General features: G+C 58.3%; 52 protein-coding genes and 2 tRNA genes (1 of these 54 only partly in view). 42 read left to right on the plus strand and 12 right to left on the minus strand.

Features of this window, described 5'->3' with window-relative positions:
• Positions 1-176: 176 nt before the first annotated feature.
• The 3 genes from EDC30_RS17765 to EDC30_RS17775 form a co-directional block, all read right to left on the minus strand.
• Positions 177-959: an N-acetylmuramoyl-L-alanine amidase gene (locus EDC30_RS17765; RefSeq protein WP_132260207.1), complete on the minus strand. Its 783-nt coding sequence runs from the start codon at positions 957-959 to the stop codon at positions 177-179.
• 239 nt (positions 960-1,198) lie between these two features.
• Positions 1,199-1,275: transfer RNA gene (locus EDC30_RS17770), tRNA-Pro, on the minus strand.
• 144 nt (positions 1,276-1,419) lie between these two features.
• Entirely contained in the window at positions 1,420-2,124 is a 705-nt protein-coding gene (locus tag EDC30_RS17775) for a pirin family protein (protein ID WP_132260208.1), read from the minus strand.
• Positions 2,125-2,278: 154 nt separating this feature from the next.
• Between EDC30_RS17775 and EDC30_RS17780 the strand changes: the two genes are divergently transcribed.
• On the plus strand, positions 2,279-3,409 hold the full coding sequence (locus EDC30_RS17780) for a M14 family metallopeptidase (protein ID WP_132260209.1): 1,131 nt from the start codon (positions 2,279-2,281) through the stop codon (positions 3,407-3,409).
• 38 nt (positions 3,410-3,447) lie between these two features.
• Here EDC30_RS17780 and EDC30_RS17785 read toward each other — a convergent pair whose 3' ends face one another.
• From EDC30_RS17785 to EDC30_RS17805, 5 genes are all read right to left on the minus strand, one after another.
• Positions 3,448-4,671 (minus strand): DUF2863 family protein, encoded by a 1,224-nt coding sequence (locus EDC30_RS17785; RefSeq protein ID WP_132260210.1) that lies wholly within the window; start codon positions 4,669-4,671, stop codon positions 3,448-3,450.
• A gap of 181 nt (positions 4,672-4,852) precedes the next feature.
• On the minus strand, positions 4,853-7,564 hold the full coding sequence (acnA, locus tag EDC30_RS17790; RefSeq protein ID WP_132260211.1) for an aconitate hydratase AcnA: 2,712 nt from the start codon (positions 7,562-7,564) through the stop codon (positions 4,853-4,855).
• A gap of 149 nt (positions 7,565-7,713) precedes the next feature.
• Positions 7,714-8,169: a hypothetical protein gene (locus tag EDC30_RS17795; protein ID WP_132260212.1), complete on the minus strand. Its 456-nt coding sequence runs from the start codon at positions 8,167-8,169 to the stop codon at positions 7,714-7,716.
• Positions 8,170-8,232: 63 nt separating this feature from the next.
• Positions 8,233-9,204 carry an HpcH/HpaI aldolase/citrate lyase family protein gene (locus EDC30_RS17800; RefSeq protein ID WP_132260213.1) on the minus strand — a complete coding sequence of 324 codons (972 nt, stop codon included), beginning with the start codon at positions 9,202-9,204 and terminating at the stop codon, positions 8,233-8,235.
• Between the two features lie 89 nt (positions 9,205-9,293).
• Complete coding sequence (locus EDC30_RS17805; RefSeq protein WP_132260214.1) at positions 9,294-10,283, minus strand: malate dehydrogenase; 990 nt, start codon at positions 10,281-10,283, stop codon at positions 9,294-9,296.
• Positions 10,284-10,565: 282 nt separating this feature from the next.
• On the opposite strand from EDC30_RS17805, the gene EDC30_RS17810 reads away from it, so the two are divergent.
• The 13 genes from EDC30_RS17810 to EDC30_RS17870 all read left to right on the plus strand — a co-directional run bounded on the left by EDC30_RS17810 (position 10,566) and on the right by EDC30_RS17870 (position 24,880).
• The gene (locus tag EDC30_RS17810; protein ID WP_132260215.1) at positions 10,566-11,357 is read left to right on the plus strand and encodes a GntR family transcriptional regulator; all 792 of its coding nucleotides are present in this window, start codon (positions 10,566-10,568) and stop codon (positions 11,355-11,357) included.
• 105 nt (positions 11,358-11,462) lie between these two features.
• On the plus strand, positions 11,463-11,873 hold the full coding sequence (sdhC, locus tag EDC30_RS17815) for a succinate dehydrogenase, cytochrome b556 subunit (protein WP_132260216.1): 411 nt from the start codon (positions 11,463-11,465) through the stop codon (positions 11,871-11,873).
• A 3-nt stretch (positions 11,874-11,876) separates the two neighbouring features.
• Complete coding sequence (gene sdhD / locus EDC30_RS17820; RefSeq protein ID WP_132260217.1) at positions 11,877-12,245, plus strand: succinate dehydrogenase, hydrophobic membrane anchor protein; 369 nt, start codon at positions 11,877-11,879, stop codon at positions 12,243-12,245.
• Positions 12,246-12,247: 2 nt separating this feature from the next.
• Entirely contained in the window at positions 12,248-14,026 is a 1,779-nt protein-coding gene (gene sdhA / locus EDC30_RS17825; RefSeq protein ID WP_132260218.1) for a succinate dehydrogenase flavoprotein subunit, read from the plus strand.
• 13 nt (positions 14,027-14,039) lie between these two features.
• Positions 14,040-14,750, plus strand: a complete 711-nt coding sequence (locus tag EDC30_RS17830) for a succinate dehydrogenase iron-sulfur subunit (RefSeq protein WP_132260219.1) — start codon at positions 14,040-14,042, stop codon at positions 14,748-14,750.
• A 22-nt stretch (positions 14,751-14,772) separates the two neighbouring features.
• Positions 14,773-15,042 (plus strand): FAD assembly factor SdhE, encoded by a 270-nt coding sequence (locus tag EDC30_RS17835; RefSeq protein WP_132260220.1) that lies wholly within the window; start codon positions 14,773-14,775, stop codon positions 15,040-15,042.
• Positions 15,043-15,126: 84 nt separating this feature from the next.
• Entirely contained in the window at positions 15,127-16,440 is a 1,314-nt protein-coding gene (gene gltA / locus EDC30_RS17840; protein ID WP_132260221.1) for a citrate synthase, read from the plus strand.
• Between the two features lie 259 nt (positions 16,441-16,699).
• Positions 16,700-19,555 (plus strand): 2-oxoglutarate dehydrogenase E1 component, encoded by a 2,856-nt coding sequence (locus EDC30_RS17845; protein ID WP_132260222.1) that lies wholly within the window; start codon positions 16,700-16,702, stop codon positions 19,553-19,555.
• Positions 19,556-19,615: 60 nt separating this feature from the next.
• A complete protein-coding gene (gene odhB / locus EDC30_RS17850) occupies positions 19,616-20,860 on the plus strand; it encodes a 2-oxoglutarate dehydrogenase complex dihydrolipoyllysine-residue succinyltransferase (protein WP_132260223.1) in 1,245 nt (414 codons plus the stop codon).
• Positions 20,861-20,936: 76 nt separating this feature from the next.
• Positions 20,937-22,364 (plus strand): dihydrolipoyl dehydrogenase, encoded by a 1,428-nt coding sequence (gene lpdA / locus EDC30_RS17855; protein WP_132260224.1) that lies wholly within the window; start codon positions 20,937-20,939, stop codon positions 22,362-22,364.
• Positions 22,365-22,420: 56 nt separating this feature from the next.
• Entirely contained in the window at positions 22,421-22,843 is a 423-nt protein-coding gene (locus EDC30_RS17860) for a hypothetical protein (protein WP_132260225.1), read from the plus strand.
• A gap of 98 nt (positions 22,844-22,941) precedes the next feature.
• The gene (gene zapE / locus EDC30_RS17865) at positions 22,942-24,039 is read left to right on the plus strand and encodes a cell division protein ZapE (protein WP_132260226.1); all 1,098 of its coding nucleotides are present in this window, start codon (positions 22,942-22,944) and stop codon (positions 24,037-24,039) included.
• A 19-nt stretch (positions 24,040-24,058) separates the two neighbouring features.
• Positions 24,059-24,880 carry a hypothetical protein gene (locus tag EDC30_RS17870; RefSeq protein ID WP_132260227.1) on the plus strand — a complete coding sequence of 274 codons (822 nt, stop codon included), beginning with the start codon at positions 24,059-24,061 and terminating at the stop codon, positions 24,878-24,880.
• Positions 24,881-24,977: 97 nt separating this feature from the next.
• On the opposite strand, the gene EDC30_RS17875 is transcribed toward EDC30_RS17870, so the two are convergent.
• The gene (locus EDC30_RS17875; protein ID WP_132260228.1) at positions 24,978-25,784 is read right to left on the minus strand and encodes a PP2C family protein-serine/threonine phosphatase; all 807 of its coding nucleotides are present in this window, start codon (positions 25,782-25,784) and stop codon (positions 24,978-24,980) included.
• Between the two features lie 124 nt (positions 25,785-25,908).
• Here EDC30_RS17875 and EDC30_RS17880 point away from each other — a divergent pair, with 124 nt between their 5' ends.
• The 8 genes from EDC30_RS17880 (at position 25,909) to rlmD (ending at position 34,330) form a co-directional block, all read left to right on the plus strand.
• A complete protein-coding gene (locus tag EDC30_RS17880; RefSeq protein WP_132260229.1) occupies positions 25,909-26,115 on the plus strand; it encodes a YdcH family protein in 207 nt (68 codons plus the stop codon).
• Positions 26,116-26,180: 65 nt separating this feature from the next.
• Positions 26,181-28,220 (plus strand): DNA repair helicase YoaA, encoded by a 2,040-nt coding sequence (gene yoaA / locus EDC30_RS17885; RefSeq protein ID WP_132260230.1) that lies wholly within the window; start codon positions 26,181-26,183, stop codon positions 28,218-28,220.
• 166 nt (positions 28,221-28,386) lie between these two features.
• Positions 28,387-29,127: a 5'/3'-nucleotidase SurE gene (gene surE, locus EDC30_RS17890; protein ID WP_132260231.1), complete on the plus strand. Its 741-nt coding sequence runs from the start codon at positions 28,387-28,389 to the stop codon at positions 29,125-29,127.
• Positions 29,120-30,025, plus strand: coding sequence for a protein-L-isoaspartate(D-aspartate) O-methyltransferase (locus tag EDC30_RS17895; protein WP_132260232.1), 906 nt, complete (start codon positions 29,120-29,122; stop codon positions 30,023-30,025). Before surE ends, EDC30_RS17895 begins: the two co-directional genes overlap by 8 nt.
• A gap of 46 nt (positions 30,026-30,071) precedes the next feature.
• Positions 30,072-31,043 (plus strand): peptidoglycan DD-metalloendopeptidase family protein, encoded by a 972-nt coding sequence (locus EDC30_RS17900; protein ID WP_243656849.1) that lies wholly within the window; start codon positions 30,072-30,074, stop codon positions 31,041-31,043.
• 36 nt (positions 31,044-31,079) lie between these two features.
• Entirely contained in the window at positions 31,080-32,057 is a 978-nt protein-coding gene (gene rpoS / locus EDC30_RS17905; RefSeq protein WP_424446959.1) for an RNA polymerase sigma factor RpoS, read from the plus strand.
• Entirely contained in the window at positions 32,054-32,833 is a 780-nt protein-coding gene (locus EDC30_RS17910) for a 3'-5' exonuclease (protein ID WP_132260235.1), read from the plus strand. The genes rpoS and EDC30_RS17910 overlap by 4 nt, the downstream gene beginning before the upstream one ends.
• A 135-nt stretch (positions 32,834-32,968) precedes the next feature.
• Positions 32,969-34,330 (plus strand): 23S rRNA (uracil(1939)-C(5))-methyltransferase RlmD, encoded by a 1,362-nt coding sequence (gene rlmD, locus EDC30_RS17915; RefSeq protein WP_132260236.1) that lies wholly within the window; start codon positions 32,969-32,971, stop codon positions 34,328-34,330.
• 40 nt (positions 34,331-34,370) lie between these two features.
• On the opposite strand, the gene EDC30_RS17920 is transcribed toward rlmD, so the two are convergent.
• Entirely contained in the window at positions 34,371-35,477 is a 1,107-nt protein-coding gene (locus EDC30_RS17920; RefSeq protein WP_132260237.1) for an MBL fold metallo-hydrolase, read from the minus strand.
• 110 nt (positions 35,478-35,587) lie between these two features.
• On the minus strand, positions 35,588-36,277 hold the full coding sequence (locus tag EDC30_RS17925; RefSeq protein ID WP_132260238.1) for a Bax inhibitor-1/YccA family protein: 690 nt from the start codon (positions 36,275-36,277) through the stop codon (positions 35,588-35,590).
• Between the two features lie 214 nt (positions 36,278-36,491).
• Between EDC30_RS17925 and ndk the strand changes: the two genes are divergently transcribed.
• The 17 genes from ndk to EDC30_RS18010 all read left to right on the plus strand — a co-directional run bounded on the left by ndk (position 36,492) and on the right by EDC30_RS18010 (position 52,838).
• A complete protein-coding gene (ndk, locus tag EDC30_RS17930) occupies positions 36,492-36,917 on the plus strand; it encodes a nucleoside-diphosphate kinase (RefSeq protein WP_132260239.1) in 426 nt (141 codons plus the stop codon).
• 60 nt (positions 36,918-36,977) lie between these two features.
• Positions 36,978-38,150 (plus strand): dual-specificity RNA methyltransferase RlmN, encoded by a 1,173-nt coding sequence (rlmN, locus tag EDC30_RS17935; RefSeq protein WP_132260240.1) that lies wholly within the window; start codon positions 36,978-36,980, stop codon positions 38,148-38,150.
• The gene (gene pilW, locus EDC30_RS17940) at positions 38,147-38,932 is read left to right on the plus strand and encodes a type IV pilus biogenesis/stability protein PilW (RefSeq protein ID WP_132260241.1); all 786 of its coding nucleotides are present in this window, start codon (positions 38,147-38,149) and stop codon (positions 38,930-38,932) included. Before rlmN ends, pilW begins: the two co-directional genes overlap by 4 nt.
• Positions 38,925-39,923 carry a helix-turn-helix domain-containing protein gene (locus EDC30_RS17945; RefSeq protein ID WP_132260242.1) on the plus strand — a complete coding sequence of 333 codons (999 nt, stop codon included), beginning with the start codon at positions 38,925-38,927 and terminating at the stop codon, positions 39,921-39,923. The genes pilW and EDC30_RS17945 overlap by 8 nt, the downstream gene beginning before the upstream one ends.
• A gap of 8 nt (positions 39,924-39,931) precedes the next feature.
• A complete protein-coding gene (gene ispG, locus EDC30_RS17950; RefSeq protein ID WP_132260243.1) occupies positions 39,932-41,227 on the plus strand; it encodes a flavodoxin-dependent (E)-4-hydroxy-3-methylbut-2-enyl-diphosphate synthase in 1,296 nt (431 codons plus the stop codon).
• A 56-nt stretch (positions 41,228-41,283) separates the two neighbouring features.
• The gene (hisS, locus tag EDC30_RS17955; protein ID WP_132260244.1) at positions 41,284-42,642 is read left to right on the plus strand and encodes a histidine--tRNA ligase; all 1,359 of its coding nucleotides are present in this window, start codon (positions 41,284-41,286) and stop codon (positions 42,640-42,642) included.
• A gap of 12 nt (positions 42,643-42,654) precedes the next feature.
• Positions 42,655-43,305, plus strand: coding sequence for a YfgM family protein (locus EDC30_RS17960; RefSeq protein ID WP_132260245.1), 651 nt, complete (start codon positions 42,655-42,657; stop codon positions 43,303-43,305).
• Positions 43,306-43,321: 16 nt separating this feature from the next.
• Positions 43,322-44,476: an outer membrane protein assembly factor BamB gene (gene bamB / locus EDC30_RS17965; RefSeq protein ID WP_132260246.1), complete on the plus strand. Its 1,155-nt coding sequence runs from the start codon at positions 43,322-43,324 to the stop codon at positions 44,474-44,476.
• A 5-nt stretch (positions 44,477-44,481) separates the two neighbouring features.
• Positions 44,482-45,819 carry a ribosome biogenesis GTPase Der gene (gene der, locus EDC30_RS17970; RefSeq protein WP_132260247.1) on the plus strand — a complete coding sequence of 446 codons (1,338 nt, stop codon included), beginning with the start codon at positions 44,482-44,484 and terminating at the stop codon, positions 45,817-45,819.
• A 142-nt stretch (positions 45,820-45,961) separates the two neighbouring features.
• A complete protein-coding gene (gene hfq / locus EDC30_RS17975) occupies positions 45,962-46,198 on the plus strand; it encodes an RNA chaperone Hfq (protein ID WP_132260248.1) in 237 nt (78 codons plus the stop codon).
• 35 nt (positions 46,199-46,233) lie between these two features.
• Complete coding sequence (gene hflX / locus EDC30_RS17980) at positions 46,234-47,391, plus strand: GTPase HflX (RefSeq protein ID WP_132260249.1); 1,158 nt, start codon at positions 46,234-46,236, stop codon at positions 47,389-47,391.
• A gap of 10 nt (positions 47,392-47,401) precedes the next feature.
• Positions 47,402-48,694 carry an FtsH protease activity modulator HflK gene (gene hflK / locus EDC30_RS17985; protein WP_132260250.1) on the plus strand — a complete coding sequence of 431 codons (1,293 nt, stop codon included), beginning with the start codon at positions 47,402-47,404 and terminating at the stop codon, positions 48,692-48,694.
• Positions 48,695-49,582: a protease modulator HflC gene (gene hflC, locus EDC30_RS17990; protein ID WP_132260251.1), complete on the plus strand. Its 888-nt coding sequence runs from the start codon at positions 48,695-48,697 to the stop codon at positions 49,580-49,582.
• A gap of 15 nt (positions 49,583-49,597) precedes the next feature.
• Positions 49,598-49,828, plus strand: a complete 231-nt coding sequence (locus EDC30_RS17995; RefSeq protein WP_132260252.1) for a DUF2065 domain-containing protein — start codon at positions 49,598-49,600, stop codon at positions 49,826-49,828.
• On the plus strand, positions 49,806-50,957 hold the full coding sequence (locus EDC30_RS18000) for an ATP phosphoribosyltransferase regulatory subunit (protein WP_132260253.1): 1,152 nt from the start codon (positions 49,806-49,808) through the stop codon (positions 50,955-50,957). Before EDC30_RS17995 ends, EDC30_RS18000 begins: the two co-directional genes overlap by 23 nt.
• A gap of 18 nt (positions 50,958-50,975) precedes the next feature.
• Entirely contained in the window at positions 50,976-52,274 is a 1,299-nt protein-coding gene (locus tag EDC30_RS18005) for an adenylosuccinate synthase (RefSeq protein WP_132260254.1), read from the plus strand.
• 39 nt (positions 52,275-52,313) lie between these two features.
• On the plus strand, positions 52,314-52,838 hold the full coding sequence (locus EDC30_RS18010; RefSeq protein ID WP_132260255.1) for a phosphoribosyltransferase: 525 nt from the start codon (positions 52,314-52,316) through the stop codon (positions 52,836-52,838).
• 257 nt (positions 52,839-53,095) lie between these two features.
• Here EDC30_RS18010 and EDC30_RS18015 read toward each other — a convergent pair.
• Positions 53,096-53,180: transfer RNA gene (locus tag EDC30_RS18015), tRNA-Leu, on the minus strand.
• Positions 53,181-53,345: 165 nt separating this feature from the next.
• Here EDC30_RS18015 and rnr point away from each other — a divergent pair.
• The 3 genes from rnr to cysE form a co-directional block, all read left to right on the plus strand.
• On the plus strand, positions 53,346-55,871 hold the full coding sequence (gene rnr, locus EDC30_RS18020) for a ribonuclease R (protein ID WP_132260256.1): 2,526 nt from the start codon (positions 53,346-53,348) through the stop codon (positions 55,869-55,871).
• Between the two features lie 3 nt (positions 55,872-55,874).
• Positions 55,875-56,615 (plus strand): 23S rRNA (guanosine(2251)-2'-O)-methyltransferase RlmB, encoded by a 741-nt coding sequence (rlmB, locus tag EDC30_RS18025; RefSeq protein ID WP_132260257.1) that lies wholly within the window; start codon positions 55,875-55,877, stop codon positions 56,613-56,615.
• A gap of 94 nt (positions 56,616-56,709) precedes the next feature.
• Positions 56,710-57,135 carry the 5' portion of a serine O-acetyltransferase gene (gene cysE, locus EDC30_RS18030; protein WP_132260258.1) on the plus strand. Its footprint extends 324 nt past the window's final position, so only the first 426 of its 750 coding nucleotides appear in the window; it begins with the start codon at positions 56,710-56,712; its stop codon lies off the right edge, out of view.

The raw sequence follows: 57,135 nt of genomic DNA on the forward strand, positions 1-57,135 counted from the left end.
CTCACCACACTCCCTCACTCACCCTCACCGCACCTTCCTTACCAGCGGTCCACCCCCCTCCCTGTACGATGGGCCAGGCCTCTCCCGCCTTTAATGCATATCAAAGTCTTATAGGGCGAAGGATACCGGCTGCATGGGACATAAGACTCATATTTGCTGTCTTATGCGCCTGATTGTTATCTGACTGCTGCTGGAATTGAGTCAAGTGGAAGAACTGGCTGTGTCGGAATAGCCTTTTGTTGCAAAAGGCAGTAAGCGAGAGATTTTTCTTCTTCGTCAGTTAAGGGTGATTCGCTACGGACATAGTGCAATCGGAAAGCACTTCGGGATGCTTCTGGTGTGCTTGGGTCGTATCCGAGCGCTTGTAGTGCGAGTTGCAGGTCGAAGTCTGTTGGTGCAGGAGGAAAGGGACGGTCGCACCACAAGCCGAAGCCATACTGCGCCAGTCTCTGCCAGGGGAAAAAGATACTTGGGTCGTTTTTGCGTGTCGGGGCCACATCAGCATGGCCGATGAAATTTGCAGCGGGTATCTTGTGGCGTGTGCGGAGGTCGTCCAGCAGCGCAAGCAGACTCGAAATCTGTGGTTCGGCAAAGGGTTCATTTCCATTATTGTCGAGCTCGATGCCGATCGAAGCCGAATTAATATCCGTTTGCCCTCCCCACCATGATTTGCCAGCGTGCCAGGCTCGGGCATTTTCTTCCACGAGTTGAATGATCCTGCCATCGCGTGCGATCAAAAAATGAGAACTGACTGCGCGGACTGGCGTAGTCAACGTTTGCAATGCCCGCTCCGCAGTGTCATTGGTCGTATGATGAAGTATTACCAGGTTAGGCCGACGCTGATCAAAGTTCGGGGACTTTACCAAGCTCACCGGTATTGATGTATCGGGTTTGAAAGGCGCGCAACCAATGACTGTCGCTGTCAATGTTCCCAGCAAAAGCAGACGTGAAAGTGTCATGTTAAGGCTTTCATGAATGTCGCCAAATTGAGGGCCGCGTATTAGCGGTTAAGACGAATTTTGCGCATCAAGCTATACCATCATTGCTCGTTATTATGTAGGTGAGCGCGTGCTTTGAGCTTTATGCGGCTTGTTTGCAATATATCCCATACGTCTTCAGATTAAGCTTGGCGTCTTAAATATTCGCTCGGAAAAAGAAAAAGCCGGTCAATGAAAACTCACTGACCGGCTTGAATCTCTGGTCGGGGCGAGAGGATTCGAACCTCCGACCACCTGCACCCCATGCAGGTACGCTACCAGGCTGCGCTACGCCCCGACGAAGGCGAAATTATAACAGAGGTCTGCATAATGTTGCCATGTCATGATTGATCACTGGCAAAGACGAGGGATTTTATTCGTTGGCTGGATCGCTCTAATTTTGCGAATGATGCGAGGCCATTCATTGGGTGCCAACTAATATTTATTGGTCAGGTAAATCAAACAGCAGGATATCAGCAGTCTGCGCATTAGCGAATGCGAGTTCTGCTTCTTCGCATATTCTGACGCCGTCGCCAGCTTGTAAGCCTATGCCATTGATGACGACGCTGCCCCGTGCCACATGAATATATGCCTTGCGTGCCGAATCCAGCTGCCAGTTCAGGGTTCGTTCACTGTTCAGGAGTGCGCTGTACAAGCGCACGTCCTGCTGGATGCGCAATGAACCGTTGGCGCCGTCGGGAGATACGATCAACCGAAAATTATCTTGTTTTTCCGCATCTGCGAAATGCGTTTGTTGATAGCTTGGCGCGATGCCAGCTCGATCCGGTATGATCCAAATTTGCAGAAAATGTACCGGCGATATAGTCGATGCGTTGAATTCGCTATGGGCGATGCCGGTTCCCGCTTCCATGAGTTGTACGTCGCCGGGGCGGATCACGGAACCGGTGCCGAGCGTATCCTTGTGCTGAAGTTCGCCTTCAAGGACATAGGAAATAATTTCCATATCGCGATGCGAATGCGTAGGAAAGCCTGCGCCCGGCGCGACGGTATCGTCGTTGATAACGCGTAGCGGTCCCCAACCCATATGGCCAGGGTCGTAATAATCGCTGAAAGAAAACGTATGGTAACTGTCCAGCCAATCGATTTGCGAATGGCCGCGCTGATTTGCTTTTCTGAGCTGGAACATGACGATCTCCTTACTGCGCGATAGGGATAGGCCGCTTGTTTCTACGTCTTCTTTATTCTAAGGCACTGAGCTCGGAGCATGAAGTAAAAGCAGCAGAGCATTTGTGCTGCATAATGAATCTCCAAGGACGTTTTTATTTATCAGGAATAATCCCATGCCGATCAAGATCAGCCAGCAATTCGACGCCGGTGCTATTGAAGTCATCAAGGCAGATCGTGCCGATGTCATCGAGCTGAATCTGCGCAAAGATTCTCACGCCGATTTCATGCAATGGTTCCATTTCCGCCTTCAGGGCGCGGAAGGGCAGGACTGCGTCATGCACATTCGAAACGCCTCGGAAGCGACGTATCCGCAAGGGTGGGAACACTATCAGGCGGTCGCAAGTTATGACCTTGAGAAATGGTTTCGTGTGCCGACCAGCTACGATGGCAAGGAGCTGACGATCCGCCACAAGCCTGTTTCCGATAGCGTCTATTACGCTTATTTCGAGCCGTATTCATGGGAACGCCATCTGCGCTTGCTGGGCTATATTGCCGCGTCGCCGAAGGCGAAGGTGCTTGATCTCGGCAGCACGATCGATGGAAGGGATTTCAACCTCGCAGTCATCGGCAATCCGGCATCTGCCTGCAAGGTCTGGATCATTTCGCGCCAACATCCGGGTGAATCCATGGCGGAATGGTTTGTGGAAGGTTTGGTGCAGGCATTGCTCGATCACGCCAATCCGTTTGCGCGGCGCTTGCTTCAGCAGGCGGTGTTTTACATCGTGCCGAACATGAATCCCGACGGATCGGTGCGCGGCAACCTGCGCACCAATGCTGCCGGCGCCAATTTGAACCGGGAGTGGATGTCTCCCAGCATGGAAGCCAGTCCTGAAGTGTTTCTGGTAAAAGCCAAGATGCATGAGACCGGCTGCGACCTCTTCCTCGATATTCACGGCGATGAGGCTTTACCGTACGTCTTTGTCGCCGGTTGCGAGATGCTCGAGGATTTCACGCCGCAGCAGGCTGCCGAGCAGCAGGCGTTTATCGAGGAATTCCAGCGTGCCAGCCCGGATTTTCAAACCAGGATAGGGTATGAGCCGGGCAAGTACCAGGCTGACATGCTGAAGCTGGCATCGAAGTACGTCGGCCATGCCTTCAAGTGCGTATCCCTGACGCTGGAAATGCCCTTCAAGGACAATGCGGACTTGCCTGATCCGGAAGTAGGCTGGAACGGCGCGCGCAGCGCCTTGCTTGGACAAGCCATGCTGCAGCCGATTTGGCGGCACGTGAGCCGGCCGCGATAAGTTTACAGGTGGACAGGCGGGTGGTAGGCCGGCCCGAATCAATGCAGGTGGGACGGGGCCTGCGATGCTTCTTCAGGCATTTCTGCGTGCACCAGTTCGCCTTCCAGATCGCAGTAAAGTGGAGCGCCGCAATCGTCGCAGAATTCCATCGGAAAGAGTTCCTCATGCCGCTTGATATGCACCACGCCGGCTTCACGCAACAAACCGATGATCTGCTGGATGGGCATGCGCGGCGTGTCGGTATCCGTCGAATCGGCTACGACTTCCGATGCATCTTCTTCGCCGTATAGCGGCCAGACCAGTCCATATATCACGTCAGTATTGGGACGCAGCACAAAGCTGATACGGTATTCATCAATTCGGCCTTCTCCTTGCGGATCGATAAATCCGCCGACCACCGCGCTGAGTTCCTCAGGTCCGATATTCAGGGTATGGGTCAGATAATGCACCGCGGCCTTCACCGAGGCCGGGCGGATTTCCTTATCAGCAGTGCGGCAGGAGATGAAATAGGCGTCCGGCAGCAGCAGTTCGATGCCGCAACCCGGCAACAGGCGTTCTACGCTCGGCTTGCCCTGCGCCTGCCATTGTTCCAGGGCGGCGGAACGTTCGGCGGGATTAGCTGCCTCCTGCCAGCGAAACAATGGAGCCCCGAGGGGAGCGACGACCACGGCCAGCAGGTAGCGCGTATCGGCAAGGAAGGGTGCGGTTTCCGGCAAGGTGGCCGGGGAGCGCAGCGGTGTCCTGGCCAGTGCAGCCTGCGCCATGCGGTGCGTCAGCGCAAAGGTGTCGGCATGCGTCTTGGGTAATTGGTCGATCGAATACAGCAGCGGCGCCATCGCCAGTTGCGTATCGGCTGCCAGCACGTGGGCCTGCAATTGCGCGGACAAGGTCAATTGGAGATCGGCGGAGAACGGTCCGGAGGCAATCGCGAAGCGGGTCCACGCAAGAATCGGGCCGGCAATCAGCAAGGCCTGGTACTGCTTGCCGTCGTGTTCGACGATGCAGGACTCGCTGACGGCTTCGACGCTGTCCATCAATGCTTCATACGCTTCCGACTTGCTCTTGAAAAGCTGGTCGAGCGCGGCATCGATATCGGCTTGGTGACCCAGGCGCAAAGCCTTGTGCAGCAGCGTATCCAATTCACGCTCCCAGGAGCGTTCCTCGACCCGACTGGATGCCTGAATAATTGCCTTCGACAGCGCGATCATGCGTTGGCTATCGGCGGAAAGTCTGGCTGATGATCCTTTGAACGAGCGGCGCATGGCAGATAGTTTGGCAAGAAAAAGCGGTGGAGTGGCAAAGCTACAGGACGCCACAATAATGGCGACATTGTATCGATATTCGCAAGAAGTTGTGGCTTACGGGTAAAAGAAAACGGGACCGGCGATGCCGGCCCCGTTTATTTGTGCCGGCATCACGAATGCCGGCTTTGCACAGGTTAGCTTAGGCTGCGAGCAGCTGACGCAGAACGAACGGCAGGATGCCGCCGTGCTTGTAGTAGTCCACTTCGATCGGGGTGTCGATACGCAGCAGGACCTTGACTTCCTGCTTTTGGCCATCGGCACGGTTGATCACGAGGGTAACTTGCTGCTGCGGCTTGATGTCGTCTTCGATGCCCTTGAGGTCGAAGGTTTCGTTGCCGGTGATGCCGAGCGATTGCACGCTGTCGTCACCCAGGAACTGCAGCGGCAGCACGCCCATGCCGACCAGGTTGGAGCGGTGGATACGCTCGAAGGAACGGGCTACGACAGCCTTCACGCCCAGCAGCTGGGTGCCTTTGGCGGCCCAGTCGCGCGAGGAACCGGTACCGTACTCTTCGCCGCCGAAGATCATGGTCGGCACGCCGTCGTTGATGTACTGCATGGCGGCGTCATAGATCGACATTTCCTGGCCGGTCGGCTGGTGAATGGTGATGCCGCCTTCGACGCGCGAACCGTCCGGCTTGGCTGGGATCATCAGGTTCTTGATGCGCACATTGGCAAAGGTGCCGCGCATCATGACTTCATGGTTGCCGCGGCGCGAGCCATAGCTGTTGAAGTCGGCCTTCTGCACGCCGTTCTCCAGCAGCCACTTGCCTGCAGGGGAAGTTTCCTTGATCGAGCCGGCCGGGGAGATGTGGTCGGTGGTAATCGAGTCGCCGAATACGCCCAGCGCACGTGCGCCGGTGATGCCGGTGGCTGCCGCCTTCGGTTCCATGTCGAAGTCTTCGAAGAATGGCGGCTCGGCGATGTAGGTCGATTTCGGCCAGTCGTAGACTTCACCCTTGGCGACGCCCTTGATGTCTTCCCACAGCTTGCCCGGCTTGCTCTTGACCTGCTCGTAGTTTTCCTTGAAGGTCTTGGCGTTCATCGCGTACTTCATGAGCTTTTCGATTTCTCGTGAGGTCGGCCAGATGTCGCCCAGGAAGATATCTTTGCCGCCCTTGCCCTTGCCGACCGGTTCGGTCATCAGGTCACGGGTGACGTTGCCGGCGATGGCGTATGCGACGACCAGCGGCGGCGAAGCCAGGAAGTTCGAGCGGATGTTCGGGTGGATACGCGCTTCGAAGTTACGGTTGCCAGAGAGGACCGCCGCGGCCACGATGTCGTTCTTGACGATCGCTTCGTTCAGCGGCGCGGTCAGGTCGCCGGCGTTACCGATACAGGTGGTGCAGCCGTAAGCGGTGACACCGAAGCCCAGCTTTTCCAGGTATGGCAGGAGGCCGGCAGCTTCCAGATACTTGGTAACCACGCGCGACCCTGGCGCCAGGGAGGTCTTGATGTGCGGCGCAACCTTCAAGCCGGCTTCGACAGCCTTCTTGGCCAGGAGGCCGGCAGCCAGCAGTACGCTCGGGTTGGAAGTGTTGGTGCAGGAAGTGATGGCGGCGATCAGCACGTCGCCGCTCTTGACCTTGACGCCGTCCGAGGTTTCGTATTGAGCTTCGAGGTCTTCCGCCTTCTTGTTGAAACCGTTCTCAGAAACAGGCTTGGAGAACAGTTCGGTGAACGTCGACTTGACGTTGCCGATTTCGATACGGTCTTGCGGACGCTTCGGACCGGCCAGGGAAGGAGCAACGGTGCCCAGATCGAGGGTAACGACGTTGGTGTAATCGATCTCGCCGACTTTCGGGATGCCGAACATCTTCTGGGCCTTGAAGTAACCCTCGAAAGCGTCGATTTCTGCCTTGCTGCGGCCGGTGCCCTTGAAGTATTCGACGGTGGCGTCGTCGACCGGGAAGAAGCCCATGGTGGCGCCATATTCCGGTGCCATGTTGGCGATGGTGGCGCGGTCGGTCAGCGACAACGATTCGGTGCCTTCGCCGAAGAATTCGACGAACTTGCCGACGACCTTTTCCTTGCGCAGCATTTCGGTAATGGTCAGCACCAGGTCGGTCGCGGTAACACCTTCGCGCAGCGCGCCGGTCAGGTTCACGCCGATCACGTCCGGGGTCAGGAAGTAAACCGGCTGGCCCAACATGCCGGCTTCAGCTTCGATTCCGCCGACGCCCCAGCCGACCACGCCGATACCGTTGATCATGGTGGTGTGGGAATCGGTACCGACCAGGGTATCCGGGTAGTAGATCTTGCCATCCTTGTGTACGCCGCGTGCCAAGTATTCGAGGTTCACTTGGTGAACGATACCGAAACCAGGAGGCACGACGCCAAAGGTGTCGAACGCCTGCATGCCCCACTTCATGAACTGGTAGCGCTCGTTGTTGCGCTGGAATTCCAGCTTCATGTTCAGGTCCAGAGCCTTCTTCTCGCGGAAGTGGTCGATCTGCACGGAGTGGTCGACAACCAGATCCACCGGGACAAGCGGCTCGATGTTTTTCGGATTCTTGCCATTCTTGGAGGCGACGCCGCGCATGGCAGCCAGGTCGGCCAGCAGAGGCACGCCAGTGAAGTCTTGCAGCACAACGCGCGCGACGACGAATGGGATTTCGTCGGTGCGGGCAGCTTTCGGAGCCCAGTTCGCGAGCTGTTTCACATGTTCTTCGGTCACTTTTTTACCGTCGCAATTGCGCAGCACCGATTCCAGCACGATACGGATCGATACCGGCAGACGCGCGATATCCACGCCGAGCTTTTTGCCCAGCGCGGGAAGCGAATAGAACTGACCTTTCTTGGAACCCGAGATCGGGAATTCCTTGAGCGTGTTCAGTGTGTTGCGGGACATGGCCTCTCCTTAGATATGACAAGACAACTGCTAACGGGTTTTTGCTTCGCACTTGCTTGCGGCCGGGATGCTTTCACATCCCGGCCGCGAATTACAGCATTATATTTTTTTATCAACAACTTGAGCGAGGTATCAACGCTTTATGCATCTCATCCCTGGCTCATTTGTTCCGCCGATTTGCATTCATTGGCCAGTTGGCGTCCATGTTTCGAGTCGAGCAGCATCGCCTTGGCCGGGATGCCGATGAATACCAGACCGCGCTTCGGATGCTCGAGACGCTCGGCACCGCTTTCAGTCTGAATACGCTTCATGCGGGTAATCTTGTTACCCCAGCGCAGCGCGACGTTTTCCGGATCGGTCGGATTACGAAATACCGTAATCTTGGCACCGCCGGCGCAGTCATATTCGGTCACTGTCGAGCCGGTCACATCCGCATCGGCTTCATCAGCGTCTTCGGTTTTCTTTGTAGCTTTCTTCTTGGTCTCAGCTTTCTTTGCCGAGCTCTTTGCTGCCTTTTTCGGGGCAGTCGAGCCGGTTTCCGCCATGACCGGCGATGCCGCCAGCGCAATCGTTGCCGCCATCACGACGGATAAAAATTTCAACATAACTTTGTCTCCTGAGGAGTGCGTTTAATGGTCCCTGATGCGAAAGGTTATGCCCGAATATTGTTATAGCAGGGCGGCCGCCGCATCGGGCAACGGCATGCCGCCTAATTTCGCGCGCTGCAGAATGGTCCAGTAGTAACGGTAGCTGGCTCGGTCGTGCAGCTTGCCGTGGTGCTGAATCGGACCCCATTGCACAGCCTGTGCTTCGGTCAGGATCTGCGCCGCTTCATTGACCTCGGAACTGCGTGGCGTCATGGCCTTGATGATCGGTTTGATCTGATCCGGATGGATGCTCCACATGCGGGTATAGCCGCATTCGGCCGCAGCGCGTGTCGCATCGCTGGCAACGACGGAAGTATCCTTGATTTCGGTGGTGACGCTATGCGACGGGACTTTGCCATGCGCATGGCAGGCGGCGGCGATTTCCAGCTTGGCGCGCAAGACCAGAGGATGGGTGAACTGGCCGGGACTGCGCATGGCGTTGCCCGGGATGGCGCCGTAATGGGCCGACACGAAATCCATGATGCCGAAAGAGAGGGATTCGACCTGGGGTAGGGCGGCAATGGCATGCACGTCGGCCAGCGCGCCATGCGTCTCGATCAGCACGTGCACCGGCAGCTTGGCGCGGCCATGAGCCTTGGCGATCTTGTCGATGACTGTGAGGGCGCGCTTGACGTCCTTGAGATTCTCCGCCTTCGGCAGCATCAGGTAGGCAAGACGCGATGCTGCAGCTTCGCAGATCAGCGTGACGTCCTGTTCGAAAAACTCGCTGCCGATATCGTGCACGCGTGCGCCGATGCGGCCAAATCGATTCTCGTCCGATGCGATCAGTGCACCGACAAGTTGTGCATGGGCTTTCTCGTTGCCGGCTGCGGCGCCGTCTTCGCAGTCGAAGGTAATGTCGAACAGCGGTCCAATTTCTTGTTGCAGGGCAAGCGATTTGCGCATCAGCTTTTCGGAGCCGGCGTAATGATCACAGACCGGTAGGGTGACCGGCTGGGTCTTGTCCTGGAATAAGACTTCGGAAGGATGCATGTGCAGCTTTGCTAGTAAATTATTTTCATGTCCCTAATGTGTAAGCGGGAGGCACATTGCTGTGTGCCTCCCGCTTGTTCATCGCTGAATTAGCCGACGAGGTGCTTGACGCCGTCGCGCTCTTCCTGCAGTTCCTTCAGGGTCAGGTTGATGCGCTCTTGCGAGAACGCGTCGATCTGCAGGCCCTGGACGATCTTGTATTCGCCGTTTTCGGTGGTTACCGGGAAGCCGAACACCATGCCTTCCGGGATGCCGTAGGAACCGTCGGACGGGATACCCATGGTGGTCCACTTGCCGTTGGTGCCGAGGACCCAGTCATGCACGTGGTCGATGGCGGCGTTGGCAGCCGAAGCAGCCGACGACAGACCGCGCGCTTCGATGATGGCGGCGCCGCGCTTGCCGACGGTCGGCAGATAGACATCCTTGGTCCAGGCCTGGTCGTTCACCAGTTCCTTGGCCGGCTTGCCGTCGATCAGGGCATTGGTGAAGTCGGCGTACATGGTCGGCGAGTGGTTGCCCCACACGCACAGCTTCTCGATCGAAGTGATCGGCTTGCCGACCTTCTGTGCCAGTTGGGTCAGGGCGCGGTTGTGGTCCAGACGCAGCATCGCGGTGAAGTTCTTGGCCGGCAGGTTCGGCGCCGATTTCATGGCGATGTAGGCATTGGTGTTGGCCGGATTGCCGACAACCAGAACCTTGACGTTGCGCGAAGCGACGGCGTCCAGCGCCTTGCCTTGCACGGTGAAGATCTGGGCATTGGCTTCCAGCAGGTCCTTGCGTTCCATGCCTGGGCCGCGCGGACGGGCGCCAACCAGCAGGGCGACGTCAGCGTCTTTGAATGCGGTCATCGGATCGCTGTGCGCGGTCATGCCGGCCAGCAGCGGGAATGCGCAATCGTCGAGTTCCATCATCACGCCCTTGAGTGCCTTCTGGGCTTTTTCGTCAGGGATTTCGAGCAGTTGCAGGATGACCGGCTGGTCTTTGCCGAGCATGTCGCCATTGGCGATGCGGAACAGCAGGGAATAACCGATTTGGCCAGCGGCGCCGGTAACGGCGACGCGCATGGGGGCTTTAGCCATGTTGACTCTCCAAAGTGGGTGATGAAAAGGGTGCGGTGTCGATTTGTAAAGAACCCCGCAATAATACTGCCGAAAGCAAGTCAAGTCAGCCAATTCGGCTCACGCGCTGTAAAAACTGCGCTGAACCCGTTTGGCCTCGCTGAATTTGCGCAAGGTAAATATTTCACGCGAGTTTAGGCTGTGTGTAACAGGCTGTCAATGATCATCTTATATCTTATATAAGACATATCAGTAGCATTTTTTGCTAGACGGCAAAGGGTGATTTGTGGTGAAATCGGGGGCATGAGTTCTGTCCTGTCCAATTTGAATAATGGCAGTGCGCCTGGCGCAGGGGCAGGAGCTTCCGCATCCGGGCCATCGCCCACCTTTAGTCCTCTGTATCAGCAGATCAAGGCGCTGATCACGCAAAGTCTTCAGTCCGGCGAATGGAAGCCGGGCGAATTAATTCCTAGTGAAGTCGAACTGGCCGCCCGTTTCAAGGTGAGTCAGGGAACCGTCCGCAAGGCGATCGATGAGCTTGCGCAGGAAAATCTGGTCGTGCGCCGCCAGGGCAAGGGCACATTTGTCGCGACCCATCATGAAGTGCGTGCGCAATTCCGCTTTTTGCGATTGATGCCGGATGAAGGGGAGCCGCACAGTGCAGATAATCGCGTTATTGATGTCAAACGCTTGCGAGCGCCTGCCGAAGTGGCGCGCCTGCTGGAAATGAAATCCGGCGATCCGATGATTTTCATCAAGCGCGTGCAATCATTTGATGGCGTGCCCACTATTCTCGAAGAGTTATGGTTGCCGGGTGTGCTGTTCAAGGGACTGACCGCGGAACGCCTGATTGAATACAAGGGGCCGATGTACGGCTTGTTCGAGACTGAGTTCGGCACGCGTATGATCCGTGCAACCGAGCAGTTGCGTGCCGTATGTGCAGACGAGCATGCCGCGCAGTTATTGGAAATCGCGCAGGGTACTCCGTTGCTGAGCGTGGAGCGCGTATCGTTTACCTATGGCGATAAGCCGGTAGAGGTGCGGCGTTGCCTGTATTTGACGACGACGCACCATTATCAAAATGAGTTGAGCTAGAGCGCGGCAGGAAAAAAAATTGCCCGCGAGCTACAATAGATGGTTGGTATGCTTCGCAAAAATAAGCGAAAATTACGAAATTGTTACAAGTGAGAGGCCTTTCAAATGTCTGAACCGGAAAAAAACAACCGACGGCAATTTGGTCGGATGACCTTTGCCCAAGCAATCAGTTACCGATTGCCGCTTGCGGCCAAGGTATCGATCCTGCACAGGGGGAGCGGCTTGCTGCTCGTTGTCCTGTTGCCCTTTGTGCTCTATCTGCTCGACCAGAGCCTGACGTCGGAGATTTCCTTCGACTATATGAAGGGTTTCGCGTCACATGGCTTCGTGAAGCTGGTGATTCTGGCGATGGCCTGGGCATATCTGCATCACTTCTGCGCCGGTATCCGTCACTTGTTCATGGACTTTCACGTTGGCGTCACCAAGGAAGCCGGCCGTAAGTCTTCGGCCGTCGTGCTGGTAGTCAGCCTGGTTCTGACTGCTCTGGTTGCGTTGAAACTGTTTGGAGCATTTTAAAAAATGGCAAATAACAATATCGGACCGCGGCGCCTGGTAGTCGGTGCCCATTACGGCCTGCGGGACTGGATGGCGCAGCGCGTCACCGCCATCATCATGGGTCTTTATACCCTGATTCTGCTGCTGTGCTTTTTGACCGGTTCGCGCTTCAGCTATGAAGGCTGGGCTGGTCTGTTCGCCCATCAGTGGTTCAAGATCGCGACTTTCGTCACCTTCCTGTCTTTGTTCTATCACGCCTGGGTCGGCATGCGCAACATTCTGATGGACTATGTCACCAAGTCCGTTGCGCTGCGCCTCGTATTGCAAGTTGCCACCATCGCGTGGCTGATTGGTTGTGCCGGTTGGGCGGCGCAGATTATCTGGAGAGCTTAACCGTGGCAGCAATCAAATCCACCATTCCAACCCGTCGTTTTGATGCAGTGATCGTCGGCGCCGGCGGTTCCGGCATGCGCGCTTCGCTGCAACTGGCTGAAGCCGGCCTGAACGTTGCCGTGCTGTCGAAAGTCTTTCCGACCCGTTCGCATACCGTCGCTGCCCAGGGTGGCATCGGCGCTTCGCTGGGCAACATGGCCGAGGACAACTGGTTCTGGCACATGTTCGACACCGTCAAGGGCGGCGATTACCTGGGCGACCAGGATGCCATCGAATTCATGTGCCGCGAAGCGCCGCACGTGGTGTACGAACTCGAGCACTTCGGCATGCCGTTCGACCGTAATGCCGACGGCACCATTTATCAGCGTCCGTTCGGCGGCCACACCGCCAACTTCGGCGAGAAGCCGGTGCAGCGCGCCTGCGCCGCCGCCGACCGTACTGGTCACGCGCTGCTGCATACGCTGTACCAGCGTAACGTACGCGCCAAGACCCACTTCTTCGTCGAATGGATGGCGATCGACCTGATTCGTGACGCCGATGGCGATATCCTCGGCGTGGTTGCCCTGGAACTGGAAACCGGCGACGTCATGATGCTGCAGGCAAAGACCACCATCTTCGCCACCGGCGGTGCCGGCCGTATCTTTGCCGCTTCCACGAACGCCTTCATCAACACCGGTGACGGCATCGGCATGGCGGCCCGCGCGGGCCTGCCGATCGAAGACATGGAATTCTGGCAGTTTCACCCGACCGGCGTGTCCGGCGCGGGCGTGCTGATCACCGAGGGCGTGCGCGGCGAAGGCGGTATCCTGCTGAACTCCAACGGCGAACGCTTCATGGAGCGCTATGCGCCGACCCTGAAGGACCTGGCACCGCGTGACTTCGTTTCGCGTTCGATGGACCAGGAAATCAAGGAAGGTCGCGGCTGCGGTCCGAACAAGGATCACGTGCTGCTGGATCTGCGTCACATCGGCGCCGACACCATCCGCAAGCGCTTGCCGTCGATTCTGGAAATCGGCCACAAGTTTGCCAACGTCGATGCGACCAAGGAACCGATCCCTGTCGTGCCGACCATTCACTATCAGATGGGCGGCATCCCGACCAACATCCACGGTCAGGTCGTCGCGCCGAAAAACGGCAACCCCAACGAAGTGGTCAACGGCCTGTATGCCATCGGCGAATGCTCGTGCGTCTCGGTGCACGGCGCCAACCGCCTGGGCACCAACTCGTTGCTCGACCTCGTGGTGTTCGGCCGCGCCGCCGGCAACCATATCGTCGCCAGCAAGCTGCAGGACAAGGCTCACAAGCCGCTGCCGGCCGATGCCGCCGACCTCGCGCTGTCGCGCCTGAGCCATCTGGAAAACAGCACAGGCGGCGAGCGTGTGCAGGATGTCGCCAACGCGATCCGTTCGACCATGCAGAAGTACTGCGGCGTGTTTCGCACCGATGAGCTGCTGCAGGCCGGCGTCCAGGAAATCCTGAAGCTGGACGAGCGTCGCAAGCATGTCTCGTTCAAGGATAAGTCGAAGGTGTTCAACACCGCGCGCATGGAAGCGCTAGAACTCGATAACCTGATCGAAACCGCCAAGGCAACCATCATCTCCGCTGCAGCCCGCAAGGAATCGCGCGGCGCCCACGCCCATCGCGATTACGAAAAGCGTGACGACGAAAACTGGATGAAGCACACCCTGTGGTACTCGGAAGGCAACCGTCTGGATTACAAGCCGGTCGTCACCAAGCCGCTGACGGTGGAAACCTTCAAGCCCAAGGCTCGCACGTTCTAAGGATTAGAAAATTATGGCACGTACTCTGAAATTCCAAATCTACCGCTACGATCCGGACAAGGATGCCAAGCCTTACATGCAGGACTTGACGGTCGAGCTGAAGGACACCGACAAGATGCTGCTGGACGCGCTCCAGCGCATCAAGTCCGACGTCGACGATTCCCTGGCGCTGCGCCGCTCCTGCCGCGAAGGCGTGTGCGGTTCCGACGCCATGAACATCAACGGCAAGAACGGCCTGGCTTGCACCACCAACCTGAACGAGCTGACCGAGCCGATCGTGCTGCGTCCGCTGCCGGGCCTGCCGGTCATCCGCGACCTGATCGTCGACATGACCCAGTTCTTCAAGCAGTACCACTCGATCAAGCCTTACCTGATCAACGAGCAGATTCCGCCCGAAAAAGAGCGCCTGCAGTCGCCCGCCGAGCGCGAAGAGCTCGATGGCCTGTATGAGTGCATCCTGTGCGCATGCTGCTCGACTTCCTGCCCGTCGTTCTGGTGGAATCCGGACAAGTTCGTCGGCCCGGCCGGCCTGCTGCAAGCCTACCGCTTCATCGCCGACAGCCGCGACGAAGCCACCAATGACCGTCTGGACAACCTGCAGGATCCGTACCGCCTGTTCCGCTGCCACACGATCATGAATTGCGTCGACGTTTGCCCGAAGGGTCTGAACCCGACCAAGGCGATCGGCAAGATCAAAGAACTGATGGTGCGCCGCGCCGTTTAATGCAATACGAAAGCGTGATGACATGTCAATGAGCCATCAATCCGACCCGATCAAACGCGCCCGCCTGCGCTGGCGCGCACGTCGCGGCTTGCTGGAAAACGACCTGATCATCACGCGTTTCCTGGATGCGCATGAAACCACCCTGACGGATGAAGAGGTGGATGCGTTTTCCCGCCTGATGGAGCTGGCAGACAGCGAGCTGATGGATTTGCTCCTGTCGCGCAAGGAACCGGAAGGCGAAGTGGATTTGCCGCACGTGCATGCCTTGCTGGCGCGTCTTCGTGCAGCCTGACTCCCATCCCATTAGTAGTATCTGCAGTTACGTTTCTTATTTTAACAACCGCCTCACCCCCCAAGGTGATTTGAAGGAAGAGCCATGACCAACTCTGAAACTAAAGCCACGCTGTCGTTTTCCGACGGATCCCCCTCGCTTGAACTCCCTATCTACAAGGGCACTGTTGGTCCTGACGTAATCGACATTCGCAAACTGTATGGCGCGACGGGCAAGTTCACCTATGACCCGGGCTTCATGTCGACCGCCGCCTGCAATTCCTCGATCACCTACATCGATGGCGACAAGGGCGAGCTGCTGTATCGCGGCTACCCGATCGAGCAACTGGCCGTCAACTGCGACTTCCTGGAAACCTGCTACCTGCTGCTGAACGGCGAACTGCCGAACCAGGCGCAGAAGGATGAATTCGTCGCTACCGTCACCAAGCACACCATGGTGCACGAGCAGATGCAATTCTTCTTCCGTGGCTTCCGCCGCGACGCCCACCCGATGGCCGTGCTGGTCGGTACCGTCGGCGCGCTGTCGTCGTTCTACCATGATTCGCTGGACATCTCCGACAAGCATCATCGCGACGTGTCGGCCATCCGCCTGATCGCCAAGCTGCCGACCCTGGTCGCCATGGCATACAAATATTCGATCGGCCAGCCGTTCGTGTATCCGCGCAATGACCTGTCGTACAGCGCCAACTTCATGCGCATGATGTTCTCCAACCCGTGCGAAGACTATAAGGTCAACGACGTGCTGGTGCGCGCACTTGACCGCATCCTGATCTTGCACGCCGATCACGAGCAAAATGCGTCGACCTCGACCGTGCGTCTGGCCGGCTCCTCCGGCGCCAACCCGTTCGCCTGTATCGCTGCCGGTATCGCCTGCCTGTGGGGCCCGGCTCACGGCGGCGCCAACGAAGCAGCGCTGCAAATGCTGGAAGATATCCAGAAGCAGGGCGGCGTCGAGCGCATCGGCGAATTTATCGCCAAGGTCAAGGACAAGAACTCCGGCGTCAAGCTGATGGGCTTCGGTCACCGCGTCTACAAGAACTACGACCCGCGCGCCAAGCTGATGCGTGAAACCTGCTACGAAGTGCTGAACGAACTGGGTCTGCACGACGACCCGCTGTTCAAGCTGGCCATGGCCTTGGAAAAGATCGCCCTGGAAGACGAATATTTCGTGTCCCGCAAGCTGTACCCGAACGTCGACTTCTACTCGGGTATCGTTCAGCGCGCTCTGGGTATCCCGGTTTCGCTGTTCACCGGTATCTTCGCAATGGCCCGTACCGTCGGCTGGATCGCCCAGTGGAACGAAATGATCTCCGATCCGGAACAGAAGATCGGCCGTCCGCGTCAGCTGTTCGTCGGTTCGCCGACCCGCGAAGTGCCTCCAATGTCCAAGCGCGGTTAATTATCGGACAAGGCCATCAAGAAAGCGGATCTTCGGATCCGCTTTTTTATTGTCTTATTTATTGCCACAAGGCATTTCGGCTGCTGAAACAAATCACCGAGATATGATATGCTTCAGCAGTTGATAAATTCAGGTCATTCCCAGAATACAGCCCTTCCCCCCACAACTTGATGTGCAATCCGCTAACCGGTCAGGCCGTGTCGCGGAAGGTTGACTAAACCCGCTAATCATTCGCGAAACGCGAAGAAAGGTGAGCAGTATGATGCAGCAGTACCGTTCCAACTCTTATCTGTTTGGAGGTAACGCGCCGTACATTGAAGAATTGTACGAGGCCTACCTCAATAATCCTGGTTCCGTCCCCGATAACTGGCGCGCCTATTTTGATGCGATGCAGCATGTGCCTGCCGTCGATGGCTCGGACAAGCCCGACGTTGCCCATGCTCCTGTAATTGCGTCGTTCGCCGAGCGCGCCAAGCAAGGGCCGATCCGCACCGTTACTGCGACTGCCGATGCCGAAATGGGCCGCAAGCGTGTCGGTGCCACTCAGTTGATCGCATCCTATCGTTTCCTGGGTAACCGCTGGGCCAATCTGGACCCTCTGCAGCGCCAGGAACGTCCGGCCATTCAAGAGTTGGATCCGAGCTTCTACGGCTTCACCGATGCCGACATGGACACCGTGTTCAATGTCAGCAACACTTATTTCGGCACTGAAAACGCTTCTTTGCGCGATCTGCTCAATGCGCTGCGCGATACTTATTGCCGTTCGATCGGCGCCGAATTCATGTATATCAGCGACCCGGCGCAAAAGCGCTGGCTGCAGGAGAAGCTGGAATCGGTACGCTCCACCCCGAATTTTTCGCCTGAAAAGAAGCGCCACATCCTCGAGCGCCTGACTGCGGCAGAAGGCCTGGAGCGCTATCTGCATACCAAGTATGTCGGCCAGAAGCGATTCTCGCTGGAAGGTGGCGAGAGCTTCATCGCTTCCATGGATGAAGCCATCCAGCGCGCCGGTTCCAAGGGCGTGCAGGAAATCGTCATTGGCATGGCCCACCGCGGCCGCTTAAACGTGCTGGTCAACATTCTGGGCAAGACACCGAAGGACCTGTTCTCCGAATTCGAACACACCGCGACCGAAGACTTGCCGGCAGGTGACGTCAAGTACCACCAAGGCTTCTCGTCCGACGTGACTTCGCCGGGTGGCCCGATCCACCTGTCGCTGGCCTTTAACCCATCGCACCTGGAAATCGTCAATCCGGTGGTGGAGGGCTCGGCCAAGGCACGCATGGTGCGTCGTGGCGACAAGGATGGCTCGCAAGTGCTGCCGATCCTGGTGCATGGCGACGCGGCATTCGCCGGCCAAGGCGTGGTGATGGAAACCTTGAACCTGGCACAAACCCGCGGCTACGGCACGGGCGGCACGCTGCATATCGTCATCAACAACCAGATCGGCTTCACCACTTCGGATCCGCGCGACACCCGCTCGACGACTTACTGCTCGGACGTCGTCAAGATGATCGAAGCGCCGGTTCTGCACGTCAATGGCGACGATCCGGAAGCCGTGGTGCTGGCAACCCAGATTGCGCTGGATTACCGAATGGAATTCAAGAAGGATATCGTTGTCGATATCGTCTGCTTCCGCAAACTGGGCCACAACGAGCAAGATACGCCGGCACTGACCCAGCCGCTGATGTACAAGAAGATCGGTAAGCATCCGGGTACCCGCAAGGTGTACGCCGACAAGCTGGTGACCCAGGGCGTGCTGCCGGCTGATGCTCCGGATGCGCTGGTGGCGGAATACCGCGCCGCGATGGATGCCGGTAAACATACCGTGGATCCGGTCATTTCCAACTACAAGAGCCAGTACGCAGTCGACTGGATGCCGTTCCTGAACCGCAAGTGGACCGATGCCGCCGATACCGCAGTTCCCGTCGCGGAATTGCAGCGCCTGGCTTCGCGCATCACCACTGTGCCGGAAGGCTTCAAGGTGCATCCGCTGGTCGAGAAAGTATTGGCGGACCGTGCTGCCATGGGCCGCGGCGAGATCAATCTCGACTGGGGCATGGGCGAACACTTGGCCTTCGCCTCCCTGGTGTCGTCGGGCTATGCCGTGCGCATCACCGGCCAGGATGCCGGCCGCGGCACCTTTACCCACCGTCACGCCGTATTGCATGACCAGAATCGCGAAAAGTGGGATGCCGGCAGCTATATCCCGCTGCAGAACGTCGCCGACAACCAGGCGCGTTTCCTGGTGATCGACTCCGTGCTGTCGGAAGAGGCAGTCCTGGGCTTCGAGTACGGTTATTCGACCGCCGAGCCGAACACCCTGACCATCTGGGAAGCGCAGTTCGGTGACTTCGTCAACGGTGCGCAAGTGGTGATCGACCAGTTCATCAGCTCCGGTGAAGTGAAGTGGGGTCGTGCTTCCGGCCTCGTGATGATGCTGCCGCATGGCTATGAAGGCCAGGGCCCGGAGCATTCCTCGGCTCGTCCGGAACGCTTCCTGCAATTGTGCGCAGACAACAACATGCAAGTGGTGCAGCCGACTACCGCCGCACAGATTTTCCATCTGCTGCGTCGCCAGATGATCCGCCTATTCAGGAAGCCATTGGTGATCCTGACACCGAAGTCGCTGTTGCGTAACAAGGATGCCGGTTCGCCGCTGCTTGACTTGGCCAAGGGCAGTTTCCAGACCGTGATCGGCGAAGTCGACGAGAAAATCGATGCCAAGAAAGTCAAGCGCGTCATCGCCTGCTCCGGCAAGGTGTACTACGACTTGGTCAATACCCGCAAGGAACGCGGCGCGAACGATGTTGCCATTATCCGTATCGAACAGCTGTATCCGTTCCCGCATAAGGCCTTTGCCGCTGAATTGAAGAAATTCCCGGCCATGACCGAACTGGTGTGGGCGCAGGACGAACCGCAAAACCAAGGTGCGTGGTTCCAGATTCAGCACAACATCTTTGAAAACATCGAAGAAGGCCAGAAGCTTGCATATGCAGGTCGTCCGGCCAGCGCATCGCCCGCTGTCGGTTACTACGACAAGCACTATGCGCAACAGAAGGCATTGCTGGATCAGGCATTCGCTAAATTGAAGGGCTTTGTCCTGACTAAATAACACCTCGGCGGCGCGTCAGAAACTGGCGCGCCGTTTGAACAACCCGAAACGGAGAGTTACATGGCTATTATTGAAGTAAAAGTTCCGCAGCTGTCGGAATCCGTCGCTGAAGCGACCCTGCTGCAGTGGCATAAGAAAGTCGGAGAAGCCGTTGCCCGCGACGAAAACCTGATTGATGTCGAGACCGACAAGGTCGTGCTGGAATTGCCGGCCCCTGCCGCTGGCGTGCTGGTTAGCATTGTCAAGGGCGACGGTTCGACCGTGGTCGCCGATGAAGTAATCGCTACCATCGATACTGAAGCGACTGCATCCGCCGGCGCTCCGGCAGCCGCCGCGCCCGCTGCCGCCGCTCCGGCTCCTGCCGCAACTCCTGCTGCCGCAGCACCCGCAGCTCCGTCCGCCGGCGCGATCGCCATGCCGGCTGCTGCCAAGATGCTGGCTGACAATCAGCTGTCGGCTGCGCAAGTCGCTGGCACCGGCAAGGATGGCCGCATCACCAAGGGCGACGTCATCGGCGCCCTGGAAAACAAAGCTGCCCCTCCCGCTGTTGCCGCCAAGCCGGCTCTGCAGCAAGTCGCCGCCCCGGTCAACCTGGATCTGGGCGACCGTCCGGAACAGCGCGTGCCGATGAGCCGCTTGCGTGCCCGTATCGCCGAGCGCCTGCTGCAATCGCAAGCCACCAACGCGATCCTGACGACCTTCAACGAAGTCAACATGAAGCCGGTCATGGATCTGCGCAACAAGTACAAGGACAAGTTCGAGAAGGAACACGGCGTCAAGCTGGGTTTCATGTCCTTCTTCGTCAAGGCTGCCGTCGCTGCGCTGAAGAAGTACCCGATCCTGAATGCTTCGGTCGACGGCAATGACATCGTCTATCACGGCTATTTCGATATCGGTATCGCTGTCGGCTCGCCGCGCGGCCTGGTGGTGCCCATCCTGCGCAATGCCGACCAGATGTCGATCGCCGATATCGAGAAGAAGATTGGCGAGTTTGGCGCCAAGGCCAAGGATGGCAAGCTGAGCCTCGAAGAAATGTCCGGCGGTACCTTCTCGATCTCCAATGGCGGCGTGTTCGGTTCCATGCTGTCGACTCCGATCATCAACCCGCCGCAATCGGCCATCCTGGGCATCCATGCCACCAAGGATCGCGCCGTGGTCGAGAATGGCGAGATCGTCATTCGCCCGATGAACTACCTGGCCATGTCCTATGACCACCGTATCATCGACGGCCGCGAAGCCGTGCTCGGCCTGGTGGCAATGAAGGAAGCGTTGGAAGACCCGGCTCGTCTGCTGCTGGATCTGTAATCGAGTTGATGTAAGGCACGCGGCTTGTCGGCACTTTTGCCGCCGCGTGCCTTTTTCGTATGCAAGGAACAAAGCTATGTCTAAAGAATTTGATGTCGTCGTGATCGGTGCCGGTCCCGGCGGTTATGTTGCCGCCATCCGCGCTGCCCAACTGGGTTTCAAGACTGCCTGTATCGACGAGTGGAAGAATGAGAAGGGCGGCCCGGCACCTGGCGGCACTTGCACCAACGTCGGCTGCATTCCTTCCAAGGCGCTGCTGCAATCCTCGGAAAACTATGAGCATGCCGGCCACGCGTTTGCCGACCATGGCATCGAGGTCAAGGGCCTGAGCATCGATATCAAGAAGATGATCGCCCGTAAGGATAACGTCGTGAAGCAGAACAACGACGGCATCCTGTACCTGTTCAAGAAGAACAAGGTCACCTTCTTCCACGGCCGCGGCTCTTTCGAGAAGGCCGAGGGCGGTGTCTACAGCGTCAAGGTTGCCGGCGCTGCCGAAGAGACCATCACCGGCAAGCACGTCATCGTCGCCACCGGCTCGAACCCGCGCGCATTGCCGGGTGCAGCCTTCGATGAAAAACTGATCCTGTCAAATACCGGTGCGCTGGAAATCGACGCCGTGCCGAAGAAGCTGGGCGTGATCGGCGCCGGTGTCATCGGACTGGAAATGGGCAGCGTGTGGCGTCGCGTCGGTGCCGAAGTCACCGTGCTGGAAGCCATGCCGACCTTCCTCGGCGCAGTCGACGAACAAATCGCCAAGGAAGCGCAGAAGCTGCTGGCCAAGCAGGGTCTGAACATCAACCTGGGCGTGAAGATCGGCGCCATCACTGCCGGCAAGAAGGATGTGACGGTCGAGTACACCGATGCTTCCGGCAAGGAGCACAAGGATGTGTTCGATAAGCTGATCGTCTCGATCGGCCGCGTGCCGAACACGAACGGCCTGAATGCCGAAGCCGTCGGCCTGAAACTCGACGAGCGTGGTTTCATCGCCGTCGATGGCGATTGCAAGACCAGCCAGCCGAACGTCTGGGCGGTAGGTGACGTCGTGCGCGGCCCGATGCTGGCGCACAAGGCGGAAGAAGAGGGCGTGGCAGTCGCCGAGCGTATTGCCGGTCAGCATGGCCACGTGAATTTCAACACGATTCCATGGGTGATCTATACTTCTCCCGAGATTGCCTGGGTTGGCAAGACCGAGCAGCAATTGAAGGCGGAAGGCGTGCCTTACAAGGCCGGCACTTTCCCGTTCATGGCCAACGGTCGTGCCCGTGCGCTGGGCGATACGTCCGGCATGGTGAAATTCCTGGCCGACGCGAAGACCGATGAAATCCTCGGCGTGCACATGGTGGGACCGATGGTGTCCGAATTGATTTCGGAAGCCGTGGTCGCGATGGAATTCCGTGCTTCGTCGGAAGACATCGCCCGTATCTGCCACGCGCATCCGTCGCTGTCGGAATCGACCAAGGAAGCAGCGCTGGCAGTCGACAAGCGTTCGCTGAATTTCTAAGCGCGCTGACTGGTCGAATAGACAGGGAAGTTTCGCAGGAAAGCCAAGGAGCCGTCATGCGTTATCTGATTCTCGCTTTGCCGTTGGCGCTGGCCGCCTGTGCCAGCACGGAGCCTGTCGCCGATAAGGGCATTACCGTGGAAACGGTCAGTCGGCAGCAGGTCATCAACGGCGCGGAGTGCGTGGTCAGCAATGGCAACGGCTCCTGGCAAGTGACGACACCCGGCACGGTGAATCCGGGCGGTGTCAACGGTGACCTGCGCGTGGTATGCAACAAGGCCGGTTACCGGACTTCCGAATTCCTGTTCCGGCCCACGAGCTATCCGGTGGCATCCTCGGGCAGCAGCCTGGGTATCGGTCTTGGTGGCGGCGGCCGCAACGTGGGGGGCGGCATTGGTTTCAGTCTGCCGATTGGCGGCAGGTCAGGCAATAATGGCAATTATCCTCCGCGCGTGACGGTGGAGATGACTCCCTTATAAAAAGCTTTCTTTCTCTTGTATGATGGGCGAGTGCGATCTCGCCCGTTTTTTTGCGCTTTCTGCCGGCAAAGCGTCTCATTGCAGTAAAGTCGAATTTGATGAACGTTCAGGAATTTTACGATCACGCGCTCAAGCAGCGCGGCTATTCGCCCGATCCGGCGCAATTGCGCGCCGTGGCGCGCCTGCAGCAGGCGTTTGATGAATGGAATAGTTACAAGGCGAACCGCTCCAGCAAGCTGAAGCGCCTGATCAACCGCCCCGAAGTGCCGCGTGGCGTCTACATGTGGGGCGGAGTAGGGCGCGGCAAATCCTTTTTGATGGATAGCTTCTATTCCGTCGTGCCGGTGGTGCGCAAGACGCGCCTGCATTTCCATGAGTTCATGCGCGGCGTGCATCATCAGCTCGACGAGCTCAAGGGCGTGGCCGATCCGCTCGATGAAGTGGCGCGCCGCATCGCCAAGAAATACCGCCTCATCTGTTTCGACGAATTTCACGTATCGGATATTGCCGATGCGATGATCTTGTATAACCTGCTCAAGGCCTTGTTCGACAATGGCGTGACCTTCGTGATGACGTCCAACTATGAACCGGACACGCTGTATCCGGACGGACTGCATCGCGACCGGATTCTGCCGGCGATCGCGCTGCTCAAGGCCAAGCTCGACGTGCTGAATGTCGATGCCGGCAATGATTATCGCAAGCGTTCGCTGGAGCAGGTGCAATCGTATCTGACGCCGCTGGGCGCCGAAACGGACCGGGCCTTGCGCCATGCTTTTGCGGCGATCGCCGAAACCGCCGACGAGGAACCGCGTATCGAGGTGGAGGGGCGCGAGATCCATACGCTGCGGCGTGCCGGCGGCGTCATCTGGTTCGACTTCGCTTCGCTTTGCGGTTCGCCGCGCTCGCAAAATGATTACCTTGAAATCGCCAGCCGTTTTCACACCGTGATTTTGTCCGGTATTCCGCGCATGGGCGCGGCGCAGTCTTCCGAGGCGCGCCGCTTCACCTGGCTGATCGACGTGTTTTACGACCGCAAGGTCAAGTTGCTGATGTCAGCCGAAGTGTCGCCGGAAGAGTTGTACACGGAAGGCATGCTGGCTAATGAATTTCACCGCACCGTATCGCGCATCATCGAAATGCAGTCGCGCGAATACATGGAATCGCACCGGCGCGACAATGCCGATGCCATCGCCTGAATCATCTGACAAGGAACGCATGACCATGGAAGCCTTCGGATTTTCGCGCATTCCGAGCGCATTGCTCATTGCTTTAATGCTGGCGCAGCCAGTGTGGGCCCAGCAGGACGGCAAGCAGGAGAGCGACACTAAGACGCAAAGCGTCCAGGCCAATTCGGACAGTCCCGAGCCGGCACCGTCCTCAGCCGCGCATAGCGTCCCCGCAATGACCGAGCGTTATCCGAAAGGCAGCATCAATTCTGACGAATTGGCAGAACAGGCGCAGGTCGATGCGCGCAGCCTGCGGACTGTGCTTGCAACTGAACTCGCCAATGCCAAGAGTGCCTGTTACGACCGCTTCTTCACCAATAGCTGCATCGACAAGGCGCAGGAAGAGTACCGCGGCGCCATCGCGGCATTGAAACCGATCGAACTTGAAGCCGGCGCCTTCCAGCGCCAGTCGCGGGTAGATAAGCGCGACCAGGCCCTGGCGGAGCGGCGCAAGCAGGAAGAGGCCGAAGCGCCTGACCGTTTGCGCATTGCCCAGGAAAACGAGCAAAAGGCGGCCGAGAAAGCGCAGTCACGCGCGCAGCAGGAAGCCGAGCGCCAAGCTCGTCAAGCCAGCGATGAAAAGCGCTTGGCAAATCCGAACGAGCGCATACAGCGCCACGAGGAGAAACTGCAGCGCTTGCGCGAGGATGATGCGCGTAAAGAGCAAGAGATTCCCGGTAACATCGCAGCGTACGAAAAAAAGCAGAAGGAAGCGGCTGAACGGCAAAAGAAAGTCGCCGAAAGAAAGGCAAAGAAGCAGGCCGAGCAGGAGGCAAAGCAATCCAAGCCGACCGAGCCGGCAGCGAAGTAGTCCGTCAGGCGTTTGCCGGCCGCTTCAGTGTTGTGACATAACTGAGGCGGCCGGATCAGGAAACTTCTTGCGAGGCGAAGAGAGTTTTGGTTGGCTTCTAAACCGCCCGACGCATTTTCTTGACCGTGTAGCTGCGCTCCGGCTCCGGTGGCGTGACCAGCTTGACGATGGCAAGCGTGCAATTATCCGCTACCGTACCCGCAGCCCGTTCGCGAGCTTTGCGGATCAGCATCTCGGACGCCTGGCGCGGCGAATTCATGGCAAGCGCCGCTCCGAGTTCGGCTTCCTTGAAATAATGCCACAGCCCATCCGAGCAGAGCAGGAAGGAATCGCCGGCTCGCAGCCCGTCGTGGCGGCCGATGGTGGCTTGCGGTTCATTGTTGGCCATGCCCAGCACGTTGACCAGGATGTTGGAAAGCTTGTGGTTCTTGGCGTCTTCGCGCTTGAGCTTGCCCTGGCTGATCAATTGCTCGACATAGGAATGGTCGGCAGTGCGTTCGGCAAAGTTGGGGCCGCTGAAACGGTACAGGCGCGAATCGCCGACATGCGCCCAGATCGCCGACCTGTCGGGTGTGATGACCAGGGCAACCATGGTGCTGTGCGGTTGCTTTTCCGCCGAGATGCCGGTCAGCTTGATGATGGTGTGGACTTCATGCGCGATCGTTTTCAGCATATCCTCGACCGTATCGGTCAAAGGAGAAAACAGATCGAAATTCTGCTTGGCTGTTCGGATAACCTGTTCGGCCGCCATCGCACCACCGCTCTTGCCGCCCATGCCATCGGCGAGAACCGCCATGATGTAGCCGGGCGCCTTGGGCGCGGAAAAGAGAGCAGCGCGGTCCTGTTGTTCCGACCGGTCTCCTATGTGCTGGGCTGTGCCTGCTTCAATCTTGTATTGGCTCATACCTCTGTGTAGATTACACTGCTCATTGGCAATAGCCATATAGTACGGAATAATCTTCACATGCGCCAAGCATGGAGGAGGAAATAGTGAAATATTGTGAATTTTTTGCCTGAAAAGTAACAGCATGAGCAAATCCTCCCTGGAAGATATTCAACGCCGCATCATCGAACTGGAAGTGGAGCACCGTGATCTGGATGCAGTGATCGAGCGGCTGTCACAGGATGTGCGGCAGGATGACTTGCAATTGCGCCGCCTGAAGAAGCGCAAGCTACAATTGAAAGACCATATTACATTGCTGAAAATGCAATTGATCCCCGATATTCCAGCTTGAATGTGCTGTCTGCTTCCGGCATTCGGCAGCGGCCAGGCCGGTTCATACAGTGACATAGAAATACCTTGACTCAAGAAACTCCCATATCCGGCGACACCGGCACCCACGACCAGGAAGTCGAGCAGTTATTCGATGCCGCAGGTCTGCTGGGGCAGGCTGTGCCGGGCTTTCATCCGCGCCAATCGCAAACCGAAATGGCCAAGGCGATCGCCGACGCGATTGCGCGCCAGGCCAGTCTGATCGCCGAAGCCGGAACCGGTACGGGAAAGACCTTCGCCTATCTGGTGCCGTCCCTGTTGTGGGGCGGGAAAGTGATTGTCTCCACCGGTACCAAGAACCTGCAGGATCAACTGTTCCTGCGCGATATTCCCACCGTGCGCAAGGCCTTGAGCGCGCCGGTGTCGGTCGCGCTGCTGAAAGGGCGCGCCAATTACCTTTGCCATTTTCACCTGGAGCGCACGCTGCAGAACGGTCGGCTGACCTCACGCGAGGATGTCGGTTACCTGCGCGAGATCTCGCGCTTCGCCAAGACCAGCAGCACGGGCGACAAGGCGGAGCTGTCGCGAGTGCCCGAAACCGCGCCGGTGTGGAACCTGGTGACGTCGACGCGCGACAACTGCATGGGCGCGGAGTGTCAGTATTACCAGGATTGCTTCGTCATGAAGGCGCGCCGCGAGGCGCAGCAGGCTGACGTGGTAGTGGTGAATCATCATCTTTTCTTCGCCGACGTGGCGCTGAAGGATACCGGCATCGCCGAACTGCTTCCTTCGGCAAATACGATTGTCTTCGACGAAGCCCATCAGCTTCCGGAAACCGCATCGCTGTTTTTCGGCGAAACCGTCTCGACCGCGCAGGTAATTGAACTGTGCCGCGACGTGCTGGCCGAGGGACTGGCGCATGCGCGCGATGGCGCCGACTGGTCGAAAGTGACCGGACAGGTCGACCGCGCCGCGCGCGACCTGCGCCTGACGTTTTCACAGGATATCGTGCGCCTGGCGGTCAATCAGATCGCGCCATCCAGCCCGTTTTTCCCGGCGCTCGACAAGCTCCTCGATGAACTGGACGACATGATTGCGGTGCTGCAGGCGCAGGCAGAGCGCGCCGAGACCATCGAGCAGTGCCGCGTGCGCGCGCATGAACTCTCTACCAAGATCGAGGCCTGGAAGACTGCCAGCACTGCGGTTTCAGGCGAGGCCGCCAAGGATCTGGATGCGGTGCTGTGGGTCGAGGCGTTTACCTCGTCGCTGCAGCTGCACAAGACGCCGCTATCGATCGCCCCGATCTTCGCCAAGCAGCGCGAGGGTACGCCGCGCGCCTGGATATTCACGTCGGCCACGCTGGCGGTGAAAAACGATTTTCACCACTATGCTTCGCAAATGGGCTTGTGGGATGCACCGGCCCGCACTTGGCCGAGCCCGTTCGACTATGGTAATCAAGGCTTGCTGTATGTGCCGACAGACCTGCCGCAGCCGAATTCGCCCGGCTACACCGATGCGGTGATCGACGCCGCGCTGCCGATGATCGAGGCAGCAGGCGGACGCACCTTCCTGTTATGCACCACCATCCGCGCCGTCAATCGCGCGGCGGAACGCTTGCGTGCCGAGTTCGAGGCGCGCAAGCTGCCATTCCCGTTGCTGGTGCAAGGCGAGGCGGGACGCACCGAATTGCTCGACCGCTTTCGCAGCAGCGGCAACGCGGTGCTGATCGGCAGTCAAAGTTTCTGGGAAGGCGTGGACGTGCGCGGCGATGCGCTATCGCTGGTCATCATCGACAAGCTGCCGTTCGCGCCGCCCGACGACCCGGTGCTGGCAGCGCGTATCGAGGCGCTGGAGCGAAAAGGCTTGAACGGCTTTGTGCATCACCAGTTGCCGGAAGCCGTCATCACCCTTAAGCAGGGCGCCGGACGTCTCATCCGCGACGAGAAAGACCGTGGCGTATTGATGATTTGCGATCCTCGCCTGATCTCCAAGCCATATGGGCGGCGCATCTGGCAAAGTTTGCCGCCATTCAAGCGCACCCGGGTTGCTGCCGATGTCCACGCATTCTTTTCCGGCCAAGCGCAACCGATTCCTGTAGAAGAGGAAGAGTCCGCGCAGCCGGATTAAGCGGAATGCGATAAATAATTTCCCGAGAAGTTGAGAGTATTCCGATGCCGCAAAGCGTCGGGTGACCATGAAAGTCGTGTTGTCAGCTTTCGTTCATTCAGGCGTGGCAGGATGATTTCCTTGAAACATAGGCTGAATACGGTAATGCTTCAGGTAAAATTTACTTATGAAAATTCTTGTCAGTAACGACGATGGCTATCTGGCGCCCGGCATCAGTGCCTTGGCAGAAGCTTTGGCGCCGATCGCCGACATTACCGTCGTGGCGCCGGATAGCAATCGATCGGGATGCTCCAATTCCCTGACGCTGGACCGGCCCTTGTCGGTATTCAGGGCAGCGAATGGTTTCTATTTTGTCAATGGTACGCCGTCGGATTGCGTGCACATTGCCTTGACCGGCGTGCTGTCCGAAAAGCCGGACCTGGTCGTTTCCGGTATCAACCAGGGACAGAACATGGGCGACGATACGCTGTATTCAGGTACGGTGGCCGCAGCGACGGAAGGCTACCTGTTCGGCATACCGGCGATTGCCTTCTCCCAGGTGGAAAAGGGCTGGAAGGAGCTGGATGCCGCCGCGCGCGTGGCAAGGGAAATCGTCCTGCGGCGTTTCGATGCCTTGCAAAAGCCCTATCTGCTGAATGTGAACATTCCCAATCGGCCTTACGAGAAGCTCGGCAAGATCCTGCCGACCAGGCTGGGCAAGCGGCATCAGTCGGAAGCCGTGATTCGCGCTCATGACCCGCAGGGCAGAGAAATTTTCTGGATCGGCCCGGCTGGCGCTGCCAAGGATACCGGTCCGGGGACGGATTTTCATGCGACCGCCGCGGGCCATGTATCCATCACGCCGCTGCAAGTCGACCTGACTCATGTCGCGCAACTCGATGCGCTTGCCGGGATTTGCCATGACTGAGAAGACCAAGCGCTTTCCGCTGACATTGTCATCCGTGGTGGAAAAGCAGGGAGCAGCGAAACGCCGCCCGGGCGAAGCGGCGTCGAGTCAGACTGCTGCGCGTAACGCCGTCGAGCTTGGCAAGCGAGAGCTGCCCAATACCGCTTCGTCAAAACCGGTGGCCAAGCCGGTTTCGCCATCCTTGACGACGGCTGCCAGATTGGCAGGGGCGAGCGCTGCTGTGCCATCCGCTTCGACTGGCACGCGCGCTGCGCCGCTGGTATCGGAAGGGGTGCGCAAGGCGATGGTCGAGCGCGTGGCAAAACAGGGAGTGCGGGATACCAAGGTCCTGGCCGCCATGATGGAGGTGCAGCGTCATCTGTTCATGGAGCCGGGTCTGGCCAGCCAGGCGTATATCGATGCGTCGCTGCCGATCGGCTACCATCAGACCATTTCGCAACCGTACATCGTGGCGCGGATGATCGAGATCATGCGCGCTAATCGCCTTGGCGGCGAACTTAACCGCGTGCTGGAAATCGGCACAGGCTGCGGCTACCAGGCAGCGGTGCTATCGCTGGTCGCCAAGGAAGTGTTTTCGATCGAGCGCATCAAGCCGCTGCATGAACTGGCCAAATCGAATCTCCGGCCCATGCGGATCGCGAATATTCGCCTGCATTACGGCGACGGCATGCTCGGCTTGCCGCAAGCGGCGCCATTCGACGGTATCATTCTGGCGGCGGCCGGTCTGGAAGTTCCGCAGGCCTTGCTGGAACAACTGACGATCGGCGGGAGGCTGGTTGCGCCTGTCGGCGCGCGACACCAGGTGCTGCAATTGATCGAGCGGACAAGTCAAACCGAGTGGACCAGTTCGACGCTGGAAGCCTGCCACTTCGTGCCGCTTCGTCCCGGCACGGTATGAAGGGAGTATGCATTTGCAAACCATGAAATCAAAGAGAACTACAACGATGCGTCTGGTATTACCGATTACCCTGGCAGCGCTGCTGGCGGCTTGCGCCTCGTCGCCGCGTTCGCCGGCCCCTATCGTCGACAAGACGGCGCGCACCGATAGCCAGTCGTCGGCTGTCGCCAGCGGCCCGAGGAAGATGGATAGCCATGGTAACTACACGGTGAGGAAAGGCGATACCCTGTTCCAGATTTCTCAGGATTTCGGCCAAAACATGCGCGACCTGGTTGCATGGAACAACCTTGCCAGCGCCAACGATATCCAGGTCGGACAAGTCTTGCGCGTGACATCAAACGGTGTTCCAGCTTCTACGGCTGCCACCGGTTCGGCTGCCGTGCCTGCGATCGAAGTCAGGCCGCTGAACGCGCCGCCGTCAGCTGCAAATGCGGGCACTGCCGCTTCTAATACTGGCACAGCTGCCGCCAACGTACCGCTCAAGACCGGGCCACGCGGCGACAAGAAGCCGTATTCCGATGCCGCGCTGGCCGAACTGCAAAAGCCAGACACAGTAACATCGACGGTTGTCCCATCTCAGACAGTAACCAAGCCAACGGAGAAAGCCGCAGACAAGCCGGCCGTCGCGGGGGGCAATATCAACGACGAGGACGCAGGCATTTCCTGGATTTGGCCAGCGCAGGGCAAAATTCTTGGCGGATTTGACGCCGGCCGGAAAGGAATCGATATTGGCGGCAAGACGGGCGAGCCTGTACTGGCCGCTGCAGGCGGCAAGGTGATGTACGCAGGCAGCGGTATTCGCGGCTATGGCAATCTTGTTATCGTTAAACATACCAATAACCTGTTGTCCGCCTATGCGCACAATAAAACCATCCTGGTCAAGGAGGGTCAAACTGTGAACAAAGGCGACAGAATTGCAGAAATGGGTAATACTGACGCCGATGCGGTCAAGCTCCATTTTGAGATTCGTCAGCAAGGAAAACCGGTCGATCCAGCAAAATTCCTGCCCAACCGATAAATGACACGAAGCCCTCGTCCCCCGCTTGATGATGACATGCAGCCGGATGACGCATCCGACATGCCCATCGATCTCACTGAGCAACAGGCCGGCGAGGGCTTGGAAGACGGCATCATCACTCCTCGCGTAGCCGAGGTCGACACGGTCGATGAACTCAAAACAGTGCTTGCTGCCGAACTTTCGACCGACACCACTCAACATTACCTGAACCAGATCGGCGCTCGCCCGCTGCTGTCGGCAGCCGAAGAAGTGCATTACGCCACGCTCGCCAAGCAGGGTAACTTCGAGGCGCGGCAGAAAATGATCGAGCATAACCTCCGCCTCGTGGTCTCGATCGCCAAGCATTACATCAACCGCGGCGTTGTGCTGCTCGACCTCATCGAGGAAGGCAACCTCGGCCTCATGCGCGCCATCGACAAGTTCGAGCCCGAGCGCGGCTTCCGTTTCTCTACCTACGCCACCTGGTGGATCCGCCAGAGTATCGAGCGAGCCATCATGAACCAGGCGCGTACCGTGCGTCTGCCGGTGCACATGGTGCGCGAACTGAACCAGATCCTGCGCGCCAAGTACCACCTGGAAGCGCAGCACCGCGATGGCAAGGACGCCACTGCCGAGGATATCGCGCACCTGGTCGACCGGGCGGTGGAGGATGTGCAGGATATCCTCGCCTTGTCGGAGCACGCCACGTCGCTCGATGCGCCGCTCGAAAATGACCCGCAGGCCAGCCTGATGGACATGCTGCCCGGCGACGCTGCCGATAGTCCCGACTCCCGCGCCGAACTCGGCGAAATGGTGGCCAAGGTGCGCGACTGGCTCGGCAAGCTGCCGGACAAGCAGCGCATCGTCATCCTGCGTCGCTTCGGCCTCGACAATGACGACCCGGCCACGCTCGAAGAACTGGCCGATGAAATGGGCGTGACGCGCGAGCGGGTACGGCAAATTCAACAGGAAGCTCTCATCAAACTCAAACGCGCATTGACCTCGAACGGGGTTGGAAAGGATGCATTGTTGTGACCCCGATCATGGTGTTCGACATCGAGACGATTCCCGATGTCGATGGCTTGCGCCGTTTGCATGGCCACCCGGCCGACATGAGCGACGCCGAAGTGGCGGAACTGGCCTTCGCGGCGCGCCGCGAAAAGACCGGTTCGGATTTTTTGCCGCATCATTTGCATCGGGTCGCTGCCATATCCTGCGTGTTCCGCGACAAGGAAGGCTTCCGGGTCCGTTCGCTGGGAACGCCGGAAGACGGTGAAGCCAAGCTGGTCGGCGATTTCTTTCGCGTGATCGACCGCTATACCCCGCAGCTCGTGTCCTGGAACGGCGGCGGTTTCGATTTGCCGGTTTTACATTACCGCGCACTGCTCAATGGCGTCGCGGCGCCGCGTTACTGGGAAATGGGTAACGAGGATCGCGACTTCAAGTGGAACAATTACATCAGCCGCTACCATACGCGTCACCTCGACTTGATGGATTTGCTGGCGATGTATACCGGGCGCGCCAATGCGCCATTGGATGATCTTGCCAAATTGTGCGGCTTTCCGGGCAAGCTGGGCGTGGATGGTTCACAGGTCTGGACGCTCTGCCAGGAAGGGCGCCTGAAGGAAATCCGCGACTATTGCGAGACTGACGTCGTCAATACTTATCTGATGTATTGTCGCTTCCAGATGATGCGCGGGGACATGAGTTACGACGCCTATGCCTATGAGCTGGAACTGGTGCGTTCCGTACTGTCGAAGATCGACAGTCCTCACTGGTCCGAATACCTGGATGCCTGGCCGGCTCCCTGAGCCTCAACCAAGCCTTAAACACAAGTCATCCGCCTGCAGCACCATTCCGGGATGCCTTCCCGGGCGGATTGCTTTATCATGTCGGGCCATTGCGCGCCCCTTGGCGGCGTCTTATCCAGTTTTGCCGATTTATCTATGCAGTCCAATATTATCGATATCGAATCCCTCGACATGGAAGGCCGCGGCGTTGGTCATTTGATCAATGAAGACGGCACGCCGGGGAAGGTCATTTTCGTCGAAGGCGCGCTGCCTGGCGAACGCGTCACCTATCAGTCATTCCGCAAGAAGCCGAAATGGGAAGCTGCCACAATGATGGACCTGGTGCAGGAGTCGTCGTTGCGCGTCAAGCCTAAATGCCCGCACTTCGGCATCTGCGGCGGTTGCTCGATGCAGCACCTCGATCCTGATGCGCAGGTCGCCATGAAGCAGCGCGTGCTGGAAGATAACTTCAAGCACCTGGCCAAAGTGCAGGCCGCGACGATTCTCCGGCCGATTTACGGACCGACCTGGGGATACCGTTACCGTGCGCGCATCTCGGTGCGCAACGTCGTCAAGAAGGGTGGGATACTGGTCGGCTTTCATGAGAAGCGCTCAAGCTTCATCGCTGATATGAAGACTTGCGACATCCTGCCTCCCAACGTGTCAGCCTTGCTGGTGCCGCTGCGCGAACTGATCGGCTCGCTATCGATTTGCGACCGCATGCCGCAGCTTGAACTGGCGGTCGGCGCGGGCGAACAGGAAAATGTCACCGTGCTGGTGATGCGCAACATGGAGCCGTTGACGCCAGATGACGAGGCAAAACTGAAAGCCTTCGCCGACCTGCACAAAATCCACTGGTGGCTGCAGCCCAAGGGGCCGGACACGGTCTATCCCTTCTATCCTGCGGATTCGAAGCTGGAATACGTGCTGCCTGAATTCGGCATCCGCATGCCGTTCAAGCCGACCGATTTCACCCAGGTGAATCACCAGATCAACCGCGTGCTGGTTTCGCGCGCCTTACGTCTCCTGGATGTGCAGCCGCAGGATCGCGTGGCGGATCTCTTTTGCGGGATCGGCAATTTCACCCTGCCGCTGGCGACGCAGGCGCGTGAAGTCATGGGCATCGAAGGCAGCACGGCGCTGACGGAGCGCGCGCTGCAGAACGCTGAATTCAATGGCGTGGCAGCCAAGACGACATTCCAGTGCCGTAACCTCTTCGAAGTCAGTGCGGAAGATATCGCCGCACTGGGTAAATTCGACCGCATGCTGGTCGACCCGCCGCGCGAAGGGGCGCTGGCTGTCTCGCTGGCGCTGGCGGAACTCGCCAAGACACGGCCGGACATGCTGCCGAAACGGATTGTCTATGTTTCCTGCAATCCGGGGACACTGGCGCGCGATGCAGGCGTCCTGGTGCATGAAGCAGGATACGTGCTGCAGAAGGCGGGTGTCGTCAATATGTTTCCGCACACCGCGCACGTCGAATCGATCGCCGTGTTCGACTTGCCGGAACAGGCTTAAGCGGGATAATGCCGCTCATGGAGAGCGGTCGACGATTGCTTTAGTGAGCCGCTTTGCCGGCCACAGGCACAATCTGCCGGCTCTCTCCATGCTTGAAGAGCAGGATGCGGTCGGGTGGCAGCTTATGCGCCCTCAGCGCCGCTTGCAGATCCTTGGGCGGCTGATCAAAGGCTTCCTGGGTCAATTCGAACGTGCCCCAATGAACTCCCAGTCCTTGCCTTGCTTCGACGTCGAGCGCGATGCGCACGGCTTCATCGGGATTGATGTGCTGCGGCTGCATGAAATCACGAGGCAGGTAAGCACCGATAGGCACGGCAAGAAAATCCACTGGTCCGAGACGGCGACGGATCTCGGCAAAATCGTTTGAGTAGCCGGTATCGCCGGTATAGAGGAAGCGCCAGGCTTCACTCGATCCTGCCGGCCGCCATTCGATGGTAAAGCCGCCCCATAAGCTGGCATTGGTATCGAATGGCGTGCGTTTGCTCCAGTGCTGGGCGGGCGTGAAATGGATAGTCAGCTTGCCGTCGGTTTTGCTGTCCCACCAGTCCATTTCTTCGGCGCCGGCAATGCCTTCATCGTCAAACCAGGCTTTGACACCCAATGGTACTAGCCAGCGTAGTTTTTGGCGCGCTGCCAATTTCTCCACTGTCGCGCGGTCGAGGTGGTCATAGTGGTTATGAGATATCAGTACGAGGTCGATTTCGGGGAGTTGTTCCACCGTCAGTGGCGCTGGCACGCGCCGCTTTGCCGCAAGCCAGGAAGCCGGGCCGGCAAATTCGCTTAACTGTGGATCGATCAGGATATTGCGCCCGCCGACTTGCAGCAGCATCCCGGCATGGCCAAGCCAGGTCAGGGCCGGTGTGTCATGGCGTTGCATGATGAGACGGGAGTTGACAGTAGTGCTCCACTGATTCGCAAACGCGGCATAGCCACTTTCCGGATCGGTCAGCGGCTTGAAATCCCCTCGCATGCGGCGCCAGAGAATCTCGTACCAGGGAATTTTCCCGATCGGCAGATTGGCGTTGCTGTTGACGAATCCATTCGGACGGTGATGCGGCTTCTTTGGATCAAAGTATAGATTGGAATTGGCGCAGGCCGTCAGCAATAACAGGCTGCATAAGGAAAAGAAGGCAATACGCTTGCGCATGACAGTTTGGAATGTTCGGGGCTGTTCGAATACGACTTCGCTACCGGATGCCGGCATCATGGCATAAAAAAACCGGCCTTTCAGCCGGTTTGGCATGGGGTTTGAGAAAATCAGTCATCCCCGCCAAAGATGCCCAGAATCGATAGCAGATTGGCAAAAATATTGTAGAGGTCGAGATAAATGCTCAGGGTGGCGGTGATGTAGTTCGTTTCGCCGCCATTCACCACTTGCTGAACGTCATACAGGATGTATGCCGAGAAGATGCCGATCAGGATGACGGACAGTGCCAGTTGCAGGGCGGGCAGTTGCAGGAAGATATTGGCAACCATTGCCACCAGCGCCACCAGCACGCCGACGAACAGCCATTTGCCCAGCCCCGAGAAGTCGCGTTTGGATACTGTGGCAATGGTCGCCATCGTCGCGAAGATTGCTGCCGTTCCGCCGAATGCGGTCATGATCAGGGAAGCACCATTGGAGTAACCCAGGACATGCCCGATAAGACGTGAGAGCATCAAGCCAAGGAAGAAGGTGAAGCCGAGCAAGACAGCGACGCCGGTCGCGGAGTGCTTGGTTTTCTCAATGGCGTAGATAAAACCGAAGGCGATCGCCATGAAGGCGATGAAGCCTATCATCGGGCTGCCGGCAAAGAATGAGAAATTGAATTGCACGCCCAGCCATGCGCCGAGCACGGTTGGAATCATGGACAGGGCCAGCAACAGATATGTGTTGCGCAATACGCGATTGCGTACCAGCACCGACTGGCCAGTGGTGGAATAGGCAGGTTGCAGGTTTGGATTCATATTTCCTCCAATGTACTACTTCAGGTTTTATGATGGCTTTAGCATAGCATGCTTGATAAGCAGATAGTGATTGGTAAAACCCGAAAAAACCGAGTAATTCCTTCCGGTTTTACGAGAGTGACCGGGCAGGAGGAGGGGGTTTCGTGCTAAAATCAAAGGTTAGTTGAATTTTTAATGATTAACCTTAACCCCTTCTTTTTATTGGAGTTTTTAGATGGCAATTGAGCGCACCCTATCGATCATCAAACCAGATGCAGTCGCGAAAAACGTGATCGGTCAGATCTATACCCGTTTCGAAAACGCCGGCCTGAAGATCGTTGCTGCCCGCATGGCGCAACTGTCGCGTGCCGAAGCCGAAGGTTTCTACGCCGTGCACCGCGAGCGTCCTTTCTTCAAGGATCTGGTCGACTTCATGGTTTCCGGCCCGGTCATGATCCAAGTGCTGGAAGGTGAAGGCGCGATTGCCAAGAACCGAGAACTGATGGGCGCCACCGATCCGAAGAAGGCTGACAAGGGCACCATTCGCGCCGACTTCGCCGATTCCATCGACGCCAACGCCGTGCATGGCTCCGACGCTGCTGAAACCGCTGCCGTTGAAATCGCCTATTTCTTCCCGGCTCTGAACGTCTACTCGCGTTAATTTAGTCCTGGTCGCGGCAGCCTGGCGATGGCTGCCGGCGGCAAATATCAAAGAATTGCAATGATGAATAATCTCACCAACCTGCTGGACCTTGATCCCGCGCAACTCGTCGCCTACTGCGGAGAGTTGGGTGAGAAGCCGTTTCGCGCCAAGCAACTGCAACGCTGGATTCACCAGTTCGGCGCCGCAGACTTCAATGCCATGACTGACCTGGCCAAGTCGCTGCGCGATAAGCTGGCCACGCGCGCCTATATCGGTGCGCCGTCCATCATCAGTGACCACACTTCCGCTGACGGTACGCGCAAGTGGCTGGTGGATGTCGGCCAGGGCAATGCGGTGGAAACGGTATTTATTCCCGAAGAAAATCGCGGCACGCTATGCATCTCGACGCAGGCGGGCTGCGCAGTCAATTGCCGCTTTTGCTCCACTGGTAAGCAGGGGTTCAGCCGCAATCTGGCTGTAGGTGAAATCATCGGCCAGTTGTGGATGGCTGAATTCGAGTTGCGCAAGACCAAGGGTGTCGAGCCTGGTCCCAAGGGCGAGCGCCAGATCACCAACGTCGTGATGATGGGCATGGGTGAGCCTTTGCTCAATTTCGAGCCGACAGTTACGGCGCTTAAGCTCATGCTGGACGATAATGCCTATGGCTTGTCGCGCCGCCGCGTGACGCTGTCGACCAGCGGCGTGGTGCCGATGATCGACAAGCTGGCGCAGGAATGCCCGGTGGCGCTAGCGGTATCGCTGCATGCATCCAACGATGCCCTGCGCGATGGCCTGGTGCCGCTGAATAAAAAATATCCGCTGGCTGAATTGATGGCGGCCTGCAAGCGCTACCTGGAATTTGCGCCGCGCGACTTCATCACCTTTGAATACTGCATGCTGGATGGCGTCAATGACAGCGACGAGAATGCCCGCGAGCTGATTGCGCTGGTCAGGAGCAAGGGCAGGGAAGTGCCGTGCAAGTTCAACCTGATTCCCTTTAATCCCTTCCCGGAATCGGGCTTGCGCCGTTCCGACAATGCTCGCATCAAGGCATTCGCGCAAATTCTGATGGATGCTGGTATCGTTACCACCATCCGCAAGACCCGTGGCGATGATATCGATGCTGCCTGCGGCCAGTTGGCCGGAGAAGTGCAGGATCGTACGCGGGTGCAGGAACGCATGAAAAAAATGGCGGAATATCAAAAAAAATTCGGAAAGAATTTTGGTCGTATCGTGGAGGTATCGACATGAGCAAGTGGGGGAGCGTAATCATCCTGGCAGCATTCTTGGCGGCTGGCTGTGCCGGCACGCGTCCGCCAGGATCGGACAGGGAATTGCCAACAAGTTCGGATCAGACGGATAACCAGCGACGAGCTCGCATAAGGCTGCAATTGGCTGTGGGCTATTATCAGCAACAGCAGCTGCCGGTGGCGCTGGATGAAATCAAGCAGGCCTTGCTGGCCGATCCGAATTTTGCCGAGGCTTACAGCATGCGCGGCCTGATTTACATGGACATGGGCGAAGTGCGGCTGGCCGAGGATAACTTCCTGCATGCGCTGCGCTTGCAACCGCAAAATCCGGATTTCAATAACAACTACGGCTGGTATCTTTGCCAGAATGGCCGGGCGGAGCAATCGATTTCTTATTTCGAGGCGGCGCTGAATAATCGCACTTATCAATCGCCGGCCAAGGCATTGAATAATGCCGGCGTCTGCAGCCTGCGCCTGAAGAAAACAGTCGAAGCGGAGCGCTATTTCAACGAGGCGTTTCGCCTGGAGCCGGGCAATGTCTTAACCAATATAAATTTGGCTCGACTGTATTTTGATCGGGGCGAACTTGAAAAGTCGCGTTTTTATATTGCGCGTGCAATCAGTGCCGAAAACTTGAGCGCGGAAGCCTTGTGGCAGGCCATCAAGATCGAGCGCAAGCTGGGCGATCGTACGGCTGAGCTGAGCCTGGTCACCCAATTGAGCAAGCGTTTCCCGAATTCGACAGAATTCGCCGCCTATCAGCGCGGAGCATTTGATGAGTGACGTCGGCATGGATGACAACGGCCAGGTGCCGGTGCCGCCGCAACAATCTGCATCGGGCCCCGGTTCCCTGCTTGCCGAGCGCCGCCAGGCCCTTGGCTGGACCATCGAGCAGGTGGCCAATCAGCTCAACCTCGCGCCGCGTCAGGTGCAAGCAATGGAAGATGATAATTATGTCGCGCTGCCAGGCATGGTTATCGCCCGTGGCTTCGTGCGTTCCTATGCCAAGCTGCTCAAGCTCGATCCGGCGCCGCTGCTGGCGCTGATTACCGAGAAGGATGCTCCCAGCCCGGAATCGCTCGAATTGCGCCGTACCTTGTCGGCCACGTTTACTGAGTCGAGTTTGCCGCCTGTTAAACGACCAGATGGCCACGGAAAATGGCTTGCCGTTGTTCTATTATTGCTTGCAATTGGTGGAAGTGGCTGGCTGGCCTGGCATGAGGGATGGCTTGATCAATTACAACTACCGGAAGGCTTGAGCATACCGGGGCGGGAAGTTCGTTCCGCATCGCAAGGGGCAGCGGATGCGGGTAGTGGCGTGCCGATGGGGCAGGCCGAGGAAGATGTGCCGGCTGCGTCTGCCGAGCCTGTGGCATCGCAGTCTCCTGCTCAGGCGCCAATACAGACTCAAGTTGCACCACCGGCAGCATCATCTGCGCCGGTCGCATCGGCTACCGGACCTGCGGCGCCGGCTCCGAACACAGCTTCGACGCCGGCGACGGCAGCCGCCGGGGGTTCCGCATCTGCTGCGAAATCTGGCGAAAAACTGGTGCTGAAGGCGCGCGAAGCATCCTGGATCGAACTCAAGCGCGAGGATGGCAGCGCCGTGGCCTCGCGCCTTGTGCCTGCGGGCGCGACCGAATCCTTTGATGTCGAGCCTGGTGCCCGTCTCGTGGTTGGCAATGCCGGCGGTGTGGACGTGACTTATCGCGGACAGGTTGTGAACTTGACTGCCGACGCCAAGAACAATGTGGCGCGCCTGAAATTGAAATAACGCTGAATATGGAAAGCAATAAACTGCCCATTGGCTCCGGCCCCAATCCCAGGCGACAGTCCCGGCGTGTCACGATTCGCCATGGCGCGCGTGAAGTAATCGTTGGCGGCGACGCACCGATCCTGGTGCAGTCGATGACCAACACCGATACGGCAGATGCCATCGCCACCGCCATCCAGATCAAGGATCTGGCGCGGGCCGGTTCGGAAGTCGTGCGCATCACCGTCAATAATCCCGAAGCAGCCGCGGCAGTGCCGGCAATCCGCGAACAGCTGGACAAGATGGGTATCGATGTGCCGCTGGTGGGCGACTTTCATTACAACGGTCATACGCTGCTGAACGATTACCCGGACTGCGCGCGTGCGCTGTCGAAATATCGCATCAATCCGGGCAACGTAGGGCAGGGCGCCAAACGCGATACGCAATTCGCGCAAATGATTGAAGCCGCCTGCAGGTTCGACAAGCCGGTGCGCATCGGCGTCAATTGGGGGAGCCTGGATCAGAACCTGCTGGCGCGCATCATGGATGAAAACGCGAAACGCGCGCAGCCCTGGAATGCACAGGCTGTGATGTACGAAGCACTGGTGACTTCCGCGATCGAAAACGCCCAGCGTGCCGAGGAGCTCGGCTTGTCGGGCGATCGTATTATTTTGTCGTGCAAGGTCTCCGGCGTGCAGGATTTGATCGCGGTGTATCGCGAACTGGCGCGTCGCTGCGACTACCCGCTGCATCTGGGTCTGACCGAGGCTGGCATGGGCAGCAAGGGCATCGTGGCGTCCACCGCTGCGCTATCGGTCCTGCTGCAGGAAGGCATTGGCGACACCATCCGTATTTCGCTTACGCCTGAACCGGGCGGCGACCGCACCAAGGAAGTCGTGGTGGCGCAGGAAATTTTGCAAACCATGGGCTTGCGCAAGTTCGCGCCGATGGTGATTGCCTGCCCGGGCTGCGGCCGCACCACGTCGACGGTATTCCAGGAACTGGCAGACAAGATCCAGACTTACCTGCGCGAGCAGATGCCGGTCTGGAAAAAGCAGTATCCGGGCGTGGAAAACATGAATGTCGCCGTCATGGGTTGCATCGTCAACGGACCGGGCGAATCCAAGCACGCGAACATCGGCATCAGCCTGCCAGGCACAGGCGAATCGCCAGCCGCGCCGGTCTTCGTCGATGGTCAGAAAAAAGTCACGCTGCGCGGCGAACGGATTGCCGAAGAATTCCAGTCCATCGTCCTGGATTATGTGCAGAGCCATTATGGCGCTACCGAAGGTGCTGATAACAGCACCAAGGAAACCGCGCTGTAAGCGCCGACCAAGCATTCACCTTTACCAAAGCCGGCTTGTCCGGTCATGATCACAAGATGTCTGAAAACAGGAAAGTAGAAAAAATCGTCGGCGTCAAAGGGATGAACGACATCCTGCCGGCGGATGCGCCGCTGTGGGAGTTGTTCGAAAATACCGTGCAATCGGTGTTGAAGAGCTATGGCTTCCAGCAGATCCGCACGCCCATCGTCGAGCCGACCGCGCTGTTTGCGCGTGGCCTCGGTGCCGTCACCGATATCGTCGAGAAGGAAATGTATTCCTTCACCGATTCGATGAATGGCGACCAGTTGACGCTGCGCCCGGAAAGCACCGCTGGCGTAGTGCGTGCCGCGCTCGAACACAACCTGACTTACGACGGCCCTAAGCGTCTCTGGTATGCAGGGCCGATGTTCCGCCACGAGCGTCCGCAACGCGGCCGCTATCGCCAGTTCCATCAAGTCGGTGCGGAAGCCATCGGTTTTTCCGGTCCGGATATCGATGCGGAACTGATCATGCTGTGCCAGCGCCTCTGGGATGATCTGGGCCTGCAGAACATCCGCCTGGAGTTGAATTCGATTGGCGATGCAGACGAACGTCATCGCCATCGCGCCGACCTGATCGCCTATTTCGAGAAGCACGCCGATATCCTGGATGAGGATGCTAAGCGTCGACTGCACACCAATCCGTTGCGGATTCTGGATACCAAGAATCCTGCGATGCAGGAAATGGTCAATGCCGCTCCCAAGCTGCTCGATTACCTAGGGGAAGAATCGCGCGCCCATTTCGAAGGCGTGCAGAAAATCCTGCGCCACAACAGCATCCCGTTCACCATCAATCCGCGTCTCGTGCGCGGCATGGATTACTACAATCGCACCGTCTTCGAGTGGGTCACAGACCAGCTCGGATCGCAAGGTACGGTGTGCGGCGGCGGTCGCTACGATCCGCTGGTCGAGATGTTCGGCGGTAAACCGACGCCGGCCTGCGGTTTCGCCATGGGCGTCGAGCGCCTGCTTGAACTCATGAAGGCTAGCGGCGAACACTTCGCGCGCAACCAGTGCGACGTCTACCTGGTGCACCAGGGCGAAGAGGCGCAGATGCAGGCATTTGTGTTATCCGAGCGTCTGCGCGACGCCGGCCTCGATGTGGTGCTGCATTGTGCCGCGGCCACCGGCGCCGGCAGCTTCAAGTCGCAGATGAAGCGTGCCGACGCCAGCGGCGCGGCGTTCGCTGTCATCATCGGCGAAGATGAAGTCGCAGGCGGCAATGTCACCGTTAAAGCCATGCGCGCCGAAGAGGAAATGAACAAGCAGGTCACGGTCGCCTTCGACAAGACAGTCGAGCACATCGTCGACCAGATCGTCGGCGCCGGCGAGCATGATCACGACCACGATCACGAGCATATCCATTACCACCACTAACTATAAAACATCATGGCATACGATCTCGAAGAACAAGAACAGCTAGATTCCATCAAGGCTTGGTGGAATAAATACGGCAACCTGATTACCTGGGTCCTGATCATCGCCCTGGGCGGCTTCGCTGCCTGGAACGGCTGGAAGACTTATCAGCGCAAGCAGGCAGCCCAAGCCAGCGTGCTGTACGAGGAAGTGCAGAAGGCCGCCACTGCCAAGGACAGCGCCAAGGTGCTGCGCGCTGCAGGCGACCTGAAAGACAAATTTGGCGGCACGGCATATGCGCAGATGGGGGCTTTGTCGGCAGCCAAGGTCGCGTTTGAGTCCAATGATCTCAAGACTGCCAAGGCCCAGCTGGAGTGGGTGGTCAAGCAGGGCAAGGATGAGGAATACCGTTCGGTAGCGAAGATTCGTCTGGCGGGTATCCTGCTCGACGAGAAAGCCTATGACGAAGGTCTGAAGCTGCTGGCAGGCGACTTTTCGCCGGCCTTTGCCGCCGACGTGGCAGACCGCCGGGGCGATATCCTCGTGGCACAGAACAAGCTCGAAGAAGCGCGTACGGCATACCGTACTGCCCTGGAAAAAATGGATGAAAAAAATCCGGGACGTCAGCTGGTGCAATTGAAGCTGGATGCGATCGGCGGCACCGGTACGAAGTCCGCAGCGTGATGACAGGGGAGATGTAATGCGTATCGCTTTGAAATTGGCAGTGGCCGGCACTGCAGTCGCGCTAGCCGGATGCTCCACCCTGTCTTCGCTGAATCCGTTTTCCAGCAAAAAGGCGCCGAGCAATCCGCCAGCTGCTCTGGTTGACTTCAAGCCGACCCTGACCGTGAATACTGCCTGGACTGTATCGGTGGGCAAGGCCGGCGAACATGTATTCACGCCGGCTGTAGCACGCAACAGTGTCTTCGCTGCGGCCGCCGATGGCACCCTGACCCGCATCGAGGCTGCAACCGGTCGTGCCCAGTGGCGTATCAATGCCGGCACGCCACTGACTGCCGGCGTCGGCAGCGATGGCAATCTTGTCGTGGTCGCTGGCGAAAAAGGCGCGATCCTGGCATTCGATGAAAACGGCAAGGAGGTCTGGAAAGCCCAGGCAGCCAGCGAAGTTTTATCCGCACCGGCTGTCGGGCTGGGCGTGGTCGTGGTGCGCAGTGTCGACAACAGCATTGCCGCATTTGACGCCGCGACCGGCAAGCGCCGCTGGATCCTGCAGCGCAGCGTCCCCGCGCTGACCCTGCGCAGTGCGCCCGGCATTGCGATCGCCGAAGGCAATGCATACGCGGCATTGCCTGGCGGCCGCCTGATCGCGGTCGCATTAAACAATGGCGGCCCGCGCTGGGAAGTCGCAGTCGGCGAACCGCGCGGTGCCACGGAGCTCGAACGCGTGGCCGATACTTCCGGCATGCCGCTGGTGCTGGAGCGTGACGTTTGCGCCGTGGCCTATCAGGGACGTGCCGCCTGCGTCGACGGCCTCACCGGCAGCGCACGCTGGGCGCGTAACCTGTCAAGCGACGTCGGCCTGGGCGGCGACGAGCGCTTTGTGTTTGCTGCCGATGACGCCGGCTCGCTGCACGCATTTTCCCGCGACAGCGGCGCCAGTGTCTGGCGTAACCAGCAGCTCGCCAACCGCCGCCTGTCGGCGCCGTTGTCGATCGGCCGGGCCGTTGCTGTGGCCGATTATCAGGGCTATGTCCATTTCCTGTCGCGTGAAGACGGCACCATGCTGGCGCGTGCCGCCACCGACGGCAGCCCCGTGCTGGGCACGCCGGTCGTGGCCGGCTCGTATGCCGTGTTCCAGACACGAGATGGCAGCCTGATTGCTTTTGGAAACTGAATTGAATGAAACCGGTAATTGCATTAGTCGGACGGCCGAATGTCGGCAAATCCACGCTGTTTAACCGCCTGACGCGGTCGCGTGATGCCCTGGTCGCCGATCTGCCCGGCCTTACCCGCGACCGCCATTATGGCGAGGGGCGCATTGGCGAGCGTCCCTTTCTCGTGGTGGATACCGGCGGCTTCGAGCCGGTGGCCAAGGAAGGCATCATGCACGAGATGGCCAAGCAGACCAAGCAGGCCGTCGCCGAAGCAGATGTCGTAGTATTTCTGGTCGATGGCCGGCAAGGGCTGACACCGCACGACAAGACGATCACGGATTTCCTGCGCAAGTCGGGCCGGCCGGTGATGCTCGTGGTGAACAAGGCCGAGGGCATGAAATACACCACGGTCACTGCCGATTTCTACGAGCTTGGTTTGGGCGATCCATATGTGATCTCTGCCGCGCATGGTGATGGGGTGCATGACCTCGTCAACGAAGCGCTCGACCAGGTGAAGCAACCTGCCGAGGAAGAACCCGAAGCGCCGCAGCAACGCGGGATCAAGCTGGCTATCGTCGGCCGGCCGAACGTCGGTAAATCAACCTTGGTCAATGCACTGCTGGGCGAGGAACGCGTCATCGCATTCGATATGCCCGGCACCACGCGCGACTCAATCGAGATCCCGTTCGAGCGCGATGGCAAGCACTACACGCTTATTGATACCGCAGGTATCCGGCGTCGCGGCAAGGTATTCGAAGCCATCGAAAAATTTTCGGTGGTGAAGACCCTGCAATCGATTTCCGAAGCGAATGTCGTCTTGCTTCTTCTTGATGCACAGCAAGACATTTCTGAGCAGGACGCGCATATTGCTGGATTCATTCTGGAGTCGGGCAGGGCGTTGGTGGTGGGTGTCAATAAATGGGATGGTTTGACCAAGGACCGGCGCGACGAAATCAAGATGGATATCGAGCGCAAGCTGAATTTCCTGTCGTTCGCCAAGTATCATTTCATTTCCGCGCTCAAGTCCACCGGCATCGGCCCGCTGATGAAATCGGTCGATTCGGCTTACGCCGCCGCGATGATCAAACTGTCGACGCCGAGGCTGACGCGTGCGCTGGAAGAAGCAGTGGAACATCAGCAGCCGCGCCGCAAGGGCTCGATCCGACCCAAGATGCGCTATGCTCACCAGGGCGGACAGAACCCGCCGATTGTCGTCATCCACGGCAATGCGCTGGAAGCCATTGACGACAATTACAAGCGTTACTTGGAAAAACATTTTCGTGAAACTTTCTCCCTGGTCGGTACGCCATTGCGGATTGAATTGAGATCAGGAAAGAATCCATTCACTAGACAAGAAAAGTAAGAGTCGATAAGCCGTGTTCACCGAATCGATCATGGCAACAAACTGAAAAATCGGCTACATTCGAAATACTTCACCCGGTTGGCACTTGAAATCCACTCAAGTTGCCTCAAACTCCAAAACACAACTACACAATGGAGCTGTTATGAGCAATAAAGGGCAACTTCTACAAGACCCCTTCCTGAATGCCTTACGTAAAGAACATGTCCCGGTATCAATCTACTTGGTCAACGGCATTAAATTGCAGGGACATATCGAGTCATTTGACCAATATGTCGTCCTGCTGCGTAACACCGTTACCCAAATGGTCTACAAGCATGCGATCTCGACGGTTGTCCCGGCGCGCGCCGTCAACCTGAATCTCGATGCCGAGTCGGAGTAATGTTTGCAAATTGGTAAATTTATTTTGAAACCGGTATGCGCACGGCCCTAGTCGGCCTTGACTTCGGCAAAGGTGATTTTGCCGCGAGCCTTGAAGAACTGTCTCTCCTGGCTAAATCGGCTGGTGCGGAACCGGTAGTTACTATTACCGGACGCCGCTCCAGTCCGGATGCTGCTTTGTATGTCGGCAGCGGCAAGGCGAATGAAATCGCCGACGCCGTGCGCGACGAGCAGCTGGAATTGGTGATTTTCAATCACGCCTTGTCCCCGGCTCAGCAGCGTAACCTGGAGCGTCACCTCAAGGCCCGGGTCGTCGACCGCACCAGTCTGATTCTCGACATCTTTGCCCAGCGCGCGCAAAGCCACGAGGGTAAGGTGCAGGTTGAGCTGGCACAATTGCAGCATCTCGCCACACGTCTGGTGCGCGGCTGGACTCACTTGGAACGGCAAAAAGGCGGTATCGGCTTGCGCGGCCCCGGTGAAACTCAGCTCGAAACCGACCGTCGCCTTTTGGGTGAGCGCGTCAAGATGCTGCGCATCAAGCTCGACAAGCTGCGCCGTCAGCACGCCACGCAGCGCCGCTCCCGTGCCCGCAATAATGCCTTTTCGGTCTCGCTGGTCGGCTATACCAATGCCGGCAAGTCGACCTTGTTCAACTCCCTAACCAAGGCGCGCGCCTATGCTGCGAACCAGTTGTTCGCCACGCTGGATACGACTTCACGACGTCTGCACCTGGATGAGGTCGGCAGCATCGTGATCTCCGATACGGTCGGGTTCATCCGTGAGTTGCCGCACCAACTGGTGGCAGCTTTCCGTGCCACGCTCGAAGAAACCATTCAAGCCGATCTCCTGCTGCATGTCGTCGATGCCGCCAGCCCCGCGCGCATGGAGCAGATCGAGCAGGTCAATCTCGTCTTGAAGGAGATTGGCGCCGACGATATCCCGCAAATCCTCGTTTGGAACAAGATCGATGCCGCAGGCCTTGAGCCGGGAATCGAGCGTGACGAGTATGGTAGAATCCGCCGTGTTTTCATCAGCGCCCAAAGTGGCGCCGGCCTGGATCTTTTGCGCCAGGCCATGGCGGAGTTTGCCAGGGAGAGAAGCGCGGCTCCGCATGCGGAAGCGCCTGCGCAAGTGACCAGTGAAGCGCAATCGGGCAATCCAATGGGCATACCTCCTACCAATTTCAGCTGATCTCCACAGAATGCTTGTCCCTATACTAAAAAAAATCGGTCTCAAGTTTTCGATCAACGACCCCCGCTGGGGACGTGGCTCGCAAGACGATAATTCCAATGCCAATCCGCCTGAAGGCAGGCGCCCGCAGGATGGGCCGCCCGACCTCGACGAATTGTGGCGCGACTTTAATCAGCGGCTGAACCGCCTGTTCGGCGGCAAGCGCGGCGGCGGAGGCGGCCCGGACGGCTTCAGGCCGGAAATGCGCGGCGGGATGGGCATCTTTGGCATCGCCGCGATCGCAGCAGTTTTCCTCTGGCTCGTCAGCGGTTTCTTCATCGTCCAGGAAGGGCAGACCGCGGTCGTCATGACTTTCGGGAAATACAGTCACAAGACACCGGCCGGTTTCAACTGGCGCTGGCCCGCGCCGATCCAGAGCCATGAGATCGTCAACGTCTCGCAGGTACGTACGGCAGAAGTCGGCTATCGCGGCAATGTCCGCAACAAGCAGACCAGCGAGTCGCTCATGCTGACCGATGATGAAAACATCATCGACATCCAGTTCGCTGTTCAATACGTCTTGAGCGACGCGGAAAAATGGATTTTCAATAATCGCGAACAGGAAGAAATGGTAAAGCAGGTGGCCGAATCAGCACTGCGCGAAGTGGTCGGCCGCAACAAGATGGACTTTGTCCTGTACGAGGATCGTGCCAAGGTGGCTATCGATGCCAAGAAGCTGATGCAAAGTATTCTTGATCACTACAATTCCGGCGTGATGATCACGAATGTCGCCACGCTCGGCGTCCAGCCGCCGGAGCAGGTGCAGGCGGCCTTCGACGACGCCGTCAAGGCCGGCCAGGATCGCGAACGCCTGAAAAACGAAGGTCAGGCTTACGCCAATGACGTCATTCCGAAGGCGCGTGGCGCGGCTTCGCGCCTGCTGCAGGAGGCCGAAGCTTATCGTTCGAGAGTCGAGGAAACCGCGCAGGGTGACGCGTCGCGCTTCAAGCAAGTGGTGGCCGAGTACCAGAAGGCGCCGGCGGTGACGCGCGACCGTATGTACATTGAGACCATGCAGCAGATCTTTGCCAATACCGGCAAGGTGATGATCGATGCCAAGAGCGGCAACAATCTTCTGTATCTGCCGCTGGATAAATTGATCGCGCAGACCGTCAATCAGGATGCGGCTGGCAATGCAGCGCGTGCGCCGGCCGCGCAATCCGGCGCTGCAGCAGGCATTTCGGAAACACAGCAGGCAGTCGATGCCGAGCGCGAATCGCGTACAAGGGATGCACGTAGCGCGCGCGACAGGGAGGGCCGCTAAATGAACCGTCTGGTTACCATTGTCATCGTCGCGATTCTCGCAATCTGGGCGATCTCGTCGACAGTTTTCGTCGTCGATCAACGTAAGTATGCAGTCGTGTTTGCGCTGGGTGAAGTCAAGCAGGTGATCGACAAGCCCGGCCTGCATTTCAAGCTGCCGCCGCCTTTCCAGAACGTGGTTTTCTTCGACAAGCGTATCCTTACCCTGGATTCTCCGGACGCAGACCGCTTCATTACCGCCGAAAAGAAAAACGTCCTGATCGATTCGTTCGTGAAGTGGCGGATCGTCGACCCGCGCCTGTATTACGTCAGTTTCAATGGCGATGAAAAGCGCGCGATGGATCGCATGCAGCAGATCATCAAGGATGCCTTGAACCTGGAAATCACCAAGCGCACTGTGCGTGAAGTGATTTCGGGCGAACGCGCCAAGGTGATGAACGCGATCCAGAAGAACGTCGCGGATGAAGCCAAAAAGATCGGCGTGCAGGTGATCGATGTGCGCTTAAAACGTGTGGATTACGTCGAGCAGATCAGCAACTCGGTATACGACCGCATGCGCTCGGAGCGCCTGCGTGTGGCAAACGAATTGCGCTCGACAGGCGCCGCAGAATCGGAGAAAATCCGCGCGGATGCTGAAAAACAGCGTACCGTGATCCTGGCCGAGGCCTATCGCGAAGCGGAAAAAATGCGTGGTGAAGGCGATGCCAAGGCATCACAGATCTATGCGCAGGCATTCGGCCAGAATCCCGAGTTCTACAAGTTCTACCGCAGCCTGCAGGCTTATCGGGCCAGCTTCAAGAACCAGAACGATGTCATGGTGCTGGATCCGAACTCCGAGTTTTTCCGCTATTTCCGCAATCCGGGAGCGGGAGGCGCCGGCGCCAAATAAAAGGCGGAATTGGGCATGGAATCCCCGTGGCTGCTGGCTTTGGGCCTGATGCTGGTATTTGAAGGTATCATTCCCCTGTTATTTCCAGGGCTGTGGCGCGAAACTTTCCGGCGGATCTTGCAGTTTTCTGATGGGCAGCTGCGCTTTTTCGGGCTGGCTGCCCTGTTGGCTGGACTGGCGATAGTCAGTCTGGTTTATTTTTTTCTGAAGCAACTCCATAGTAATGCGCACCTGGCTACTTCCTGAAAACATCGCCGACGTCTTGCCTGCCGAAGCACGCAAGATCGAAGACTTGCGCCGCGCCATGCTTGATACTTTCCGGCGCTACGGCTATGAACTGGTCATGCCGCCCATGCTGGAATATATCGAGTCGCTGCTGACCGGCGCTGGGCAGGATATGGGCCTGCGCACGTTCAAGCTGGTCGATCAGCTCTCCGGGCGCACGATGGGCATCCGGGCCGACATGACTACGCAAGTCGCTCGTATCGATGCGCATTTGCTTAACCGCGAAAGCGTGACTCGCCTTTGCTATGCCGGCAGCGTATTGCATACTCGTCCTTCGGGCTTGCATGCCACGCGCGAGCCGTTGCAGATTGGCGCGGAAATCTATGGTCACGCCGGCCTGGAAGCTGACGCGGAAATCCAGGAACTGGCGCTGGCCTGCCTGGCCTTGGCCGGCATTTCTCATATCCGCCTGGATTTGTGCCACGTTGGCGTTGTTAAAGCTATTTTGCAAAGCGATAAGCATGCGCAAGCCGATGAAGAAACCTTGATCGGGTTATTGAAAGCAAAAGACAGCGCAGGATTGCGCGAATTGACGCGCGACTATGAACCTGTAACGCGCGATGCCTTGTTGGCATTGCCTGATCTTTATGGCGATGGCAAGGTGATTGCCCTCGCTCGAAAAGTCTTGCCGGACTTGCCAGGCATCGGCAAGGCGCTGGATGAATTGCAGGCGCTGGCGGATCTGGCTGGCGAAGCCGCGGTGACGATCGACCTGGCGGATCTGCACGGCTATCAGTATGAAAGCGGCGCGATGTTCGCCGCCTATGTGCCGGGCTTGCCGAATGCGGTGGCGCGCGGTGGGCGCTATGACCATGTCGGCGAAGTATTCGGCAGGGCACGGCCGGCAACCGGATTTTCGATGGATTTGCGCGAGCTGGCACGCCTGGTGCCGGAACCTGCGCGCACCAGCGCGATTCTGGCGCCCTGGGGGCGTGACCAGGCATTGCGCGGCAAGATCGCGGAATTGCGCCGCGCAGGCGAAGTCGTGATCCAGAACCTTCCCGGCCAGGGCGAGGAACAGGGTGAATTCGATTGCACGCGCACGCTGGTGTGCGAAGGCGGCGATTGGGTAGTAAAGAATTTGAGCTAACGGACAGTAGAGAAACATATGGCAAAGAATGTAGTAGTGATCGGCACCCAGTGGGGCGATGAAGGCAAAGGCAAGGTCGTCGACTGGCTGACCGATCATGCCCAGGGTGTGGTGCGTTTCCAGGGCGGACATAACGCCGGCCACACGCTGGTTATCGGCGGTCAAAAAACCGCGCTGCAACTGATCCCCTCGGGCATCATGCGCGCCGGCGTAGCGTGCTATATCGGCAATGGCGTGGTCCTGTCGGTGCCGGATCTGCTGCGTGAAATCGACAAGCTGGAAGCCAGCGGTGTCGAAGTTGCCTCGCGTCTGAAAGTTTCGGAAGCCTGCCCGCTGATCCTGCCGTATCACACCGCGCTGGACGCCGCTCGCGAGTTCGCCCGCGGCGCCGCCAAGATCGGCACCACCGGCAAGGGCATCGGCCCGGCTTACGAGGACAAGGTCGCCCGCCGCGCCATTCGCGTGATGGATCTGCTGAACGAGCAGCGCTTTGCCGAAAAGCTGAAGGAAAACCTGGATTACCACAATTTCGTTCTGACCCAGTACCTGAAAGCGCCGGCTGTCGATTACCAGAAGACGCTCGACGATGCGCTGGCGACCGTGCCGCGCATCCGCCCGATGGTGGCCGACGTGTCGAGCGCGCTCTATGCCGCCTACAAGGCTGGCGCGAACCTGCTGTTCGAAGGCGCGCAGGGCAGCTTGCTGGATGTCGACCACGGTACCTATCCCTTTGTTACCTCCAGTAACTGCGTGGCTGGCAATGCCGCTGCCGGTAGTGGCGTCGGCCCAGGCATGCTGCATTACGTGCTGGGCATCACCAAGGCTTACACGACCCGCGTCGGTTCCGGCCCGTTTCCGTCCGAGCTGCCGACCGACCAGGGCGTGGGACAGCATCTGGCCAGCGTGGGTCACGAGTTCGGCACCGTGACCGGTCGCGCACGTCGTTGCGGCTGGTTCGATGCCGCATTGCTGCGTCGCTCGACCCAGATCAATGGCGTGACCGGCATCTGCCTGACCAAGCTCGACGTGCTGGATGGCCTGGAATCGCTGAAGATTTGCACCGGCTACGAAGTCGATGGCAAGCCGGTCGATATTTTCCCGCTGGGCGCGGAAGACGCTGCGCGCTGCGTGCCGGTATACGAAGAGATGCCGGGTTGGAAAGAATCCACCGTCGGCGCCAAGAGCATGGATGCTCTGCCGGCCAATGCGCGTGCCTACATCGCCCGCATCGGTGAACTGATTGGCGTGCCGATCGATATGGTTTCTACCGGCCCGGACCGCGAAGAAACCATCGTGCTTCGCCATCCTTTCAAGTGATCACTCATCGTTAATATATTCGTAGCAAGGACTTGAATCATGAGTGAAGCCGCAAATAGCGAACTCAGAGTCTCGTGGGAACAGTATCACCGTCATATCGAGGATCTGGCAGTGCTGGTGCATCGTTCGGGGTGGGAATTCGATCAGATCCTGTGCCTGGCCCGAGGCGGCTTGCGTCCAGGAGATGTGCTTTCGCGGCTGTTTGATGTGCCGCTGGCGATTCTGTCGACCAGTTCCTATCGCGAGGATGCCGGCAGCACGCAAGGTGAGCTGTCGATTGCCAAGCACGTGACCATGCCTCGCGGCACGTTGAGCGGAAAAGTACTGCTGGTCGATGATCTGGTGGATTCGGGCGTCACGCTGGACAAGGTGCAGAAGCACTTGGGCGAAGCTTTCCCCGGCGTGACGGAAGTGCGCTCGGCAGTGATCTGGTACAAGGAACGTTCCTGCATGCGACCGGATTATTTTCTGCAGTACCTGGAAGGCAATCCCTGGATCATGCAGCCGTTTGAGGAATATGACCGGTTGAAGATAGAAGGGGTGGCGGCGCGGTCTACATCATGATGCGCTTGTGTATTGCTTCTTGGTCTTGACTGGAATTTGCTTCTGACTCTGAGTCAGAGAGCCATAATGAAAAAGCTTCGCTGCGGCGAAGCTTTTTTGTTTTCAAAGGCCCACGTCGGGAGCTCGGCCACGTTCCGCGGCCCCGGCTGGGCCGATAGGTCCAGCCTTTCGAGGCCCTCCCGCAAAGCGCGCAGGCGCTTTGCTCGTAGGCATACACCAAAACAAAAAGGGATCGCCGAAGCGATCCCTTTGTATTTTGGTGCCCACGGAGGGACTCGAACCCCCACACCTCGCGGCACATGGACCTGAACCATGCGCGTCTACCAATTCCGCCACGTGGGCCTAACGAAGCTGAGATTATAGCGGAAAGTTGGAAATTGTCAAAGCCAGTCAATGCATAAATTCGTTACCTATATTATTCAGGGCGACAGTGTGATTATTCCGGCAAACTTATTGCTACTCCAGTACACTAAGAAGATATTCAACAAGAACGAATTAATAACGCATTTGAGCCAATATCTTTATCCAATTCCAAGCCGGGAGGAAATCCTCGGCATCCTGCGCACTTCTGCAGGTCCACAAGATGCAGATGCGATCGCTGCTGCGCTTGGCGTCAAGCCTGAAGAAATGGAAGGCTTGATGCGTCGCCTGAACGCCATGGAGCGGGACGGCCAGATCAAGCCGGATCGTCATGGCAATTACCAGTTGGCACATCAAACGAGTTTTATCGAGGGGCGCGTCAGCGGCCACCGCGAAGGTTTCGGCTTTCTCCTGCCGGACGATGGCAGCGCCGATGTCTTCCTGCCTGAGCGGGAAATGCAAAAGGTCTTGAATGGGGATCGCGTCAGGGTGCGCGTGACCGGCGTTGACCGCCGTGGTCGTCCCGAAGGCAGTATCGTGGAGGTCGTTTCCCGCGCCAATACCCATGTCATCGGGCGCTTGTTGAATGAAAACGGTGCCTGGATCGTGGCGCCCGAGGACAAGCGTATCGGTCAGGATATTTTGCTGGTCGGATCTCCAGGCAAGGCCAAGACAGGACAAGTGGTCAGCGTCGAACTGGTCGACCAGCCATCTCGCTTCAGCCAGCCTACCGGCAAGGTGGCCGAAGTGCTGGGCGATATCGACGATCCCGGCATGGAAATCGAGATCGCCGTGCGCAAGTATGGCGTGCCGCATGAATTCTCCGATGCCGCCCTGAAGCAGGCATCCCGGCTGCCGAACGAGGTGCAGGAATCAGACCTGGTGAATCGCGTCGACCTGCGCGATGTGCCTTTGGTGACCATCGACGGCGAGGATGCGCGTGACTTCGACGATGCGGTTTATTGCGAGCCGGTGAAGATCGGCCGCAGCAATGGCTTCCGTCTGATTGTGGCGATTGCCGATGTCAGTCACTATGTCAAACCCAACGATGCCCTGGATCAGGATGCGATTGAGCGCAGCACGTCGGTGTATTTTCCGCGCAGGGTCATTCCGATGCTGCCGGAAAAGCTGTCCAACGGCCTGTGTTCGCTGAATCCACACGTCGATCGGCTGACATTGGTATGCGATGCGATCATTACCAAGAAGGGTGAAATCAAGGCGTACCAGTTCTACCCGGCTGTCATGCATTCGGCTGCACGTCTGACTTACACGGAAGTAGCCGCCGTCCTCGGCAATACCAAGGGCCCGGAAGCGGCGAAACATGCGGCACTGGTTCCGCATCTGAGTAATTTGTATGATGTTTTCAAGGCCTTGCTGACGGCCCGCCAGGCACGCGGGGCAATCGATTTCGAAACGACGGAAACCTATATCGTCTGCAACGCCGCGGGCAAGATCGAGAAAATTCTGCCACGCACGCGCAATGATGCGCATCGCCTGATCGAAGAGTGCATGCTGGCGGCCAACGTCTGTGCCGCCGATTTGCTGCAACGGCACGAGCATCCGGGCGTGTACCGCATCCATGCCGGTCCGACCAAGGAAAAGTTGACGCAAGTCCGCAATTTCCTCAAGCAGGCCGGTCTGCATCTCGGCGGCGGCGATGAACCGTCGGCCTCCGATTATGCGGAACTGCTGCCGAAAATTAAGCTGCGTCCGGATGCGGTATTGCTGCAGACGATGCTGCTGCGTTCGATGCAACAGGCAGTCTATAGTCCGGACAATATCGGGCATTTCGGGCTCTCCTACGAAGCCTACGCGCACTTCACCAGTCCCATCCGGCGCTATCCCGATTTGCTGACCCATCGCGCCATCAAGGCCATCCTGCAGGGCAAGCGCTATTCGCCAAAGGATATCGATACCTCCATCCTGAATACCATGCTGTCGCCGGCTGCACGCAAGGCGCAGGCGCAGGACAAGGCGGCAGGCAAGAAAAAGAGCGAAGGTGACCTGGCGATCTGGGAAGCGCTCGGTATTCACTGCTCCGCCAACGAGCGCCGCGCCGACGAAGCCTCGCGCGATGTGGAAGCCTGGCTCAAATGCTATTTCATCCGCGACAAGCTGGGTGAGGAATTTACCGGCACCATCTCCGGCGTAGCCAGCTTCGGCATTTTCGTGCAGCTCGACCAGCTCTACATCGAGGGCTTGGTGCATGTGACCGACCTCGGTGCCGATTACTTCCAGTACGACGAGACGCGCCATGAATTGCGCGGTGAACGTACTGGCATCCGTTACCAGCTGACCGACCGCGTGACGGTGCAGGTCAGCCGGGTTGACCTGGATGCGCGCAAGATCGATTTGCGTCTGGTGCATGAGCCGGGCATCCGGACACAACTCAAAAACGAGGCCAAGCGTGCCGAAGCCGAGCACGGCCGGCAGGTCAGGGCCAAGGACATGGCGTCTGCCGACGTCAAGTCGGCCAAATCAGCAAGAAGCGGAAAAGCCGCCAAAGGCGGCAAGAGCGAGAAAGAAGCGAAATCCGCAAAATCGGCCAAGAGCCCGGCAAAGCATGCAAGCAAGCGGATCCATGCGAGCAAGAGTGGCGCTGCCAAGTCGACTCGTTCATCCCGAGCGGGCAGTGCCAGGACAGCCAGCAAATCTGCTAGAAAAAAGCGTTAAACAATGAAAAGCAAGTTGATCTTCGGCTTCCATGCCGTTACCGCGCGTCTGCGGCATGAAGCTTCCTCCGTTGAGGAAATCTATATCGATGCGTCGCGCCACGATCGCCGCATGCAGGACCTGATTCACGCGGCCAAGGCTGCCAATATGCGCATCATCCACGCCGACGACCAGCGTCTCGACAGCATGGTCGGCACGCGCCGGCACCAGGGCGTGGTGGCCAAGGCTGGCGAACTGTCGCTGGCGCGCAATCTCGACGAACTGCTCGATGCCATCGATGGACCTCCCTTGTTGTTGATCCTCGATGGCATCACCGATCCGCACAACCTCGGCGCCTGCCTGCGCGTGGCCGATGGCGCTGGTGCTCATGCGGTCATCGCGCCGAAGGATCGCGCGGTCGGTCTGAATGCCACCGCAGCCAAGGTTGCCAGCGGCGCGGCCGAGACCGTGCCCTACATTACCGTGACCAACCTGGCGCGCACCATGCGCGAATTGAAGGAACGCGATATATGGCTGTATGGCACTTCCGACGATGCCGAGAAGACCCTGTACCAGGCTGACATGGCAGGGCCGGCAGCAATCGTCATGGGGTCGGAAGGCGAAGGCATGCGCAGGCTGACACGGGAGAACTGCGATGTCCTGGTAAGCATTCCCATGTTCGGCTCAGTGGAAAGCCTGAACGTGTCGGTTGCCTCGGGCGTTTGTCTCTATGAGGCGCGGCGCCAGCGCATGGCTAAGGCGTAATCCGGGCAAACAAGCCGGGTTTACCTGCAGGGCTTCGGCGCAAGTTTGTCCGTTGCGCTACCATTACGTTTCCGAGTAACCATATCCGCTTTTTATGTTCAGCCGCCTGCGTGAAGACATCGCCAGCATCATCGAACGTGACCCTGCCGCCCGCTCGGCTTGGGAGGTGCTGACCTGTTATCCGGGGCTTCATGCGCTGATCATGCATCGCCGGGCCAACTGGTGCTGGCGTCACGGTCTGAAATGGCTGGGGCGTTTCATTTCGCACCTGGCGCGGATCATCACCGGCATCGAAATCCATCCGGGGGCGACGATCGGCCGGCGTGTCTTCATCGATCATGGCTTCGGCGTGGTCATTGGCGAGACGGCGGAGATCGGTGACGACTGCACCATCTACCAGGGCGTGACCCTGGGCGGCACTTCGCTTTCCAAGGGCGCCAAGCGCCATCCGACGCTGGAACGCGGCGTGATCGTCAGTGCCGGCGCCAAGGTGCTGGGCAGCTTCACGGTCGGCGAAGGC

The sequence above is a fragment of the Paucimonas lemoignei genome (assembly GCF_004342585.1).
Lineage (GTDB): Bacteria > Pseudomonadota > Gammaproteobacteria > Burkholderiales > Burkholderiaceae_D > Paucimonas > Paucimonas lemoignei.

What these genes read in the sequence shown, in the direction of transcription:
- EDC30_RS17765 (WP_132260207.1), bottom strand. Translation starts at nt 959, where the DNA reads ATGACACTTTCACGTCTGCTTTTGCTGGGAACATTGACAGCGACAGTC.
- EDC30_RS17775 (WP_132260208.1), bottom strand. Translation starts at nt 2,124, where the DNA reads ATGTTCCAGCTCAGAAAAGCAAATCAGCGCGGCCATTCGCAAATCGAT.
- EDC30_RS17780 (WP_132260209.1), top strand. Translation starts at nt 2,279, where the DNA reads ATGCCGATCAAGATCAGCCAGCAATTCGACGCCGGTGCTATTGAAGTC.
- EDC30_RS17785 (WP_132260210.1), bottom strand. Translation starts at nt 4,671, where the DNA reads ATGCGCCGCTCGTTCAAAGGATCATCAGCCAGACTTTCCGCCGATAGC.
- acnA (WP_132260211.1), bottom strand. Translation starts at nt 7,564, where the DNA reads ATGTCCCGCAACACACTGAACACGCTCAAGGAATTCCCGATCTCGGGT.
- EDC30_RS17795 (WP_132260212.1), bottom strand. Translation starts at nt 8,169, where the DNA reads ATGTTGAAATTTTTATCCGTCGTGATGGCGGCAACGATTGCGCTGGCG.
- EDC30_RS17800 (WP_132260213.1), bottom strand. Translation starts at nt 9,204, where the DNA reads ATGCATCCTTCCGAAGTCTTATTCCAGGACAAGACCCAGCCGGTCACC.
- EDC30_RS17805 (WP_132260214.1), bottom strand. Translation starts at nt 10,283, where the DNA reads ATGGCTAAAGCCCCCATGCGCGTCGCCGTTACCGGCGCCGCTGGCCAA.
- EDC30_RS17810 (WP_132260215.1), top strand. Translation starts at nt 10,566, where the DNA reads ATGAGTTCTGTCCTGTCCAATTTGAATAATGGCAGTGCGCCTGGCGCA.
- sdhC (WP_132260216.1), top strand. Translation starts at nt 11,463, where the DNA reads ATGTCTGAACCGGAAAAAAACAACCGACGGCAATTTGGTCGGATGACC.
- sdhD (WP_132260217.1), top strand. Translation starts at nt 11,877, where the DNA reads ATGGCAAATAACAATATCGGACCGCGGCGCCTGGTAGTCGGTGCCCAT.
- EDC30_RS17830 (WP_132260219.1), top strand. Translation starts at nt 14,040, where the DNA reads ATGGCACGTACTCTGAAATTCCAAATCTACCGCTACGATCCGGACAAG.
- EDC30_RS17835 (WP_132260220.1), top strand. Translation starts at nt 14,773, where the DNA reads ATGTCAATGAGCCATCAATCCGACCCGATCAAACGCGCCCGCCTGCGC.
- gltA (WP_132260221.1), top strand. Translation starts at nt 15,127, where the DNA reads ATGACCAACTCTGAAACTAAAGCCACGCTGTCGTTTTCCGACGGATCC.
- EDC30_RS17845 (WP_132260222.1), top strand. Translation starts at nt 16,700, where the DNA reads ATGATGCAGCAGTACCGTTCCAACTCTTATCTGTTTGGAGGTAACGCG.
- odhB (WP_132260223.1), top strand. Translation starts at nt 19,616, where the DNA reads ATGGCTATTATTGAAGTAAAAGTTCCGCAGCTGTCGGAATCCGTCGCT.
- lpdA (WP_132260224.1), top strand. Translation starts at nt 20,937, where the DNA reads ATGTCTAAAGAATTTGATGTCGTCGTGATCGGTGCCGGTCCCGGCGGT.
- EDC30_RS17860 (WP_132260225.1), top strand. Translation starts at nt 22,421, where the DNA reads ATGCGTTATCTGATTCTCGCTTTGCCGTTGGCGCTGGCCGCCTGTGCC.
- zapE (WP_132260226.1), top strand. Translation starts at nt 22,942, where the DNA reads ATGAACGTTCAGGAATTTTACGATCACGCGCTCAAGCAGCGCGGCTAT.
- EDC30_RS17870 (WP_132260227.1), top strand. Translation starts at nt 24,059, where the DNA reads ATGACCATGGAAGCCTTCGGATTTTCGCGCATTCCGAGCGCATTGCTC.
- EDC30_RS17875 (WP_132260228.1), bottom strand. Translation starts at nt 25,784, where the DNA reads ATGAGCCAATACAAGATTGAAGCAGGCACAGCCCAGCACATAGGAGAC.
- EDC30_RS17880 (WP_132260229.1), top strand. Translation starts at nt 25,909, where the DNA reads ATGAGCAAATCCTCCCTGGAAGATATTCAACGCCGCATCATCGAACTG.
- surE (WP_132260231.1), top strand. Translation starts at nt 28,387, where the DNA reads ATGAAAATTCTTGTCAGTAACGACGATGGCTATCTGGCGCCCGGCATC.
- EDC30_RS17895 (WP_132260232.1), top strand. Translation starts at nt 29,120, where the DNA reads ATGACTGAGAAGACCAAGCGCTTTCCGCTGACATTGTCATCCGTGGTG.
- EDC30_RS17900 (WP_243656849.1), top strand. Translation starts at nt 30,072, where the DNA reads ATGCGTCTGGTATTACCGATTACCCTGGCAGCGCTGCTGGCGGCTTGC.
- rpoS (WP_424446959.1), top strand. Translation starts at nt 31,080, where the DNA reads ATGCAGCCGGATGACGCATCCGACATGCCCATCGATCTCACTGAGCAA.
- rlmD (WP_132260236.1), top strand. Translation starts at nt 32,969, where the DNA reads ATGCAGTCCAATATTATCGATATCGAATCCCTCGACATGGAAGGCCGC.
- EDC30_RS17920 (WP_132260237.1), bottom strand. Translation starts at nt 35,477, where the DNA reads ATGCGCAAGCGTATTGCCTTCTTTTCCTTATGCAGCCTGTTATTGCTG.
- EDC30_RS17925 (WP_132260238.1), bottom strand. Translation starts at nt 36,277, where the DNA reads ATGAATCCAAACCTGCAACCTGCCTATTCCACCACTGGCCAGTCGGTG.
- ndk (WP_132260239.1), top strand. Translation starts at nt 36,492, where the DNA reads ATGGCAATTGAGCGCACCCTATCGATCATCAAACCAGATGCAGTCGCG.
- rlmN (WP_132260240.1), top strand. Translation starts at nt 36,978, where the DNA reads ATGATGAATAATCTCACCAACCTGCTGGACCTTGATCCCGCGCAACTC.
- pilW (WP_132260241.1), top strand. Translation starts at nt 38,147, where the DNA reads ATGAGCAAGTGGGGGAGCGTAATCATCCTGGCAGCATTCTTGGCGGCT.
- EDC30_RS17945 (WP_132260242.1), top strand. Translation starts at nt 38,925, where the DNA reads ATGAGTGACGTCGGCATGGATGACAACGGCCAGGTGCCGGTGCCGCCG.
- ispG (WP_132260243.1), top strand. Translation starts at nt 39,932, where the DNA reads ATGGAAAGCAATAAACTGCCCATTGGCTCCGGCCCCAATCCCAGGCGA.
- hisS (WP_132260244.1), top strand. Translation starts at nt 41,284, where the DNA reads ATGTCTGAAAACAGGAAAGTAGAAAAAATCGTCGGCGTCAAAGGGATG.
- EDC30_RS17960 (WP_132260245.1), top strand. Translation starts at nt 42,655, where the DNA reads ATGGCATACGATCTCGAAGAACAAGAACAGCTAGATTCCATCAAGGCT.
- bamB (WP_132260246.1), top strand. Translation starts at nt 43,322, where the DNA reads ATGCGTATCGCTTTGAAATTGGCAGTGGCCGGCACTGCAGTCGCGCTA.
- der (WP_132260247.1), top strand. Translation starts at nt 44,482, where the DNA reads ATGAAACCGGTAATTGCATTAGTCGGACGGCCGAATGTCGGCAAATCC.
- hfq (WP_132260248.1), top strand. Translation starts at nt 45,962, where the DNA reads ATGAGCAATAAAGGGCAACTTCTACAAGACCCCTTCCTGAATGCCTTA.
- hflX (WP_132260249.1), top strand. Translation starts at nt 46,234, where the DNA reads ATGCGCACGGCCCTAGTCGGCCTTGACTTCGGCAAAGGTGATTTTGCC.
- hflK (WP_132260250.1), top strand. Translation starts at nt 47,402, where the DNA reads ATGCTTGTCCCTATACTAAAAAAAATCGGTCTCAAGTTTTCGATCAAC.
- hflC (WP_132260251.1), top strand. Translation starts at nt 48,695, where the DNA reads ATGAACCGTCTGGTTACCATTGTCATCGTCGCGATTCTCGCAATCTGG.
- EDC30_RS17995 (WP_132260252.1), top strand. Translation starts at nt 49,598, where the DNA reads ATGGAATCCCCGTGGCTGCTGGCTTTGGGCCTGATGCTGGTATTTGAA.
- EDC30_RS18000 (WP_132260253.1), top strand. Translation starts at nt 49,806, where the DNA reads ATGCGCACCTGGCTACTTCCTGAAAACATCGCCGACGTCTTGCCTGCC.
- EDC30_RS18005 (WP_132260254.1), top strand. Translation starts at nt 50,976, where the DNA reads ATGGCAAAGAATGTAGTAGTGATCGGCACCCAGTGGGGCGATGAAGGC.
- EDC30_RS18010 (WP_132260255.1), top strand. Translation starts at nt 52,314, where the DNA reads ATGAGTGAAGCCGCAAATAGCGAACTCAGAGTCTCGTGGGAACAGTAT.
- rlmB (WP_132260257.1), top strand. Translation starts at nt 55,875, where the DNA reads ATGAAAAGCAAGTTGATCTTCGGCTTCCATGCCGTTACCGCGCGTCTG.